Source organism: Faecalimonas canis, assembly GCF_054601575.1.
The window spans coordinates 1-57,671 of the sequence record NZ_BAAHSI010000003.1 but is presented as its reverse complement, the minus strand read 5'-3'; the positions used below and the strand labels follow the sequence as shown (position 1 = coordinate 57,671).

Annotated in this window: 54 protein-coding genes and 1 pseudogene (1 of these 55 running past the window's edge); 2 read left to right on the top strand and 53 right to left on the bottom strand. The window is 36.6% G+C overall.

All coding sequences use genetic code 11. The annotated features are described in order from the left end of the window. The 16 genes from ACYPXO_RS00620 to ACYPXO_RS00545 all read right to left on the bottom strand — a co-directional run. Window positions 1-68: the 5' end (the start) of a DUF4253 domain-containing protein gene (locus ACYPXO_RS00620; protein WP_459638815.1), read on the bottom strand. 847 nt of this gene lie to the left of the window's left edge; only the first 68 of its 915 coding nucleotides appear in the window; the start codon lies at window positions 66-68; its stop codon lies beyond the left edge, outside the window. Window positions 69-110: 42 nt separating this feature from the next. Further along, complete coding sequence (locus tag ACYPXO_RS00615; RefSeq protein ID WP_459638814.1) at window positions 111-596, bottom strand: hypothetical protein; 486 nt, start codon at window positions 594-596, stop codon at window positions 111-113. Between the two features lie 37 nt (window positions 597-633). Further along, window positions 634-1,134, bottom strand: coding sequence for a hypothetical protein (locus ACYPXO_RS00610; protein WP_009247319.1), 501 nt, complete (start codon window positions 1,132-1,134; stop codon window positions 634-636). Further along, complete coding sequence (locus ACYPXO_RS00605) at window positions 1,127-1,783, bottom strand: metallophosphoesterase (protein ID WP_412403080.1); 657 nt, start codon at window positions 1,781-1,783, stop codon at window positions 1,127-1,129. The genes ACYPXO_RS00610 and ACYPXO_RS00605 overlap by 8 nt, the downstream gene beginning before the upstream one ends. A gap of 1 nt (window position 1,784) precedes the next feature. Further along, the gene (locus ACYPXO_RS00600; RefSeq protein ID WP_459638813.1) at window positions 1,785-2,342 is read right to left on the bottom strand and encodes a hypothetical protein; all 558 of its coding nucleotides are present in this window, start codon (window positions 2,340-2,342) and stop codon (window positions 1,785-1,787) included. A gap of 5 nt (window positions 2,343-2,347) precedes the next feature. After that, the gene (locus ACYPXO_RS00595; RefSeq protein ID WP_459638812.1) at window positions 2,348-3,127 is read right to left on the bottom strand and encodes a hypothetical protein; all 780 of its coding nucleotides are present in this window, start codon (window positions 3,125-3,127) and stop codon (window positions 2,348-2,350) included. Between the two features lie 3 nt (window positions 3,128-3,130). Continuing rightward, a complete protein-coding gene (locus tag ACYPXO_RS00590) occupies window positions 3,131-3,811 on the bottom strand; it encodes a hypothetical protein (protein WP_459638811.1) in 681 nt (226 codons plus the stop codon). A gap of 18 nt (window positions 3,812-3,829) precedes the next feature. Continuing rightward, window positions 3,830-4,528, bottom strand: coding sequence for a fructose-bisphosphatase class III (locus ACYPXO_RS00585; protein WP_459638810.1), 699 nt, complete (start codon window positions 4,526-4,528; stop codon window positions 3,830-3,832). Continuing rightward, the gene (locus ACYPXO_RS00580; RefSeq protein WP_459638809.1) at window positions 4,528-5,370 is read right to left on the bottom strand and encodes a hypothetical protein; all 843 of its coding nucleotides are present in this window, start codon (window positions 5,368-5,370) and stop codon (window positions 4,528-4,530) included. The genes ACYPXO_RS00585 and ACYPXO_RS00580 overlap by 1 nt, the downstream gene beginning before the upstream one ends. A 25-nt stretch (window positions 5,371-5,395) precedes the next feature. Continuing rightward, entirely contained in the window at window positions 5,396-5,713 is a 318-nt protein-coding gene (locus ACYPXO_RS00575) for a hypothetical protein (RefSeq protein WP_009247326.1), read from the bottom strand. Window positions 5,714-5,753: 40 nt separating this feature from the next. Beyond that, window positions 5,754-6,680: a metallophosphoesterase gene (locus tag ACYPXO_RS00570; RefSeq protein WP_459638808.1), complete on the bottom strand. Its 927-nt coding sequence runs from the start codon at window positions 6,678-6,680 to the stop codon at window positions 5,754-5,756. 20 nt (window positions 6,681-6,700) lie between these two features. Further along, a complete protein-coding gene (locus tag ACYPXO_RS00565; RefSeq protein WP_459638807.1) occupies window positions 6,701-7,366 on the bottom strand; it encodes a hypothetical protein in 666 nt (221 codons plus the stop codon). A gap of 72 nt (window positions 7,367-7,438) precedes the next feature. Further along, a complete protein-coding gene (locus ACYPXO_RS00560) occupies window positions 7,439-7,768 on the bottom strand; it encodes a hypothetical protein (protein ID WP_459638806.1) in 330 nt (109 codons plus the stop codon). After that, window positions 7,768-8,670, bottom strand: coding sequence for an ATP-binding protein (locus tag ACYPXO_RS00555; protein WP_459638805.1), 903 nt, complete (start codon window positions 8,668-8,670; stop codon window positions 7,768-7,770). Before ACYPXO_RS00555 ends, ACYPXO_RS00560 begins: the two co-directional genes overlap by 1 nt. Window positions 8,671-8,687: 17 nt before the next feature. Next, complete coding sequence (locus ACYPXO_RS00550; RefSeq protein ID WP_459638804.1) at window positions 8,688-9,602, bottom strand: hypothetical protein; 915 nt, start codon at window positions 9,600-9,602, stop codon at window positions 8,688-8,690. Window positions 9,603-9,819: 217 nt separating this feature from the next. Continuing rightward, window positions 9,820-10,581: an exonuclease/endonuclease/phosphatase family protein gene (locus ACYPXO_RS00545; protein ID WP_459638803.1), complete on the bottom strand. Its 762-nt coding sequence runs from the start codon at window positions 10,579-10,581 to the stop codon at window positions 9,820-9,822. A 339-nt stretch (window positions 10,582-10,920) separates the two neighbouring features. On the opposite strand from ACYPXO_RS00545, the gene ACYPXO_RS00540 reads away from it, so the two are divergent. After that, on the top strand, window positions 10,921-11,400 hold the full coding sequence (locus ACYPXO_RS00540; protein WP_459638802.1) for a hypothetical protein: 480 nt from the start codon (window positions 10,921-10,923) through the stop codon (window positions 11,398-11,400). Window positions 11,401-11,466: 66 nt separating this feature from the next. On the opposite strand, the gene ACYPXO_RS00535 is transcribed toward ACYPXO_RS00540, so the two are convergent. The 37 genes and pseudogenes from ACYPXO_RS00535 to ACYPXO_RS00355 all read right to left on the bottom strand — a co-directional run bounded on the left by ACYPXO_RS00535 (window position 11,467) and on the right by ACYPXO_RS00355 (window position 55,201). After that, window positions 11,467-11,916, bottom strand: coding sequence for an SH3 domain-containing protein (locus ACYPXO_RS00535; RefSeq protein WP_459638801.1), 450 nt, complete (start codon window positions 11,914-11,916; stop codon window positions 11,467-11,469). A 168-nt stretch (window positions 11,917-12,084) separates the two neighbouring features. Continuing rightward, window positions 12,085-12,565 (bottom strand): annotated as a pseudogene (locus ACYPXO_RS00530) (recombinase family protein); the annotation flags it as partial. A gap of 108 nt (window positions 12,566-12,673) precedes the next feature. Beyond that, window positions 12,674-12,796, bottom strand: a complete 123-nt coding sequence (locus ACYPXO_RS00525; protein WP_459638800.1) for a hypothetical protein — start codon at window positions 12,794-12,796, stop codon at window positions 12,674-12,676. Between the two features lie 26 nt (window positions 12,797-12,822). Next, entirely contained in the window at window positions 12,823-13,197 is a 375-nt protein-coding gene (locus tag ACYPXO_RS00520) for a hypothetical protein (protein WP_459638799.1), read from the bottom strand. 10 nt (window positions 13,198-13,207) lie between these two features. Further along, window positions 13,208-13,666 (bottom strand): YaiI/YqxD family protein, encoded by a 459-nt coding sequence (locus tag ACYPXO_RS00515; RefSeq protein WP_459638798.1) that lies wholly within the window; start codon window positions 13,664-13,666, stop codon window positions 13,208-13,210. 23 nt (window positions 13,667-13,689) lie between these two features. After that, window positions 13,690-14,274 (bottom strand): SOS response-associated peptidase, encoded by a 585-nt coding sequence (locus ACYPXO_RS00510; protein ID WP_459638797.1) that lies wholly within the window; start codon window positions 14,272-14,274, stop codon window positions 13,690-13,692. Further along, entirely contained in the window at window positions 14,264-19,048 is a 4,785-nt protein-coding gene (locus ACYPXO_RS00505) for a helicase domain-containing protein (RefSeq protein ID WP_459638796.1), read from the bottom strand. The genes ACYPXO_RS00510 and ACYPXO_RS00505 overlap by 11 nt, the downstream gene beginning before the upstream one ends. Window positions 19,049-19,062: 14 nt before the next feature. Beyond that, window positions 19,063-22,239 carry a sacsin N-terminal ATP-binding-like domain-containing protein gene (locus ACYPXO_RS00500; protein WP_459638795.1) on the bottom strand — a complete coding sequence of 1,059 codons (3,177 nt, stop codon included), beginning with the start codon at window positions 22,237-22,239 and terminating at the stop codon, window positions 19,063-19,065. Next, window positions 22,226-25,591: a DEAD/DEAH box helicase gene (locus ACYPXO_RS00495; protein ID WP_459638794.1), complete on the bottom strand. Its 3,366-nt coding sequence runs from the start codon at window positions 25,589-25,591 to the stop codon at window positions 22,226-22,228. The genes ACYPXO_RS00500 and ACYPXO_RS00495 overlap by 14 nt, the downstream gene beginning before the upstream one ends. A 28-nt stretch (window positions 25,592-25,619) precedes the next feature. Continuing rightward, window positions 25,620-25,856: a hypothetical protein gene (locus tag ACYPXO_RS00490; RefSeq protein WP_459638793.1), complete on the bottom strand. Its 237-nt coding sequence runs from the start codon at window positions 25,854-25,856 to the stop codon at window positions 25,620-25,622. A 13-nt stretch (window positions 25,857-25,869) separates the two neighbouring features. Next, on the bottom strand, window positions 25,870-26,889 hold the full coding sequence (locus ACYPXO_RS00485) for a transglutaminase domain-containing protein (RefSeq protein WP_459638792.1): 1,020 nt from the start codon (window positions 26,887-26,889) through the stop codon (window positions 25,870-25,872). Window positions 26,890-26,904: 15 nt separating this feature from the next. Further along, entirely contained in the window at window positions 26,905-27,738 is an 834-nt protein-coding gene (locus tag ACYPXO_RS00480; protein ID WP_459638791.1) for a PP2C family serine/threonine-protein phosphatase, read from the bottom strand. 16 nt (window positions 27,739-27,754) lie between these two features. Beyond that, a complete protein-coding gene (locus tag ACYPXO_RS00475; protein WP_459638790.1) occupies window positions 27,755-28,552 on the bottom strand; it encodes a vWA domain-containing protein in 798 nt (265 codons plus the stop codon). A 4-nt stretch (window positions 28,553-28,556) separates the two neighbouring features. Continuing rightward, on the bottom strand, window positions 28,557-28,790 hold the full coding sequence (locus ACYPXO_RS00470; protein WP_373241168.1) for a hypothetical protein: 234 nt from the start codon (window positions 28,788-28,790) through the stop codon (window positions 28,557-28,559). Window positions 28,791-28,811: 21 nt separating this feature from the next. Then, window positions 28,812-30,110 (bottom strand): protein kinase domain-containing protein, encoded by a 1,299-nt coding sequence (locus tag ACYPXO_RS00465; RefSeq protein WP_459638789.1) that lies wholly within the window; start codon window positions 30,108-30,110, stop codon window positions 28,812-28,814. Then, a complete protein-coding gene (locus ACYPXO_RS00460; RefSeq protein ID WP_022038035.1) occupies window positions 30,110-30,619 on the bottom strand; it encodes a hypothetical protein in 510 nt (169 codons plus the stop codon). Before ACYPXO_RS00460 ends, ACYPXO_RS00465 begins: the two co-directional genes overlap by 1 nt. A gap of 81 nt (window positions 30,620-30,700) precedes the next feature. Next, window positions 30,701-31,768: a leucine-rich repeat domain-containing protein gene (locus ACYPXO_RS00455; protein WP_459638788.1), complete on the bottom strand. Its 1,068-nt coding sequence runs from the start codon at window positions 31,766-31,768 to the stop codon at window positions 30,701-30,703. Between the two features lie 66 nt (window positions 31,769-31,834). Then, complete coding sequence (gene brxL / locus ACYPXO_RS00450) at window positions 31,835-33,913, bottom strand: protease Lon-related BREX system protein BrxL (protein ID WP_459638787.1); 2,079 nt, start codon at window positions 33,911-33,913, stop codon at window positions 31,835-31,837. A gap of 57 nt (window positions 33,914-33,970) precedes the next feature. Then, the gene (locus ACYPXO_RS00445) at window positions 33,971-34,639 is read right to left on the bottom strand and encodes an RNA ligase family protein (protein WP_459638786.1); all 669 of its coding nucleotides are present in this window, start codon (window positions 34,637-34,639) and stop codon (window positions 33,971-33,973) included. Continuing rightward, window positions 34,640-35,170: a hypothetical protein gene (locus ACYPXO_RS00440; protein WP_459638785.1), complete on the bottom strand. Its 531-nt coding sequence runs from the start codon at window positions 35,168-35,170 to the stop codon at window positions 34,640-34,642. Window position 35,171: 1 nt separating this feature from the next. Beyond that, a complete protein-coding gene (locus tag ACYPXO_RS00435) occupies window positions 35,172-36,554 on the bottom strand; it encodes a DUF3696 domain-containing protein (protein ID WP_459638784.1) in 1,383 nt (460 codons plus the stop codon). Between the two features lie 30 nt (window positions 36,555-36,584). After that, entirely contained in the window at window positions 36,585-39,131 is a 2,547-nt protein-coding gene (gene pglZ / locus ACYPXO_RS00430) for a BREX-1 system phosphatase PglZ type A (RefSeq protein WP_459638783.1), read from the bottom strand. 17 nt (window positions 39,132-39,148) lie between these two features. Beyond that, window positions 39,149-42,733 carry a BREX-1 system adenine-specific DNA-methyltransferase PglX gene (pglX, locus tag ACYPXO_RS00425; RefSeq protein ID WP_459638782.1) on the bottom strand — a complete coding sequence of 1,195 codons (3,585 nt, stop codon included), beginning with the start codon at window positions 42,731-42,733 and terminating at the stop codon, window positions 39,149-39,151. Window positions 42,734-42,758: 25 nt separating this feature from the next. Then, a complete protein-coding gene (brxC, locus tag ACYPXO_RS00420; protein WP_459638781.1) occupies window positions 42,759-46,364 on the bottom strand; it encodes a BREX system P-loop protein BrxC in 3,606 nt (1,201 codons plus the stop codon). Window positions 46,365-46,383: 19 nt separating this feature from the next. Beyond that, window positions 46,384-46,971, bottom strand: coding sequence for a DUF1788 domain-containing protein (locus ACYPXO_RS00415; RefSeq protein ID WP_459638780.1), 588 nt, complete (start codon window positions 46,969-46,971; stop codon window positions 46,384-46,386). 2 nt (window positions 46,972-46,973) lie between these two features. After that, entirely contained in the window at window positions 46,974-47,564 is a 591-nt protein-coding gene (locus tag ACYPXO_RS00410; RefSeq protein WP_459638779.1) for a DUF1819 family protein, read from the bottom strand. Next, complete coding sequence (locus tag ACYPXO_RS00405; protein WP_459638778.1) at window positions 47,564-47,785, bottom strand: helix-turn-helix domain-containing protein; 222 nt, start codon at window positions 47,783-47,785, stop codon at window positions 47,564-47,566. The genes ACYPXO_RS00410 and ACYPXO_RS00405 overlap by 1 nt, the downstream gene beginning before the upstream one ends. Window positions 47,786-47,994: 209 nt before the next feature. Then, on the bottom strand, window positions 47,995-48,816 hold the full coding sequence (locus ACYPXO_RS00400) for a zinc ribbon domain-containing protein (protein WP_459638777.1): 822 nt from the start codon (window positions 48,814-48,816) through the stop codon (window positions 47,995-47,997). Further along, a complete protein-coding gene (locus tag ACYPXO_RS00395) occupies window positions 48,770-49,354 on the bottom strand; it encodes a hypothetical protein (RefSeq protein ID WP_459638776.1) in 585 nt (194 codons plus the stop codon). The genes ACYPXO_RS00400 and ACYPXO_RS00395 overlap by 47 nt, the downstream gene beginning before the upstream one ends. A gap of 21 nt (window positions 49,355-49,375) precedes the next feature. Further along, window positions 49,376-49,990: a 3'-5' exonuclease family protein gene (locus ACYPXO_RS00390; protein ID WP_459638775.1), complete on the bottom strand. Its 615-nt coding sequence runs from the start codon at window positions 49,988-49,990 to the stop codon at window positions 49,376-49,378. Continuing rightward, a complete protein-coding gene (locus ACYPXO_RS00385; protein WP_459638774.1) occupies window positions 49,990-50,643 on the bottom strand; it encodes a vWA domain-containing protein in 654 nt (217 codons plus the stop codon). The genes ACYPXO_RS00390 and ACYPXO_RS00385 overlap by 1 nt, the downstream gene beginning before the upstream one ends. A gap of 98 nt (window positions 50,644-50,741) precedes the next feature. Further along, window positions 50,742-51,377 carry a hypothetical protein gene (locus ACYPXO_RS00380; protein WP_459638773.1) on the bottom strand — a complete coding sequence of 212 codons (636 nt, stop codon included), beginning with the start codon at window positions 51,375-51,377 and terminating at the stop codon, window positions 50,742-50,744. A 24-nt stretch (window positions 51,378-51,401) separates the two neighbouring features. Then, window positions 51,402-51,716 carry a hypothetical protein gene (locus ACYPXO_RS00375; RefSeq protein WP_342982275.1) on the bottom strand — a complete coding sequence of 105 codons (315 nt, stop codon included), beginning with the start codon at window positions 51,714-51,716 and terminating at the stop codon, window positions 51,402-51,404. Window positions 51,717-51,911: 195 nt separating this feature from the next. Continuing rightward, the gene (locus ACYPXO_RS00370) at window positions 51,912-52,862 is read right to left on the bottom strand and encodes an LPD25 domain-containing protein (RefSeq protein ID WP_459638772.1); all 951 of its coding nucleotides are present in this window, start codon (window positions 52,860-52,862) and stop codon (window positions 51,912-51,914) included. A 73-nt stretch (window positions 52,863-52,935) separates the two neighbouring features. After that, entirely contained in the window at window positions 52,936-53,124 is a 189-nt protein-coding gene (locus ACYPXO_RS00365; RefSeq protein ID WP_459638771.1) for a transposase, read from the bottom strand. 219 nt (window positions 53,125-53,343) lie between these two features. Continuing rightward, window positions 53,344-53,889 carry a T6SS immunity protein Tdi1 domain-containing protein gene (locus ACYPXO_RS00360; RefSeq protein ID WP_459638770.1) on the bottom strand — a complete coding sequence of 182 codons (546 nt, stop codon included), beginning with the start codon at window positions 53,887-53,889 and terminating at the stop codon, window positions 53,344-53,346. Window positions 53,890-54,283: 394 nt separating this feature from the next. Next, a complete protein-coding gene (locus ACYPXO_RS00355; RefSeq protein ID WP_459638769.1) occupies window positions 54,284-55,201 on the bottom strand; it encodes an aldo/keto reductase in 918 nt (305 codons plus the stop codon). Between the two features lie 311 nt (window positions 55,202-55,512). Between ACYPXO_RS00355 and ACYPXO_RS00350 the strand changes: the two genes are divergently transcribed. Further along, window positions 55,513-57,639, top strand: coding sequence for a CocE/NonD family hydrolase (locus tag ACYPXO_RS00350; protein ID WP_459638768.1), 2,127 nt, complete (start codon window positions 55,513-55,515; stop codon window positions 57,637-57,639). Window positions 57,640-57,671: the final 32 nt, after the last annotated feature.

Below are 57,671 nucleotides of genomic sequence, written 5' to 3'. Positions count from 1 at the left end.
AGAATAGCTTTTCCCCAGAAATTGTCATTCAGTTCTTCCAAAGCAAATGTTTTTCTTTCTAAACCCATACATCAGTCCTCCTTCCGAAAAATATTTATAATTACCTCCAATTAATCCCTTATCGGAAACGTATTGTGCTGCAAACGCTCCAGTATTATTTCATCTTCAATTGCAAACAAATCCGTTTTCCCGCAAACATTAATCAATAACTGCCCTAAACGCATATCTAGATACTGTCTCCATACAGTTTCCAGTGCAGAAAGAATTGCCTGGATTCTTCCAACATCTCGTCCACCTCCACCGAGCCAAGAACTTTCATACAATGTTTTTACCATGTATTCCAACATTCCTTTGCGTAGATCACCATTTTCGAATTCTGCATATTCCAAGTCTGCCGGTGCAATATGATCATGACTGAATACCGACAGGAACTTTTGCCCGTCATAAATCAAATTAACAGTTACTTGCCAATCGCTATAATCTCCGTTTTTGGCACAATTTCTGTATAGTAATTCGTCTTTATCATTTATAGGACCATCTACTATTCCATAAAGTTCTGTGCCAATAAGATGAACAATGTCCTTTCGCCTAAACATCAGCGGCATGTCCACATACCTATTTTCAAAACGTTGGTTATTTACGTTCTATTGCATCCTCTTCATTTTCAGAATATAGCCAAAAGGTATCATTCCTATATCCTTCCGGGCTGAATCCAACACCACCAAATACACCATTCGTGTCTCCAGCTTTTTTCTTACATTCAAGCAATTCCTTATTAATTCGGAATGAATTTCCTTCTTTCAAGCCATCTTCATATGCAGCTTTAAAATCAAGATAACATCCCTCTTCATCGTATCTGCCATCATACCCTGTGGACAATCTGTAAAATGCATTACCGTCATTTTCTTTAAATTTCTCATAATACATTTTGTCTCGTGACAATCTTTCTTCTATCTGTTTCTTTAAGAATTCATCCGATGTATTTTTCTGAATTTCCAACAATGCCCGGAGTTTTTCATCATATAAAGCAATCCTATGATTATAAATCAAAGTTGCCTTATCCCAATCTGAAAACTCAATTACTTGGCTTTTCATAAATCTTCTATAATTCTTTGATGGAATCATCTCAAACATAAAGCTCCTCCTTCGTTTCTAGACACATGCAGCCCAATCTTCCACTGCTGAATCCACATCCACAATCGATTATATATAAATTTTCTTTTCGATTTTTCCATATACGACCATCATCGATATTTGTATGACCGCATACAGATATGTAGCCGGCAATACCATAGTGCAGATAAAAATTATTCCAAGATGTACCCATCAAATAATAGTCCTCCACCTTAATTACTCCCGGTGCGGATGTCATTGCATGTGCCAAAAGATACTTTTCTTCTTTTACTTTCACAGCCTTTTGCACTGGCCATGACAAAATAGTATTTGCCAGGTTTTGTAAATCTACAGGAGTTAAACGTTCCTGCAACAACTGAAAGGAATTATATGAATAAGGTGCAATCTTACTTCTCTTTCTTTCTGGCAAAGCATAATATTCCAAGATGTACATTGCTAGCCAATGATCATGATTTCCCCTAATTACATCACACCGTTTTCCCAATCGTTCTATATTAAAATATAAGTCAACAGGATTCGGATTATGGCTTGATCTGTCAAATACATCACCTAAAATGTATAAGTGGTCACTCTCCGAAAATCGTATTTTTTCTAACAATTCGCAAAACCTTCTATTGTCATTATGTATATCACTGATAACGTAATGCATTCTATTCCTCCCAATTTGGAATATCTATCAATACACGCGTTTCCCAGATTTGCTGGAGAAAATGTTTATTATCCTCATACCAAGCCCTCATAACTGGATCTACATATTTATCAAAATCATTTTCCTGGAATCCTTTATCAAGATCAATAATTCCTCGATAATGGTCATTATCTGTCTCATATTCCACTTCGTATATTGATCCGTTCTCAAAATCTATATCACAATACACAATTGCACCATAAAATGCCGCTATAGGCACACGCTGTCTCACTTCCCTAATATCAACCACATAATGTTCTATCCAATCTAAAAAAATAAATGTTTGATCTGAACACCATTCTTCTTTGCTACCAATAAAACAATTTAGAGGAATCTTGTATAACACAGGTAATTCCGGCTCTCTTTGACGCCCTGGAATAAGATTTCCTAAACACCGACTATCTTCTGCAACAACCCTATCGTATGCTTTTATCAATTCTTTTTTATCAGTAAAAACTCCAAGTATTTCTGTTTCATTACCAAACATCATGCATAAGATGTAAATCTCTTCATTGTTCATCTTTATTAATCCTTCCTATGGTCCATAACATATTTGATTATCTCGTCCTTCTCTTTCAATATTTCGTTAAGAACACTTTTTGCTTCGTTTTCTGTATACCCGCAAGTTTCTACAATTCTTCCATCTGAAATGCAGGCAACTATGCTTTTAAAAGAATAATGCTCATCTGGTTGTTCGAAATAAATGTATACTTTATTATCAGGAGTATGGAGTAATCCGCAAACCTCAATGTCACTCAGTATGGTTTTATACCATTTCATGGGTAATAAATCCTTTACCGTCAACGGATTATTATGACGCTTTGCATCATAGTTTATAACCAAGTCGTAATCATCCAACACTAAAATGCAATCACAATCATATCCTGGAAGTTCATCGCTAACCTTTTCAATTTTTATATCGAGAGCTGAGTATGAACAATCATCCTTCATGATTACTTCAAAATCCAACATTTTGTCATGCCATACAAAAAATCTCTGCAGTTCCTCTGACATTTGTATATGTGGTAGTTTCTGCAAATCCTGCACTGTTCTAATCTCATACACCTGCCACCCACGTATCCTAAAGTAAAAACAATTGTCATCATTTATTTCACAAAAATCATTCTCTCTGCACCATTGTTTCCATCCATTGACAGAATCTACTGGAGACCCCCATAAACCACCTCTTGGCTTTACATCATATTCTTCATTTTCTGCTTTTTTAAATCTATCTCTATCGAAATCAGCCGAACCATAATGAACATACATTTTTCGTTCTAAGTTCAGATTTTCTCTAATTCCCATCTTTTACCCCGCTTCTCCCAAAACATCTCGCATGAGCCTATCAATTATTTCATTTGACAATAGTTCATCCTCTTCAAACAGGAAATCTCCTTCGTTCTTAGAACTGGCTACCGTAATCCAACAACACGTTTCAACAGAATCTTCCGCAAAAATATCCTTCCCACAATCCCTTCTTCGCCTTCCGTTCAAATCTCTCGCCCTAATATCAGAATGTTTTACCATTTTTAATATTTTATTGCCCCAGTTGCTACATTCTCTCCAATATCCTTTTACCAAATATTCGTCAAGACAAACACCCATTAATTTGTATCGTCCAATCCAATAAAAATATTCCTTGAATATTATTTTCCGAAACCTAATCTTTGCTGCTCTGGTGTATAAAATAGATTCACACCCATAGAAATTATGTAATTTGAATATTTCATCTGTAAAATTAAAATCAAACTCTTTTAATATTTTTGCATTTAAATCGTGTTGAAAAATATTATAATACTCATTTGTAACGTAATAATCAGATACAATATGTCCGGATTTTGACATTCTATATCTTGATTTCTGTTCATTCGGGACAACTTGGTTGTTTAGCCAAAATTCTTCAAATTCATTGATATCATCCACAAAGAATTCTGAAGTTCCTGATATAAAAGAACAATTATTTTCATCATACAATGTAATTTTGTACATCCTCATCTCCCACCATATTTAACATCTATTTACATATGTAGCACTTCCTGTTTCAATGCAATATGCTGCCAACCGTCCACCGTAAACACAACCACAGTCAATTGCTATATGGCCATTCTCTAAGAGTATCTCGGGTTTTCTGTCGGCACGGATGAACGGTGTCGGTGTATGCCCAGAAATAACAAACGTATTTTCATCCTTATAATATCGCCTACTATAATCAATTCTCTCACTCAAGAAATCCAATACATCGTATGTATCCAAAGGCTTGTCTTCCTCAAATCCCGCAATCCCGGTATGCACAAGCACATATTCTTTTTCATTACAATTAATAGTCACATAAGATTTTGCTTTGCTAATATAATTAAAGATTGCAGTTCTTTCTTCCTCAGCAAGTTCTAAAAATCCATCTACAGTCGGTAATGCTCCATCCTTAATCCATGAGCGAAAATCCCATTTTTCCCCTTCGTTATGAAACTCTGTCAACTCCATACCCAGTGTTTTTACGAAGTAGTAGAAAAGATAGTCATGATTCCCCCAAATAAAGGTCACATTTTTACGTTTCATCAGATCCTGCATCACACCGATCGGATCAAATCCCCTATCAAGAACATCTCCCAATATGTATAGGTGATCAGCATCAGAAAACTGAATCTTCTCTAACAATTTAAAATACTCTTTTTTGCATCCATGAATATCCGATATCACATATTTCATTATTTAAAGTACCTCGCCACTTTTTTCTCATGTTTTTCTAGTGCTTGCATCAAACCTTCTTTGTCTACCGTTCGAACAAAATAATGCAGCTTTTTTGTTTCCTCTTGTATATCAAAATCATATGAGAATATGGACGGTGCCTCTATTGACTTATATAATCGTTTTCCGAAATCATAAATAAACTGTCGTTCTTCTAGATCATCGATATCTTTAACTTGATAGAACACTTCATCCATAAAGAAATGTATTGCAACCCAAATATTCTTCTTTTTCTCAAGTAAGTCGCATTTTAATTTTTCAATTTTTTCTTGCGCGATAACATTTGATGTTGGGAACTCTCTGCAGATATCTTCAAACTCATTGAATTTGTCGTTCAAAAATTCTCCACTTTTCAAGCGGAAATGATATGCCTCTTTATTCTCCCTCAACTCTTTTAGAAAGTCTGACATTCCATCAGCAAAAATCTGACAGAATGTTTCCGTGTTCCCTCGTCTTAAATATCGTTCTCTATACTCCGCTTCTAAACTATCTTCCGGATAACACAATATTACATTTCTGTTATAATCTCTTTGTAAAATATCAATTGCAGCCTGAACGGTCGGAATAATGACATATTTATACTCTTTTTCTTTCTCCAAAATATCCGCAATCATATTGTATGGATAAATGGGATTATCGACATGGTATTCGGATGCCTTTTCTCGTTCAAACTCCCCAGTAATTTCTTCCTTCACAACCGGCAATATTCTAGCGTATGGCATACTTGCAATTTCAACACATATATCTGAATGTGTGTTTGCAAATGTAGTTTTCCCGCATCCGGCATATGCTGCAATGATCATATAGGTTCCACTCCCTTCACTAATTCTAATGCGAATTGGAAAATTGTATTTTCATGGCTTCTCTATCAAAAAGTAAATAATGCCAAACATACTCTCCACCATTAACAATTTCACTGCCAATATAATCATCAAGAGTAAACTCCGGATGTTCATGGCCTGTTCCGATACAGACTAAAAGATATTCTTTCTTGGGTTTATCCAATGTATTAAACCACATATGCGGAAAACCATACTGTAATCCAATCTTTAAAATATTCTTTTTAGCCTCTTCTACAGTATCAAATGGCAGATATAATTCTTTGATACCTGTATGATTAAGTAATGCTTCTTTATATATAAGCATCTTTGGCACCTCTCTTTCTGATTACCATATTATAAGTTTTCTAAATCGTTCTGAGACCAGACACATCCGATTCCGGAATATGCTTATTCAGAACACCCTCACTATCAACTATGTCATATGAAACCTCTTTTTGTTGAAAAAGAGTCCCATAAGCATCAACAGCAGCTATTCTTCCGTATTTTTCGCTTTTCTCTACCCCATTATCAAAATCAAAAGAAACAAACTCTCCCTTTTTATACTTTGGTCTGCCCACGCACACCATAGTTGTATCAGTTCCGAGTTCAATGATTTTTTCGTACAACATTTCTGCATGGTGATATTCTCTATTATCATGAAAATGTCCAAAATACCATCTCTCGTAATCTAATTTACGTTCAAGCTTGGAAAGCCATTCCTCTGTAGATTTATCCACCTCTGCCTGGTTAATAAAATCCAAAAACAAATCTGTGGGTTCATACACGAATGAGCAGGTATGTGAAAAAACATAATCTACCTGCCAATTGATTTCTGTTAATTTGTTTTCAACATACTGTTTGATTTCTTCTGTTGGCTGCTCACTTTCAAACCAAGGCCGCCCTGTCAGAAGCCTATAATACTTGTCAACACTATATGCTCCACCAATAGCAATACCTTTCTTGTCGCCAAAAGAATAAACCTCTCCATCCTTTGCAAAAAGAATGTTTGGATAGCTTTCCTCCACGTAGACCGTACCACCATTCCACTGTTTTTCAACATATGTATCTAGTTCATAAGGGCGGGCCTCGTGATTTCCATGAATAGTCAATATCGTAATGGGCAACTGAGCTAACATTTTTTTATTTTTAATATCCCTTTTCCCTAACCAAAAATTCAATCCAAAATCGCCAAGCACTATCAACACATCTTCAGTGGTGAGGTTATACAACCTACAAAACAGTTTAATCTTGCTGAACTCTCCATGACAATCTCCGGTAATGTAATATGCCATACAAACACCACCTTATATCTTTAATCCATTTCGGCTTGCCTGAATCCAAACTGCTTCAGTTCAAGCCATGACATTCTAATACCACTAAATTCTTCTAAAACATCCATCATCTTATCCAGATTCCCCGATGCCTCTTTTACTTTCCTAATGTACTCGGAATTCTTTTGTAATTCTGCTATAGTTTTAGCAAGAACTTCATCTTTTTTCTTCTGCTCATGGTAAGACTCTTCCAACTCCAGTATTTTTGAAGCAAAGTGGGCTCCATCTAGCATATCTGCCCACCAGAATGTAATATCACAATTGCTTTTATCTCCGAAAACCTCTTTTACTGCTTGATAAAATTCTTTTTTTACTGCCAGATGATTTCCAAAATCTAAGTAAATGTGACGCCATCCCTCTGGTACACACGTTTCCTTATCATCAGAAGAATCACCAATAATAATTGTTCTTGCTGCCGCAAGCTCCGTACTCATTGGACCATCCCAATAACATTCTCTCAAAACTGGGAACAAATTTTTTATACTTGCATAGGGGGTTGTTTCGGATAAGTAATCCACCGAAAAACACTCCCCATTTTTCTTATAAAAAGTCATCACACCGCCTGGCCCCATAGCTCCTGGCTCTGAAACCGAGAAAACTACTATATCATCAAACATTTCTTTCTCAAGTAATTCAGCATATCTCATAGTTAATTCCCTTTCTGTACTCTTCACAAGACGTTCTTATTAACAACCACTCTATCAGCATATCGCATTATTTCAGCCCACAAGCTTGTTGACCGGATTGAGAAATTCTTGAAGAAATGCGACGATAAAATCCTCATTTCTTTGCTCGGTTACTATTTGACTTAAAATTTTCTTATCTGGTTCTCTATATGTGTTACTCATTATTTCAATGAAAGTATTCATTCCCATCAACACATCCGTTTTTGCGTCGTCTTTCACATTGCAAACCATCAAATTATTCACATCTCCTGTAGTTAAGTTTTTAGCCTTTTCGTACATGGTTAGAAGATCTTCATACAAACCTAATATATTCTCAATTACCTTTCCTTCTTTGGGATCAACGATTGCAAATAAGATTGCCATTACTTATCCTCCTCTTCTTCTAGCAGACTATATGGTTCTAAAAGAATCCTCTTCATTGTTTTTTTCTCTTCATCTGTTAAATCTTCCATGTTATGTTCTTTTTTCTTGTCGGTTGCCAATTTCCACCAAAGTGTTTCTGTAATGCCACACTCTCCACATGTACGAGGACTTAAAACTCCAAACATGCCCATTCTAGGTGGATAATCCCAGCCTTTGTTGAACGCTTTTTCAGGAGTCAAGTGTTCTTTCTTACCACATACTTCACAGTAGTGCCAAAATCCCTGTTCATTCAGCTGCTCTAGAAATTCCTGATGTTCCTTCTTCTCTTTTTCTTTTGCCACCTCTAAAGCAACCTCTTCTGCGAGTTCCTTTTTTACTCTGTCTATTAAATCTGGGTCTATTTCTGTAATAAGTTCTTCGACCTTTTCATCTCGTACAATAAAAATTTTGTCATACCCTTCAGCGATATTCGGCATTTCTATGGCATCCATTTCTGCCCATAATCTATCAAAGTCTTTTTCACTATGCTTCGGAGAAACTATCAAGTTATTTCTGAACTGCTCCTCTGAAGGCATAACGACATAAATATGGATTGGTGAATCTGTTACTTTTTTAAATTCCTCCATGTAGGCAACTCTCCTCTTCGCTTTGTAATATGTATGCTCCAAAGCTACGTTCTCTCCTTGCTTTAATGCCTCGATAACATCTTCCTGGATTTGTTCATTCGCCTTTATCAACAATAGTTTGTGTGCAAAGAAATCCATAAACTCAAAATCACCAGTTTCTTCTCGTAATTTTCTCTGATAATCACCTACGGAGAAATGCTTCCATGAACTAAAATTATGTTCAATGAAATGTGTTCTCCCACTACCAGAAACTCCCATTACAATATTTAGTGCCATGCTATCCCTCCTTCATTTTACATTTCTGATTTTATTTCCGGAAAATCGTGTTCAAACACTTTCTCCAGAGTTGCCAATAATTCATTTCTGAAGAGTTTTTCATATGTGTACTGCAAATTACCATCGTCAACTTCTTTCACGATTCGAGAAAAGTACTCAGTTCTTTCTTCAAAGTCCTTTTCTGTCGACAGAAAATCGAACATAAACAATGTTCTGTTTTCAAACTCAATTTCTTTATTACAAATCGCCAAATACAATTTATAGTTCTCTGTACAGATATCATAAACCACATCGAAGTATGTAATTTTTTTATTAATATTCTTCCAGCGTTGAACGACCCCAGGAATCGAATAACTCTTTACGAATCGCTCTGTTTCTCCGATAATTCGAACAAGTTTCTCACGGACATCTCTTTTGTCTAGGAATCTTGTACTCACAAAGTTTCGAATCACATCTATTCTTTTCTCATAATAAGAAAATGCATTTGCTTTATCATTTTCCATTCCTGGAACAAAATTATAATTACAACTCTCATCGATCTCACTTAAAACATCATAGAGCATTTTATAGACTTCCTTTATTTGAGTGAGATATTTACCATTTTCATGTTCCATCAACGCTTGTGTTATTTTTTCTATCTCAATTTCTTTGAGAAAGGCCATTTCATCATCTGCAAAAGCAAGTCCGCATAATTGTATAGCATTTATTCCGAGTACTTCTTCATTCCCTCTTAAAAAGCTTTTAATCCTATAAGCCATTCTTTCCTTTCTGGTTTCGTCATCAGCAACAAGTTCTAATGCTTCTGATATTGACGCTGTAGATACCTGTTTCTTTTTCTCCATTGCCTCAACCATTGATTTCACATCGAATAGATAGACCTTTCCCCCCTTTATATACAGTTTCTTGCTTGTTCTAATGACAATTTGATTCATGAACTCACCTCCTGTTCATCAAACAAGTATAGTTTAACTCAATTCCCCCACATACCTCTGCCATTTCACTGGCAAGTTTATCTTCCTGAGTTGTTCTTTTTCTTCTACTATCGTTTTTAAGTTTCTTCATTTCTTTAGATTACATATCAATCATTTTAGTCTTTAAAAAATGCTTCGATTGTAAAACCGAAGCACTTCTTCCAATAATCTTATTAATTTATGCAGCTTCTAGTGTGATTGTAATTAATTTATGATCCGTAAATAACATATAGTAATCGTTAAGTACCTCTGTTTTCACTTTTACAATATCACTGTCTCTTAAAGCTTTTGAGATGTAACAATGATCAAGCATTTTATCCTCATATGTATCCGCCAATGCTGTATCAACAAAAGAAAAGTTGTCGAATAAGTCTTGACAATAAAAATCTCCAGTACTAGGAGCTCCATTGAAGTCACCCGCAGAAATGGCTAGACAATTTTCTTTGCTTTTTTGAAATTCTATTTCATCTACAAGCATACTTTCTTTTCGTTTAATCTGGTTCTTTACGTGAAATTTTGAATCGTCTACACAAGGAATATGGCTTGTCTTGTAAAAAATTTCATTGTCCCCAAGTTCAATCTTTCCGTATACATAACGAAAAACTGTATCAAAACATTCCGAAGTATATAATTGTTCAAACTTCACATCTTCTCTGCAGAATACAGCAGACAAACAACTGTATCTCCATTTATCCTTTATGTTATCCCAATCTTTATGTATATAAAGTTTATATCCACACGCGCCTAGTTTATGTTTTACTCTTTCTAATCCACTCCATGATATATCTCGAACAGAAATGATATCATATGCATCTTTTTGCAAAATTTTGTGAAACATAAATACGATACGCTCATCTGTATTTCCTACAAATTTTAATTTTTTTGATGCTTGTTTATTTGAGCAAGCAGAAACCTCAAGAATACTAAGTTTTTTCTTCATGTTTACCTCCAATTTATCTTTTACAGCTTGAGTTATGGGAGGGAGAACACCCTCCCTCTCTGTCCCATTTCATTTTTAATCATCAATGCTTTCTAGTTCGTCTTCGATTTCTTCATCCGTCAGATTACAAAACATATCCTGTAGCATCTGCCAATCTCTTTCAGACATTACTTCTCCTCCCTTCTTGGTTGCGTCAACTTCAATAGTATTTAATTGCTATTCTTACTTGCATTATAGTTCCACTCCTTCAAATTGTCAAGTACGAATTTTAATTAAATTGTTACTTGATTTATTTATATATTCTGATATACTTATTATTAAGAAAAGGAGGACAGCTTTATGTACATTTATACATTTCTATTAACGCCGTCGAGAAACAAATCTGATATTATCTTTACTGAATATAAAGATGTTTTTTTTGAAGCTATTGACAATATAAATGGTGGCTTAGCTTTCAAAAGAGATAATAAAAAACTCTCTATATCCGATGAAGAAATTGACGAAAAAGAATTTAAAATGGTTCTTTTCTCTAAATTGCCATTAGAAAATCCATCTCGTAGCCTTAGTTCATTTACAAGATATTTGACCACATATTATCCTGATACATTCAAAAAGTACCTCTACAACAAAACTCTTTTTAGTATTAATTTAATCGGTCAAGAAAGTTCGGACTGTTATATAGATGATTTTGGTCTAAGTAATGAAGAGATATTAAAAAGCATGATTGATTTATTGTATTCACATACTGAAACAAAAGAGGTACAAATTGCACGCGCCAAAATCATTGATATATTAAAACCTTTTAATTTTAAAAACTAGTTCAAACAAAAAGTGCCCGTCAGAATGAATTACAACTTATAATTCACACTCTGACGGGCTTAATCGTTATAATATTATTTTATTTGTAAAATCAAGACTAATCCATCCGGCACCGCTTTTCAGCTTGCCCCATTTCGTTGCTCCCTTGCCATCCGCTTCTGCAACAATGGTAAACACACCGATGCCCGTATATTTACCTATCTTATCATAATTTGTTCCAGGTCCTTTTCTGATATTCAGATTCTTAATGCTGACACGTACACGATAAGACACCTTTTTCTGTTCTGACTCGGATGGTTTTGATGGTACATACACCACATTACCATTCCAGTCAAAAACAGAATATCCTTCATTCTTATCTGCACAAGCCTTTGCATTTTTCAGCACCTTATAGGCACCCTTCTGGCTCTTTGCATCTGTCCAACTCTTACGGACTCTGTACCACTTCTCCGGTTCTATAGTAATCTCTTTCACATCATACTGTGTCAGATTCCACTTCTCAATAATAGAACACAACTTCTCCACATACTTTTCAAATGTTCTGCAGCTTCTTCATCAACGATCAGCTGATGATGGTCTTCTTCTGACTTTCTGTAACCATACGGTTCCCAGGCACTTGTAAATTTTCCTTTTTTCCAAAGAGCTTTTTTTGCGCTGCTGCTCTTTTTGGCAAGGTCTTTCGAATAGAACTCCTGATCTTAATAGAAATGTCACGGCAATAAGCATCATTGATTAAATTCTTAAATGGGATAATGATTTCGTCTGCCTGATTCTTTCCCTTGAGACTGTCATAATTGTCATTGATGGCAATAAAACGCACACCAAGAGCCGGGAATAATCTCTCGATATACTTCCCGGAATCAATATATTCCCTTCCAAATCGTGATAAGTCTTTTACCACTACGCAATCTACAATTCCACGCCGGATATCTTCCAGCATTGCCTGGAATGCAGGACGATCAAAATTAGAGCCTGAGTAGCCATCATCAACTCGGACTGAAACAACTTCTATATCTTTTTTGTCTTTCAGGAAATCCAGAATCAAAGCTTTCTGGTTAGAAATGCTGTTACTTTCCAGTTTTGCTGAACTGGAAATATCGCCATCTTCTTTAGATAATCTGACATAGATGGCGGCATGATAGATTTTATTGATATTCTGATACATATCTTACCTCCTTTTATTACGTCAGAAAATCCATGTAATAAAAGGGGTCTGCATAATTTGTCCTTACCGACATTCTAACACAGTCCCCTCAATCTTGCCAGTACTTTTTCAGACACTCAGAAGCATATTCTCAAATGCCTGCTCCATAGATATACCGTTATTGGCAATCCCCATAATCTCAGCCATCTGTGTCTGTGTCTTATTTTCAAAGAAAATGCCATAAATAATCATGCGTTCCTCGGTATTCAGCTGATCTCTTACTTCTTTTTCCGTTTTGCTCGCCTCTGTTGCTTCTTTTGTTTCGCAACAGTTGCTTTTTCTTCCGGCGTTTTCTTATGTTTTTTTGCCATAAATGTTTCTAGTGTAATTCCCTTCTGAATGTCTCTCAGGATACGTTCTTCATAACTCTTTTCACGCTTTTCGACAATTTTATAAAATTCTTCATATTCCGTTTTAGGAGCAAGCGATTGAACTGCTGTAAACAACCTTTTGCATATATCCTTCATTTCAGCAGCATCCGGCATTCGCTGATTCTCAAGATAAAACTTCAAGTACATTTTGTATGTTTTATCTGCTATTGCACTCTTCTGTTTTTGTTTTAAGTCTTTATAGCTTCTGTCGTTCCTCTGCATCTATAATTCCTCATCTGCCTTCTTTCTCCCGTGCCATCAAAAGCATTTTTTCAAAAGACTGGGCGAATCTTTCATCATCTTCCTCCGTCCGCTTCTTCGGTCCCTTGATATGACATTTACGGGAACTTCTTCTGGCTTTTTTATTCAGGTGACGTTCCATTAGCATCTGATCAATATTATCATTCGTGTACCATTTACCTGATTGATGAATAGCATAAGCACCTTTTCCCAATGCCATTGCAGCTACACCGTAGTCCTGTGATACGACAATATCTCCTTTATGGCAGATACTGATCAGTTTATAATCTACTGCATCTGCTCCTGCACCGACAACAACAACTTCACTATAAGCCGATGCCAGCACATGATTCGTATCACACAACAACGTTACCGGAACACTATTTTCTTTTGCAATTTTTTCAATGATCGCAACCACTGGGCAGGCATCTGCATCAACAAATATTTGCATCCTTCTATTTCTCCTCTGAACCACTATAAGAATAAGCTCTGTTGCTCGTATTCTGCCTCTCGCTTTAGCTGAACTGGTACCTGATGCAGAATCTGTTCCATTTTCTTGTCATCAAACCAATCTTTCATCTGCCCTTTTTCCACTATCAGCGGCATACGATCATGTACTTTTATCATAGATTCATTGGCTGCTGTAGTCATAATCACAAATCGTCGTTCATTCTCGAACCAATCACAGAAGCCAGCCATATACAATACTGGTGCATCATATCTGGAAAATACACTTTTTTCTTTTATCCGATTCCATTCATAGAACCCGCTTGCTGGTATCAATATACGGTGATAGAGAATTCCATTTCGAAAAGAAGGTTTGTCCATAACAGATTCTGTTCTTGCATTTATAACCAGATTCTTTCCTTGTGAAACTGGATATCCCCACTTGCAGACATCCAGTTTCAATCCATGTTCTGATTTTTCAATAATCGGTGCTACATTAGTTGGAAAGATATCTCCTGCAAAATGTTCCTGCCGAATTCGTTGGTCTATATCATGCACTACTTTTTCGATTTCATCTGCCATATCAGAATCAATATAATATCTACCACACATTGTCATCACTTTCCTTTGAATGTTGATCGACTGTACATATTGCATCAATTTCTTTTAATTTTAACTCTTTTCCGACATGATATCGTAAAAATTTGTCTTTTAACACATACTTATCATCCCGAAGTACAACTGTGACAGGCTTATCAAAATGTCCATGTTCTTTATAATATTCAATCATAGAATCAATTTTCTTTTCTGCGGGCCTATTCTTTTTAAAACATGGTGGAACTTCAATTTGATTTATAGGAATGCTTCTTATACCATCAAAATATTCTGGTTGTGTCGTTGTGATTTTTCTGTGCTTTTCAGTTTCACTATTTCTAAGATAAATCTCTGCATTCTTTATATCCATTTCAATTTCATGCTTTTCTGATTCAGATAATTTCTCTGTAGCCGCAATATAAAAAGCACATTTTTCATCTTGCACACATCTTTTTCCTACATTTTCAACACAGTTAATATTGTAGCACTTATTTTTCTTCTCTTTGTATATACAGGATATATGAAGTAATAGATCACTTGATTGTTGTTCAACTCTTTCTTCTTCATTTAGATCACCAGGCAACAGTTCTTCTTTCTGCTCGGATATATTCTTATCCTGGTTTCTTTGAATCTCATCCGTTTTTTTTATACAGATCGCATTTACTTTTCGCAGTTTTAGGTTGCTGGCAACAACATATTGTGCATAATTATCTTTCAATAAATATTTTTGTCCATCTACTGCTACTCTTATGGGAAGATCAAGCTTTCCATACTTCTTATAGTAATTTTCAATATTCTCCAGTAATTCCTTTACAGGTTCTTTAAATTGAGATGAGTTTTCGACTTCTATCTGATTCAAAAAAATCTCTCTTTCTTCTGAAAACTCCTGTACTGATGACTTCTCTACTATTTCATCTTTCTGTGGTTTCTTTTTACCATCCCATTTTAACGCAGCAGACTTTCTTTTCTTGCTCTCTGTTTTATGCTCTTTTTTGTTAGTATTTGCTTCTTGATTTTTGTTGGATTCTGTATCATATTCTGCTATACTCTCGTCCACAACAATAATCAGTTCTGATAATGCTCTGGTATAGGCTATATACTTTTCATTACGACGCATTTTTGCACTTACAACAAAAGCCTTGTCAAATTCAATACCTTTCACTTCATCAACATACATAACAGATATAAAACCATTATCCATTGTTTCACCTATCATATTTCGTATGTTTTCTGGTAAAATATCCATATCAAGGTATTTCATTTTTTGTACAGTTCTTGGTAATAAAATAGCAACTCGTTCGGTTGTTACCATTAACCCTGCAAGTTCTTTCTCCAGATCTCTTCGTGAGATTTCTCGTACCTTTGGTCCGTCTACACCTGTTTGCAGTGTTTTAAGTCCAAAATTATCGTTACAGAAACGAGTAATCTGATTCGTATTTCTATAATTTTCATTCAACACATATTGTTCTGCCTGAAGCTCCGATAGCAATAGATTCCAATCTGATATACCTCTACCAGATTTCATTAACTGATTGGTGTCCCCGAAAATATTGAAAACCACATTATTTTGGTTTAATTCCGACAATAATCTATATTCATTTACTGCCAGATCCTGTCCCTCATCCACGCATATAAACTGCATATTTCCAATTTTCTTATTAAAATACTTCATTGCAAACATCAGTTGTACATACAAGTCATATCTATGACATTTTCCTGTGATGCTTTTAACACCATTTTTCTCTTTGAACCCCTGCACGGATTCATCATATATTTGCTGATATATATTCACTAAAGAATATTTTTCTAATTGTTCGTACAGATATTGAATTGTCTTTTTTATCTCTTCCGAATATTGTTCTGCTTCAACACGATGATATTCTTCGTAGGCTGCTTTAATATTATCATCAGATTCACTCAACTCATTGAAAAAACGACTATATTCATCTTTTGCATTACTGCATAATCGTACTTCATCCTGTACTTTTTTAACGTATACTGAGACTTGTTTCATCCATGCAAGGATTTCATCATCTTCCTTTCCATCCTTGCTCATGGACAAAATCTTCTTTTGTTCATCCAATTGCGTCTGTAAAGGAATTACCTTGGCTTTGACTTCTTCAATATCTGCATCCAGTTTTTCCAGCTTTGCCCGTTTTCCAAAAATAATCAATGCACCTTGAATACGGCCATATTCTTCCTGTAACTCCTGAATTTTCTTATTAAGTACTTCAATCTCCTGTTGCTTTTCCAATACGTATTCACCAATCTTGGTATTAACTCTTGGCAAAGATTCTTGTACAACGCTCTTTGCAAACTGTTCTGAAGCAGGAATTCGATCTTCCAGAAATGCCCTACGTTCTTCTGCTTTTGTAATTTTATCTTGGGCAGATGCAAAATCTTGTTCTTTTTTTCTTAACAGATCATTCAACGCATCTACACTATATTTCATCTGGATTGTAAATCTGCTCTCTTCAGTCCAGGAAATAGTTTTCTTTTCCTGATTCATCGCCTCCTGCAGTTGAATCAGAATGTCTACTAATCCATTACGCTTTTTCAGAATATCGTTATATGCACGTTCAAAATCATTTTTAAATTGATCAGAATAAATGTAATCCACATAATCCTGACGTACCTGCATTTCAGAAATAATTTTGTTTTCCGGTTTAAATGCAGAATCATACTGTAAAAGCATATCTAAATAGTATTGCTCAACAGATATTCTATGTACAGATCCTATTTGCAAACCTTCTGCAAGTCCTTTAATATGCAAGCTGAATTGTTCGTTTGGTGTCAAAATCAAAGCATTCTGTGAAAAGTCAAAATACCGTTGCTTATATTTTAGTGCCGAAAGTCTATGCAGTAAAACCATTGTTTTTCCTGATCCTGCACATCCCTGTACGATAATATTCTTATTAAAATCTGTATTAACAATCTTATTCTGATTTTCCTGAATGGTTACAAAAATATCTGTAAGGCTATGCTGTTTTTTACGCATGTTAAGCACACGTACCAGAAATGGATCCGTAATACCACTTTGAAATATTACATCCTCATCCGTTCGTAAATTCACATATCCATATAAAGACGCCTGATCAATATCAAATTGTCTGGATAATTTAATGCCATATTCTTTTCCATCTTTATGAACCTTTATGGTCTGATAATTGATCAGCTCATATCCCAAATCACTATTAGCTGAAATTACCTTTTTACCATCTTTCAAAATAACATCTGATGCACCGATATAATATGTTTCTGTCTCACCATCTGCTGAAATATCCACTCTGTATGAATATGGCTTTGGTATATAATTTTCTAACTCCTCTAATCTTTTCCCGTATTTATTTGCACTGAGCGATTTTGCGAAGGATAAATTTCCGTCATCATAATCACCTACTGCATATGGATTTACGTAATCCGTGCTTCCATGAATTTCTTTAATCTCACCAGTAATTCCTGACTCTATATTATTAAGGTGATTTCTTTCCAAATTAAATACTTCACCTGAAGTAATTTGATAATCTGCATCATTTACATCACTTATGATTGTAACTTCTGGTCTTCCCAAAGAGTAAATCACATTATAATCATCAATATCCATATAATACTTCTGACACTGCGAGCAATATCCTACCACAAAAATATAAGATTTTCTGCCGCCCTTTTTTTGATTTACCCAAATCAGTACCAATACTTCCTCTGTTTTATGTCCTTCCAGCGAACAATAAATAGAATCTAATACTACTACGGTATCCTCCTCAGTCAACTTGAAGCAATCCGCAGCATGACTATACGTATATATCTCACGTTTACCGTTTTCAACGATATAGTCCGGCTTTATTTCTCTCATTTTAATCAACTGTTTCTTCGGCCGCTTTTTAACTAATGATTCTGTTTCTATTACCGGAACACCATTTAAGGCACAATTATCTTCTATTTCCGCAACAGAAGAACTTCTCATAAGAATTTTATTGCATTTGTCGCAAAAGTATCCTGTGAACTCTACTTTTCGATCTTTATATTTTTTTATACAAGGAATTTCAAAAAGTGCTTCCTCATGGACAGGACATAGTGGATTGTCTTCTGTCCAGATTTCAGGTATATAGATTTTGTCCTGGTCTGCAATTTCGTAAGCCTTCATCTGACTTCTTAAATACTGGTTGCTAGTCTCCAAGGAATAAAAAGTATGAGCAATATTTCTTTTGGTTAATGCCTCATGAATATATTCTTTCCCTGATTCTTCCAAATAGATACGATTACATTGCGGACATATTTTCAAGACAACACCATATGTTGCCCCTTTCCCCGTATATCTAATTTGTTTCTCTTTGAATGGAACCCGATGTATGAAACATTTATCTGTCTTATCCGGAATCGCTAATGCCTCCAGCGGCTCCATGTTATCCTTCAATATTTCTGCTAATCTTTTTCCTTCATAGTAATTATTCTGGATTGCTATAAACTCTTCATCTACTTCTTCAGGTTCATCAACATCCGGTTCCACATCCCCACTATTCCGTATGTCTTGTTCTTCTTCAAATACTGCTGATGATTTCGGGTTTCTTTCATCTTCCTGCACTATTTCACTAGAATCATCGGTAGTATTTGCTGTATCTTGATTACTGCCTTCTACTGACACACCCAATACTTTAGCTATATCAGGTCTTGAAGCTAATAATCCTATTTTCCCAGCTTCATCTAATGTCTCTAAATAATTGATAAATTCTTCCGGAATATCATTTACGTCCATTTCGTCAATATCCCGTTGTTTAAAGAAATTTAATGCCATTTTTCTAATCCCTTTTATTTTTCATCGGCAAATATTTTGAATGCCTCTTTCAATGCCATAAAATGTCTTGGACTGTATCTAATCCTGCGTGCTTTGCCTTCAGGCATCTCTATTCCAATATCTAAAGTTTCCTCAGATCCTGGTTCAACTTCCATCTGCATTACCTGATCATATAAAGAAGATATCTTCTTAGAGCAATAATTATATTCTGCCGCACAGTTTGGACATAAACACAACGAATTCCATCCGTATTTCCCGCTATTTGCCAACCTCTCTGGTAGTTTACTAAATTTTATAATGTTGATTGCTTCAAAGTAATGTTCTCCATTATATTTTCGTATCTGTTTTAAACAGATCTGGCAATGGCCATCATATTCTTGCTCCAGGAATATTCTTTCTTCTTTATTACTTGGTCTGCTTGAAAATGAAAGACCTCTTGCAACACTTATGAAATTATCCATAGAATCGGCTAATTGGCGATCCAAATTTTGCTCTCTTTTCAGTTTTCCTTTCTCAGATATCGGTGAAATTTCCAACTCCCTGTCATCTTTTCCCGATTCTCTCTGTTTTCTATCCCCTTGTTCAATTAGTTCTTTTGCTGATTTTACCTTGTTTTTCTTTGCTTCCATCTGAGCTTCATTCTTTGCCATTGCTTTCGCAACTTTAGCTAATGCTTCTGGATCTGAAAGGTAATGTTTTATCAGATTTAAATCAGACTTATCATCTATATTTGCATCCAGCCATTCTGTCAACGCACTTTTTACCTCTTTAAACGGTAAAATAGCCATCAGTCTTTTGGCTGTCTTGTACTCAGGTAGCAAATCTTCTTTATCAATTTCAAGAGGTGTATGTGGAAAAGGATCTCCCTGTATATAAATCCATTTTTCGTAGCACAGCTGCAAACCAAGCATAGAGTAAGCCATCATACTTTCTACATTTTTCCCACTGAAATGCTGATCGTCTGCTGCCACTAATTCCCCTTGAATATCAAAGTTCATTGCATTTGGATTTAAAAACCTGGCAATCGCTAATGATTTTTCTTTTGTCATATTAGTAAAGATATCTGGAAATCCCTCATAATTAAAAGACCAATCCAATTTCTTTGATATATAAGTTTTAAAGAAAATGTTAGTTCGGTAATCAGACTCTGCCTTTGCTCCACAATACTTCCGAATAGCACGTAAATATTCGTCCCTTGAAGCAGGTATCATACGAATTCCTGCATTGCATCCAATCTTTTTAAAGAAGTCTTCATCTAATTTCAGACTCCTTATCGTTCCATCGAAATAAGTATCTGCAAGATATTTGATTCTTACAATACCCTTAACTAATGCATAGCCGCTTCTTGTGTCATTGGAACGAAGATACATCTCCTCGGGCCGGTACCAGTTCTTACCGTCTGTAACGATGTATTTATCTTTTATCCGTTCCAAAATAGATGTATTTGTATAAATAGCATCCTTAATAACTTTCAGATCGTCAATATTTTCTGTTATTGGATCCTTCGTTTTAAATTTTACATTTGCACTTTCATATTTAGGAAGTATGTTTTCAATCGTTTCCTGTTCAATATTGTATTCCGGTATTTCGAGGGCACGCCTATAAAAGCTCCGGATACTCTCATTTTTTATAAATGTACTTTCTATTCGATACTTTGCAATGTCTGGATTGTTCAAATAAACCTGTAATTTTCCATGTTCATCACGGGCACAAATTTGTTCCTGACTTACAGTTCTTACAAAAGGTATCTGAGAAACATCAATATAATGACTGTCGTAGGTTGCCCTTTTTATACAGTAGCTTTCAATTCTTGACATTAGTGCTTCCATCCAAGACAACTGTTTCTGGATCAGGAAGAATGCATCCATATTCAAGACTAAATCTTTCCACTCTAACGTCTCAAGTTTAAAGTTTTGATTCAAAAAGGCTCTGACATCACGATATGCTTCCGTAGAAAATTCTTTTGCCAGCCAGTTTATATTTCTCTTTCTTCTTAATGCTCTGAGATCATTATCGTCAAAAGTATCTACTATAATCCCCCATAGTGGTACACAGATTTCCTGAATCTTTTTAAACTCTCCAGGAACATTTGTTGGTAATAAAGCCTCTTCACGGATCATGTCTATACTGTTCTGGTATATTCCATACAATACATCATCTGCTTCGTACTCATAAACAGGAAAAACTGTATTAAATCCAGATACTGATAAATACTGATGATTTTTCATCCATTGGAATGCAAACCATATCAATTCTCCTACTGCTTTTATCAATTCAATATTATGCTTGCCATATTCTGCACCTTCTTTGAAATTATCCCTTGCCGGTGTCGTATCAAATGGTGCATGTATATAAAAATTCTGATGTGCTTCTTTTGCAGTCGGGAAAAACGCATATATTTTACTATTCTTAATTGCCTTCAGCTCTTTTCCTTCTACCCGGAATATAATTGCTGTTGCTTCCGCATTTGCATCTGTAAAAAACAAATAATCTGCATCTTTTGTTCTAGTTTGTTTAGAACGAGTATTCGTTATCGTCGTGTTCATACTCAATCCAAATACATTATCTGCGTATGCTTTTTTATCTAAAGAGTATTTTGCTTTATTTATTTCTATTTCTTCCGGATATCCGTCAATTTTTATCCTCACATCCGAAATCTGATTTAACATAATGATGCTTTCAGCCGTTATTTTCTTCGTTAAAGCATCTCTAATTTCCTGATATGCAATACTAGAAGGAACTTCCCCCTTATCAAAAGGCAGAATCATGCATGTTTCATCGTAAGCAATCTCTTGACTACCTGGTACTTCCTTGGGAAATAACTGATTCTGAATTACAAAATGATATTCGCCGGAATAAATATATGGGTGTTCCGTATAACAATACACCGACTTGAATCCTATTCCAAAATGTCCGATTCTGGTTCCATCTTCCTTTGTACCGTTTGCAATACCGCATACGCCTTCAATGTCTTTTTCATTAAAGGGACGTCCATCATGTTCAATAACCAGTTTTTCTTTCTCCAAATGAAATTGTATTCTTGTAGCTCCAGCATCTTCAGCATTTTGCAGGATTTCATAAATAAAATGCGTTCTATCACTGTATTGGTTAATAATGATCCGCAGAATCTTTTCAGCCTCTGTACCGTACTTGATTCTATTCGCATCACTAATTTGTTTATATAACTCCATTTTTACTATCCTTCTCCATAAAAACTGTCAGATATTGTATGTATTTTTTCGTTTCTTCCTCAGTAAATCCTAACTCCGTTTCTGTCATTTGGATTACTCTTTCTATATTTTCCGGATTACTCTTTAACTGATCAACCACGCCTATATCAAATAACAGTTTTAATTTTCGTCTTTCATTAAACTGCTCAGGTGCCAAATCTGATATTAATCCAAGTAATCTTCTTGGTGACTCCAATATTTCCAATCCATATTGATCCCGTATATACTTCATAGTATCAAGCATCGACTGATTCACCGCTTTTTGTGAGTCGGGTTCTACATCAAGAACTCCATATGCCAATAATTCAAATAATATATCTGCTTTGCTTTTCGCATCTTCAAGCTGATGCATATGTAAATCATAATCTTCCTGAGCAATACGAATTTTTCCAGTCATCATCTGAATATAGTTCTTCTTACCACTATTATTCTTCAATGCATCTTCTAGTGACTTCATACGTGCAGTATGACTTGTACGCAGACTGGCTTCTTTATAATTGATCATTTCTTCTGTTTTTTCTTTATGTTCTTTTAAAGCCGCAGTCCAAAAGCTATGATGTGTTGCATCTACCGCTTTCCAACTTTCTTCTTTTATGTCCGCTAAATAGTTTACTCCACAACTTTGCTTTAACAATTCGAACAATATCCTATTTAAATTCGTATTGGAAGAAACCGGAGTCATTTGAATATCTTCCCGTTCTCCAGATAATTTCCATTGATAAATTGCAAACGGATACACCCCAGCAGCAAATTGATTCGATTCCACACGTAATGAGGTCACAACTTTCCCCTTACTCTGTAAATAATCTGCTGCAAGTTTTACAAGGGGATGCGTAATTGAAAGCAACGTTGCTGACGGATTTTCTTTCCAACATTTACTCTCAAAAGTAATCTCCATTAACTGTTCTCCGGATTCCAACCATCTGCGCCACAACTTATTGATTTCATTCCGTGGCAATTTTGCTCGTTTAAAATCATCCAGGAGTGACATTCTGGCATCTTGAGATAGACGTAATTTTTTCAATTCCTTTGTACCCAGAATATATTCTTTATCGGCTTCCAATCTTTGTTTTAAATAGCACTGTACTAAATTCTGTATATTTTCGGATGAAAGCCAATAATTCGTAGCATTTTTCAGCTCGCTGTCAAAAGCAGACTGCGGAACGTGGATTCCAAACAGGTCCCTCTGTTTTTCCTCAAGTTCTTCCTGTTCCTTGAGAAACCGGACTTTATTATCTGTCATCTGCTGCATTTTCTCACGACGATCCTCATCAGATAATTGGAAATTATCAACCAGCTTCCTAATCTCACCTGTAATTTCTCCCAGAATATCTTCACAATCTCCAATTGAACTATGGAACACTCCGATTCTCATCAAACATCTTTCATATATATCTGCATCTACTGTTCCCGGCGTAACCATATTATAAATAGCAACACTTTCACTGGTCTGCCCGTTACGATCAATACGACCAATTCTCTGTTCCACTTTCATCGGATTCCACGGAAGATCATAATTCACCATACAATCGCAGAATTGATAGTCCAATCCTTCGCATCCAACTTCCGAAAACAATAGGATATCCAAGGCCGTTTTATCCTCGCAAGGTGTCTGATTCGGATTAAAACGTTTTCTCAATTCACGTCTTTCTTCATCTATGACATCTCCATGAATTAAGCCAACTCTCAAGCCTTGCTCTGTTAGTTTGTTATATAAATAGTGCAACGTATGACGGAAACTACTAAAAATCATTAGTTTATTCTTAGTTTCCGTTTGTTTTTTCTTAACAATCTCCATTAACGCATCAAACTTAGGATCCTCATCCGGCAGTGTGTCAGCAATCTCTAAAATTTCTTCTATTTGTTCCTGAATTGAAGAAAGTGATTTATCATGATTCAATGCAGAAAGATCAATAGATTCATCATCATTGTCTGTAATTTCATACAGATGCCTATAAAGAATACTTCTCAACATTGGTGCTAATCCAAACAGGCAGCTAGCTGTCTGACGTCGAATCGTTGTCATCATGAATTTTGTATTATCCGTACAATGAATCGTAGAGAAAATCTCATGCACGACCTCCAATACTTTATCATGTAACTCTCTCTGTTCAGGAGTAAATTCAACTGTAACTGTATAAGGCTTACGTATTGTAAATTCTCCAATGTCCCGACGCCTTGTACGGCTGATTAAATTTGAAAATGTATGCATATTTTCAATATCAGAAATCAGTTGTACTCTTTCTTCAACAGATATTTCGTTTTGATTTAGTACACGTATAATTCCTTCCATTGTCGGATTACCCTGAAATACTTTTTTCCCCCAGGAAGTATTACAGGCATTTATAATCTGTTCATAAGCGTTTTCTTTCCATCCCTCTTTAAATCCCCTGACATACGTTGAAGCCATATTGATGAACTGATTTGGCTCTGCCATATCCTGAAATGTCTTTCTGTCGATAATCAAATCTGGACGTAAAAGATTCAATAAAACAAATAAATCGTCGTATTGAAGCTGAACAGGGGTTGCCGTTAATAAAACTACGGCTTCTGCTGCATCACAAAACCGACTAACGGCACGATAGCCATAAGTCGCTGTATTTCTAATGTGATGTGCTTCATCGACGATTACCAGATCAAACTCCGGTGGATCCACTTCCATCAGACCTTTATGTTTTTTATTTCCAAATACATTACTTTCATCAAACAAGGAATACGGGATAATCGCTTTCTTATATTTTTCAGGCCATTCTCCTTCCATATCAAGTTCATTAATACAATGGCGGAATAAATCTCCGTCCAATGCCGTAAATTCCTCGCCAAATCGTTTCATCTCCTCTTCCCATTTCCGTTCAGAGACTAACGGACGAGGACAGATAATCAATACTGAATCTAAATTTCTTCTAGCCTGCAGTTCTCGAAGAATCAATCCTGCTTCTATCGTCTTTCCGACACCAACACCATCTGCGATTAAAAGGCGTGGTCTGTCCGCACGTATAAATTTAAGAACTGGTCGAAACTGGTGTGGAATAAAGTCAATCTTAGCTGTATTTAAAGAATACAATGAAGATATAGATGGATTGCGAATCAAAGACGCAGTCAGACCTGCATTGAATCTCTCTGCATCCACTTTCTCCATTTCTTCATCAGATTCCTGAATATCAATCTGTGATTCATAATATGTTTGCATACCGGCTGTTGTAAATACCTGATATCTTGTTTCTGGATATCCTTCCATAATATTCACTATTGCACCGGTAATACTCTTATCAGACTTTAAAGTAATTACCTGTCCCTGTTTAAATCTACTCATAACTCATTCTCTCTACTCTTATTTGTAATCAATGCCATCCCACAGCCTTACCTGCCTTGTCCGCACAGATAAAACCCAATATTGCCGCAAGATAACCAATCTTATGATTTATAATGCCAATAACACATAAAACTATAATCGCTCTGGTTCCAACCCATACCCCATTCGGTCCATGATTATGATTCTTCCGAACTTTAAAAAGCATATATTGAATAAGTAACGTACATACGAAATATCCAATCCCATAAATCACAAATCCCAGCATATCCTCAACCTCTTCATAATAGTTCTATACGGTGTATTCCAAGTCCTCTGTTAGAACTTGTTCTTACTCTACCATAACTTCTTCCAGCCGCCTGCAATTTCTGTACGATATAATCAGCTACTTCCTTCTCTATGGCAGATTTATTCAATCTGCCTTCCGCACGAAATTCATATATCTTTTCATTTTTCGCAATCAACCTGTCTATATATGCCATAAGCCGGTGCCGCATCTGAAAGGAACAGCCTCTCTGCACATAATAATTCGCTTTCTTGCTTCTACATATCGGTAAGTTACTATCTGCTTTGTGATCCTGATTCATTAACTCATCTGTCAGATTAAAGTAATCATATACCACGTACTGCTTATTCTGCCCTGTTGTACTTATATCCCAGGTAACATCTAACTGATACGGCTCTCCATCAATATCCACAATATTCCATGCATGAGACACACACTGTCCGCTTTTTATTGAATCACCGGTTGCAACGATACACTTCACATCAACTGCGTTCAGAAGAACCTTTACTGCTTTAGCAATTCCTTCGCATTGAGCTTTATGATGTGCAAAAACACCAAGAATATTGTGTGAAGCAATCACTCTGGATAGCTTATTCTTATCGCTTCCTTCATAATCATATTCAATATTCCGACAAATCCAATCGTGCACACGAAGTTCTTTTTCATAATCATTACATTCCAGCAACTGCAGCTTTCCTGCAAGTTCATTTACCATTTTTTCAATTTTTCGGTTATATTCTTTTACCTTTTCTTTCGTAAAAAAATACTGCGGACATATCGCAAGACGTCCAAACATATCACTGGCGGTACTGCAAGCTGACTGGTTTAAAAAGTAAATCAATGGATTATCCCTCGTCATTGCCATGAATATACGCTCAAAACTCTCTTGGCTAAATTCTCCACGCACTGGAATTGGAATAATCTCCTGATGTGACATTACACCTTTGTAAAATGCTTTATAGATCGCCTGCTCTTGTTTATTTAATTGGTGATAATAATAGCGATCTACAATCATTTTCCTGTGACTCCCTTACTCTTTTGCAAAATACACCATAACAACTGTGATATCATCCCCGCACCCAAGTTCACTGGTCTCTGTCAGCCAGTTCTTCAGATTTGCCTGTACAGTCTCAGTTCCATGCTCTTGAATCATCTGCAGATAATCCTTACATGTCTTCTGGTACTCTTCATCAGAAGTATAACTGTTTGCAAATCCATCTGTAGAAAGAATATACATATATGGCTCTTTACTTTCCATTTCCCGTCTCCGCACCGATGCCACTGCTTTTCTCCATGCATCCGGTTTTGAAAGGGAATGTGTTTCTGTTCCAAGGAATTTCTCTGGTTCTACCAGCGGTGCGACTTCATCTTTTAACACAACACTGATATCACCATCTCCGATCTGGAAGGAAAATACAAAGCTGTCTGTCACTAGCATTCCAAGCAGCGTTGTTCCGTACAGAGAAAATACGGATGGCCACTTAATATTTCCATCTTCATCGGTCATTCCATCTACTTTATTTTTATAAAAAGACTGTTTCACCCTTGCCTGCCATTCTTCACATACATCCTGAGCGAAGCGCATGTCACCTTCCCGATTAAGGAAAGTGATTAGATTAGACAGTCCTGTTTCATCCTCTCCATAGACTTTCAGATAGTTCTTCATCACTTCATAGAAAGAATTCACAGCAATCATAGATCCTCTGTCACTTCTGGGACATTTGGAACTTCCATGTCCGTCTGCAACTGCAATGATCGCAATTTTATCTGATATTTCTACGATTCGTTTATTGTCCTGGCAAGGCGTTTGATTTCTTACATGAGTCGCACCTTTGACGATTCCATCACATATATAGCGTTTCATCCGACTCCTCCTCTTCTTACCAGACAGCGCCTTCATCAAAATCATCTGGATTTGGAATGTTACTCATATCAAGTACCAGCGGTGCCCCATTGTTTACAGGCCCAAAAGGATCATCTGCCGGTGCGGAAGCAGCTACGGAAGCTCCTGATGCTGTTCCAGATGCAGTAGCCACTGGTGCAGAAGCTGGTACAGAGTTTATTGGCTTGCTTGATGGAGCCGATACCATAGATGCTGTCGTAGATGCCCATTTAATCATTTTTGCAAGGGCTGCCGCATTATTTGCCTGTAAAACCAATTCATTATTCCCACAAAACTCAACTAACACGTCATCATCTGCATCTTGACCAATGGAAATTGCAATTTTAACTGCTTTTCTAAACCATGGTAATTTTTTCAATTTTTCCAGACTTCTTTTATAATCATCTGTAGGTTGTCCATCAGAAAGAAGTACTATAACCGGCGGTAATGCTCTTTCCGGCATTGGCGGAATGCTCAGCTGTGCCGCTAAAAGATCAAATGCTTTCCCCAGCTCTGTCAGCCCATTTGCATCCATATCTTCCCATCCATAATCTTCAACAGGTACCGGAGTGGTTGTAATCCAGCTTGCACCTGATGAGAACTGTAAGGCACGGATTAAAAGCTGTGCATTCGGATTATTGTCCGCTGCCGAACGCATTTCCGGTATGCACTCCTGAATTGTATTGTTAACGATTCCAATTTTCTCTCTGTACATAGATCCTGAACAATCTACTACCCAAAAGAAATGAATCGGTCTTGTTGCCAATTCTCCACCTGGTCTTTGTAATACTTCCATCTTCTTATCCCCCTATCTTTTCACATCCAACTTGTAAATCATCAAGTATCTTCTTATCTATTTGCCATGCATGTTCCAACTTTGCTCTGCAAACTTTAACTTCTCTATCAATTACTTCTTCTCTATCTTTAGCATACTTAATTCTAAGCAATATTGAATAAAGATCTAACTCCTTTTGCATTCCCAAGGCTGCTGTTGCTTTATCAATCTCTTCTTGCATTTTATCCTCTGATACCATTCCCCATTCTCCTTTAAGCGATTATCTGAACTCCCCTGTTGATTCAGGGAATATAATCTTTACACCTTTTGCAATCCCGGCTGTTTTTCCTGGTGCAACCGGGATCTGTGTACCGTCTGCTTTCTGATACGTCCAGTTCACTTTATCTTCATTTCGGATTCCCCAGAGTGCCGGGTTCTTCGGATTCTGAACCACGGATCCTACGACTGTATCCATATCAAAATCATCGTAAACATGATGATGTAACAACTTTGTATTCTGATTTAACAGTACCTGATTTTTCCCAATGATGATCTTATTGGGTACCTGTACAGCTTTTCCACAGTTCCAGCAGGTATGTGTTACACCTTTCGCTTCCAAATCTTCATCATAAAAAAGCTGTGCACCACAGGAACACTGCAACATTCCGCTCATCATGTTAGAGAATAACGTCATCCATTCCGGCTCCGTAATACGTTTGCTTGGCTCATTCAATCCAACTGTAAATGCTTTCGTAAACATCTGTCTCAGTTTTTCCGGATATAACGGCCAGTAAATGGTAGCGTTATCATGAATTCCTTTCACCGGTCTGTTCGTCTTATTATTCGGATCAAAGATAAATACCGGATCTGTACCATACAGTTTCACTCTGGCTGCCATATCCATACATCGAATACTTGCTTCCAATTTTCCTTCCAGTGGATGATTCACCATAAAAAGATAAAACAACAGCACGGAAAGTGAATATCGGTCTGTATCTTTGGATGGTCGTTTTTCTCCTCTTACAATCTCTGGTGCCATAAATCCCGGTGTACCAAGGACTCCACCTGGCTTGCTGTTATCAAAGGATACGTTGTCATTGTCACAAATCAGTACATCTCCATTATCCGGATTAAAGAATAAGTTTCCGAAAGAAATATCCTGGTACTTAGCTCCCATAGCATGTAGTTTCTGATAACCTCTGGTCAAATTAAAAGCAGTTCTGCACAGCGTATAAAAAGATGGATTTACACGTTTCTTCATCAGATCCACGATACTTTTATAATTTTTCGGTCGAAGAGGCATGATATAACCGTATAGATCACTTTTAGCAGGTACAATCAGCTCCATAGGCCAGAGAAAACTTTCATCCGGTGAACCTTTTGCAATAATTGTTTCCAGAATCTTTTTCTGACGCTCGGTAGCACTTCCCTTAAAGTACCATTTCAAAGCATAATGATTGCTGCCACATTTCACATCATAGACTTCTCCCTGTCCACCGGCTCCCAGAAGACTGACTACCTCATACTTATTTCCACTCTCTGAAGTGAGAATTGTTCCATTTTTTAATTGTCCTTCCATTATGGTATCTGCCTCCTTTGTTTGATCAACTGCAATACCTGATTTACTACACTTCCATCCGCCACGATCATGCAATAAGATTTATTTCCAAACTGCATTTCACAGGCATTGCTGTATGGAGTAATTGCGGTCAGATAACGATAGGTCTTATCAAATCCCCATTTGGTTGCCTGAAATACAATTCTCTGATTCGTTATATATAAGATTCCCCGGTGCTGCACAAGTTCTGTATGTTCAACAGTCTTTCCTCTTCCAGAACTCCAACGAGTTCCTTCAAATAATCCGGGACTACTATGCCCATAATGCCGATACTGCTTTACTGTCTTTTCTTCCAGATTAACTGCCTTATCAATAAAATGGATTTTCTCTCCACGTTTCAGGAACAGTTTGTCTGTATTTAAAATTGGAAGTCTGCCGGCAATAATCTCCTGTCTTGCCGCATCTGGCAAAATCGTTGTCACCGTAGGAATCTGGTTCCGATTTCCAAATAGTGCATCAAAAAGTCCCATCCTCTCACCTCTTTACCCAGTCAATATACCGTAAATCTTCTCTTTCGTTGTCGCATAGCAGGCGACAATCTGAAACTTATGCTATACCAGCTGATATTTGAATTTGTTCTTTCTGGCATATTCCTCTGCATAAGAGCCAAAAGAACATTGAATAATAAACTGTTTATCTGTATTAGTAAAAGCATCCTGCCCGATCTGTTTTACACTGTCCGGGATCACAATAAAATCTAAGGAACTGCAGCCAAAAAATGCACGTTCACCGATGACTCCTAGTTTTTCATGTAATTCCACTTTTTTTAGATTCGTACAGCCTTCAAACATACGATCTGGTATTTTACCTATATTCTCAGGAATTGTCACTCTCTCCATAGACTGACAGTCTGCCAGCAATCCATCACCTAACCAGAACACTCTCTTAGGAATCTCGATTGTCCGCAAGCCAGTTCCTTTCAACGCACCATCCCCAATTGTCTTTAATGCCATAGGCAACGAGATTGATTTAAGACTGCTACAATTTTCAAAAGCAAAATCTTCAATCTCTTCGATACTGATCGGTAATACCACCTGATGCAGTTTGTTACATTCCGAGAAAGCATTTCGTCCAATATAGGATATTCCTTCTGTCAGAATGGCTTCCTCTGTCGGAGAATTACTGAAGCTGTCATCTGCGATCTCCACCACCGGCGTATTCCCGGATTTATTCTGAAAAATAATCGTTTTGTTCTTATCTCCACGAAATCCAGTCACTGCAAGACCTTTTCCTCTACGGCTTTTTTCATATGTAAATAGATCCCCATAAGATCTGCCAGAAGATGACTGTTCTCCTTGAATTGCCGGTCCGCTTCCCTGCTTCTGAATGGAAATGTCACAGGCTTTTCCCAGCACTTTTGCCCCATAGCATGCACACCATACTGAAACAATCCAGTCTGCATTAACACGGCTCATGCCAAAATCGTCCATAAGCTGCTTCACATATCGGAATGCAAAGGTATTATTGATGTGGGATGCAGTCTGAATATCCTGCGCAATTCCCATGTTATATGCCATCAGCAATAAATTGACATTCTTCGCCTGATCTGGAAATAAGTCTTTTACCAATGCCGTAAATTTCTTTCTATCATCAAGAAATGCCTGGTGTTGCCGCAACATCTCTTCAAAATCCTGTTCAAAAATAACTCATCACCTTCTTATCTGCTTTTGTACTATTCTCATGTCTTATTCCACACCAAGTGCTTTAAATACTGCTTCTTCTGCGGAAGAATAGAAAATCAAGCTAAATGCACCAACCAAATCTGATGGTACAGTTCCCAGATCACCTGCAGAAGTAATTGGCAATAATACTTTCTTCGCTCCACTGTCTAGACATACTTGCAGTGTACTTGCCAGCTCATCTACCTTGATCAGAGTACCTCCAATACTGATTTCACCAAGAATTGCAAGGCTGTTCAATGGTGTCTTTCCAAGTGCTGCGGAACAGATTGCAATTAACGTCGGCAATGCCAGGTTTCCTGTCATTCCAATGCCCTGCATATCCTGATAGTTAATGATATAATCCTTTGTTGTGGTACTGATCTGACCGGAAATACGGTTTCCATTTGCTTTCAAATAATTAAATGCTGTATTTGTTGCCTCTTTCGGCTCTTTTCCTGATCCAATGCCAGTACAAGTCAGCTTTCCATTTCCAGGCATCATCTGTGTTTCCAGCATATAGCAACCGATCATACCTGTCTTTGATTTGGAAACGGTATAAACAGATCCTGGTTTTCCCATGCCTTCCGGAATTAACTTGCCGCCGCCCTGCTCTGGAACGGAAACATAATGCTCCTCAAAACTGTCATTATCTGTATAAGAGAAATTCACATCATAGAACTCCATGCCGCCGATCTTTTTCAACTGCTCTTTGACTCTGCGACGAAGTTCCAGTGAAATCTCCACAATTTCACGCAATTCTTCTTTCGTTACCTCTCCATCCGGATACAACAGTTTTGTAAATCCGGAAATCATCTTGCGGACTGCAATGGTATCACGCTGATTCAGGTTGTTTCCAAGACGGAAATACTTGTCCATCAGATCACTGTAGCTATCTTTACGCAACTCACGCATAAACTCAGACAGATAATCTGTAATAAATCCATAATCATTGGTGAATGAATCTGGCCTATATTTCGGAATCTCCCAGCCTGGAATATAGCAATGCATACGATCCAGAAATGCAGTATCTGTTCCCATTTCTGGTGGAAATGGATCAAATAAACTGGATGTCTTCAAAAGGGTATCCACACTCTGGTTGATATTTCCTACAAATACCATAGAAGCCTTTGCCTGAATCTCTGCTTTTCCTCGTGAAAATGCTCCGGATGCCATATATCCCTTCATGATCTGGATACCATCTTTATCCTTGAATTTAATGCCGGCAACCTCATCAAAAGCCACGCAATCCCACATTCCCACAAGACCTACTGTATGGTTGGACATGTTATAGAAGAGATTAGCAACTGTTGTCTGCCCTCCGGCAACCAGAATACTATTCGGAGAAATCTGCTCATATATGTAAGATTTACCGGTAGAACGTGGTCCCAACTCGCAAAGGTTGAAGTTATTCTCTACCAATGGAATCATACGTGCAATCAACAGCCATTTTGCTCTCTCACTAAAGCTTTCAGGCTCCAAACCAGTCGAACGAAGCAGGATATCCATCCATTCCTCTTTTGTAAATGCTTTTCTTCCATTTCTCACTTCATCCATATCCACATGCGGCATCTGGATTGGTGTCAGCTTACGGATACGGATTGGTTGTGTATTCTTCTTATCTTCCTCAATAAACTCATACTCCATCTGCAGGATACACCAGATACCACCACAGAGCAGTCTGTCATAATCTTTCACATAATCCGGGTGAATCGGAATTCCTTTCACACCCAGGTTAGAGAAAGTAGCTTCATAACGATCTTCTTTCGTATTTAACACAACCGTAATACGGTCAATCACGGTATAACTACCTCTTTCACGCAAAAGAGAGAGAATCTTCTGTGCTTCATCCGGGCGCACATAATTATCTCTCAAAATACGCTTTACGTTCTCTACCCCTTCTTCAATGATTTCATCATCATCGGAATTACAGTACTGTCCGAGGAGGTATTCCAGCACATAGACCGGAACATTAGCGCCTTCACGGATAGATTTTGTTAAATCCTTTCGTACTATACGACCGTCATAGTATTGACGGAGCTTTTGTTTTATTTCTTCTCGCTTGTCTTCGGTTATATTATCCGAAGAAGTTTCATACTCGTTCATGATTGGCTTCTCCTTCATAGCTACTATAAATTTCTTGTATAAATATAATTGCAATCATCAGTTCCAATGAACTTTGTTACATTGGAGTCTTCCTTTCGACCAGTGTTCTACAATATTTTGTTTGAATTCTTTTCTTACCATTTTGGCTCTGTATTTCAAATATCCATCTTCATCTTGGCGAATGTATATCCCCTCACAATAATCCTTTCCATATTTTGATTTTTTGAAAAAAGTTGACAAATCACATACATTATAGGTACCAAATCCAAGTTTCGGAACTATTTTCACATTCATCTGATTCAACATAAGATTTCTTTGTTGAACCGACAAAAAACGTCTTCTTTTAATGTCGAAAATATCAAATCCTATAAACCAATCCGGTAAATTATCATAATAAACTGAATGCTTAGCATAACACCATTCTCCGTAAAGGATAAACTCATCCATTAACACATCAAATATTTTTTCTTCATGACAGTTTATCCAATTATTCAATGGTTTCCACTGTCCCTCAAATGGTTTCATAAGATATGAGCCACGGTTTTGTAACCGAATCTCTCCATTAGCGGTAAAAGAAATTCCCAGATTAGCACCATCTATTTTTTCTTCTATTGTGACAGGTTTGCTTAAAATATCCCTTACTTCACTTTTTGATAAAATTTTATCACTTCTTTGAAAACTCATATCTGTTTCAATATATGGAGTAGATGGAAACTTAAAAAACATTTAATCAGCCCTCTTATTTAAGATTTTTTGCTCATACATTTTTTGAGCATAATCCCTATCTAAAAATTGTATATGTATACCATATTTTGCAAAACTTTTCTCATAGCCAAGCCATTTGCCATCTGCAGCTTCAATAATTGGTGGTTTTTCTTGATGCGCATTAGATAATGCAACAAATTTTTTATCACTTTCATCAAATTCCTGCGTATCCTCATCGTATGGAAATTCCTGATATTTTCCTTCTGAATCTTTATGCAATTTTATATTATCCTCTGGCAAAATTGTTGCATAATATTCGTACAACCATTTAAAAAAGATTTTTCCCATGTTGCTATTTCCATATACATTTGTATGGTATTCCTTCCATATTTCATGATCCAAATCCAGCACCAGTTTTTTATCTTTATTTTTTGTAAGTTCTCCAATATACTCCATACATGCCTTTTGCATCTTTAGTTCTTCCGCTGGACACAACTCAGGAGCAACCGCTGCTTTAGCTGGAACATTCGTATCTAAAATTATTTTATTCATATTAAATATTCTCCTTGGCAATTCGTCTGTCCATTGCACGCATTGCTTGTTCATACATGTCCTTTTCCATGTCTCCAAAGAAACCATCCGGCCAATTTAATATGTTTCCATACTCATCAACATTTAGTTCCTCCAGTTGAGATGACTTCTGATTATTCTTTGCAAAATATGCTTTCACATCTGATGTTTTAATTTCTTCTTCCGATATCCTACGTTGCAATCTTCTTAACAAATGTTCAGAATGTGTTTCTATTATAACTTGTACTCTACGTTTTTTCTGATTTTCACGCATGTTAATAGCATCTATTATTACATCTGCCAATAGTGCCTGTGCATTAGGATGAAGGTGAATTTCTGGCTGTTCAATAAAAATAACCGAATTGTCCGGGGCATAAAATAATTGAACAATTACTGGTAAAACCTGTGAAACTCCAAATCCTACATCTGGCAATCCCACAAATTGATCTGCCCCTTTTATTCTAACTTTTACTTCATATTCTTGTCTCTCTCCTATTTTTTCAATTCTATACTCCTCTATCAACCCCATCTTTTTCAATGATTCACTGATTATAACTTCAAATTCCTTATAATTGCTATGTGGAAATTTCAATTTTTTATTTTGTTTCTTCGCAGATAAAATTGCCGCTATTGTATTCTCTCCTGCATCACCGACACTTTCAGGATTAACACCAGACCAACTATAACTTCTTTTAGTTTTTGTACGCATAGGTCCCAAATAATAAAATTTGGAGAAAAAATCTTCCTGATGGAGATTCAAATCTTGAAGGAAGTCGGAATCCTTATAGTAGGCTAAAGCAGCATCCGAAAACCCATAAAATTTTACTGGCTCTGTTAATTTCCAGCCCCTTCCTGCTTTTGTTCTTTTAAAATCACGATCTGAATCTAAAACATAATTTCTATTACTCTCCTCTTCTGTTTCTTTTTTCATTCCTACCGTTAACTTAAGCGTTTCGTCATTATACAATCGATATTTGAACTCATTTACTTCCAGATATTGCGTTTCCGGATCACTTACTTGAATGTCACCCTCAAATTCAATTTGATTATAGCTTTCTCTCTTATTAGAATTTTCAATTACTGCTTTAGTATCCATATCCCAGCGAAATTCAAATTTCATATTTCCCTCTAAATCATGAGCATAAAATATATCCGATACAGATCCCAAATCCACAGAGTCTCCATTCAACAATAACACAGTTTTTCTATCCGATTGTCTTACAGTTTGTTTCAACATAACCAAAAACTGCCCAATACTAGATTTACCAGAACTATTACTACCAAATAATACTGTTATAGGGGCTAAATCAAACATTCCTGTATCTTTCCACCCTTTGAAATTTTGTATGTGTAATTTTCTTAACATATCTTGACCTCCTCATCTTCAACTTATCAACTAAAACCCAAAATCATCCACAAATGCAATATCAATCATGAATTCATATTGCTGTAAAATATTCTTCTCATCATTCACATCTGCCAGTACCAGATAGTACTTGTCACCATACTTATATTCTCTGGACTTCAATGTAAATTTCTCATGGAATGTTCTTTTCTCCGGTGCATCTTCCCGGCTGTTTGCAACAATCGGTACATCAAAAGATATCTTTTCTCCACCTTCCGTCGTAAAGTATGCCACCAGACTTCTTGCTTTCATGGTATCAGTCACTTTTTCTGTCTGGATAAAATCAAAGTAAGTAATCAGATTCGTTACTTTTCGGTTCACAGAGGTCAGTATCACGTCTACATAATCGCAAACAACTGCTCTGGTATTTGTTGTCAGTTCAATTACCGGAATCAACATTTCCTGAAGAGAAGAACCACCATGTACATAGTTCTGTCCACCACCGGCTACTTTGAATATGTCTGCTCCAATCGGTGTCGTCACATATAAGTTATTCATATATGCCATCAATCTGGACTTCATTCCCGGTTCGTTTACTTTTTGTGTTGTAAGTAAGAACCGTTTATTGGAATATGCGCAAATTTCCCGGTCATAGGATACTTTATCAAATTCATGTAGCTTGTCTCTCTTATACAAGAAGCCATGATCTGCTGTGATAAAGAATTTCGGTGCCGATATATAGCTGGTCAGTTTCTTGATCAACTTATGAATCTCTTCGATTGCTTCTGAACACGCTGTAAATACTTCATTTTCACTGGCAGACTTATCACCACGCGCATCCACCTGATTGTGATAAATATATACGATATTCTTTTTCTGCAGCAATTCACGGATCTTCTCTTTATTTGCACTTGCCACTTCATCAAAAGCTAATGCCACATTATTTTCATTCTGTGCTTTTAAGATCTTGTCTCTGGATGCCTGATCACCGCAACTCTGTCCGTCTACTGTGACATTCAACTTATCATCTACCTGTAATTCCTTATGTGGTAAAAGACTTGCCATTCCCACTGAGGTTACAGACGGTAGTCCACTAATCATACACTCCAATTTCGGTGTGCATTTTTCATCCAATTCTAATCGTTCCATCAATTCCTTTGCACACTCATACCGGAAAGCATCAGAAATAATAACGATGACACGATTCTTTCCTTCATAAGCCTTCAGGTAATTACGATAAAAATCTTCCTGACGTTTTAATCCGGTATCTGCCATCAGATTATCTGACAATTCCTGATTCCATTTCGGTGTTACTTTCTGCAGATAAGTAAAGGAATACATATTCTCAATCCGTTCTCTTACCTGTGAAAATCTCTCTTTTTCTTCTATACAGTCATAGGCACTGTAAAACCATCTATAATAAGAATCAACCAAATATGTCTGTTTCTGATAATCGGCTACCATAGTCTTAATATCACTGGTCACTTCCTGAACAGATACCGCCTTCATCATCTGGTAAGCATATTTGATTGCCTGATATTCTTTTTTATATACATTTCCAAAATGACAGGACTTTGCTGTTCGCTGCTCTGCAATCTGTGCAATGTTCATGCCATCAATCTGAGCATCCAGGATTTCATCATTCAGCTGATCCAGTACCCAGTCAATTAAGATATTATCCAGTCCTCGAAAAGCATCGCAGTTTGCGATATCCAGAAGCTGTGCAGACTGATCTTTTGCTTTGTCCGCATCCTTTTTCAATTCATCCCGGATTCTGGATACAACTCGTAATGTCTTGTCCACTTTTTCTGATAACGCATCATACGCATCCTGATAAAGTACATTGTCCATCAGATTCCGGACAAAGACCACCACATCATTCTTTTTTTTCAAAACGTAAGATTTCAGCACAGCCGGCAACGTATCTTTCAATGCTACTGAAGCATAAGTCAAGATCATACATGCTGCCAGATCATCTACGTTCGGATTTTCAGACTGATATCCGAAATACTTCTCACATAACTCCCAAAACTTTTCTAAAAGTCCATTATCCTCAAGTGCTTTCATGTATGCAGCGCTATCGTTTAATAATAACTGTCTTGTAATCTCTTCAAAATTGGGAGTCTTCACATCTGTAAGCACGGCAATAAGACCAATATCAATAGTTTCCACATTGAAATGGTCTATGCCAAGCTCCTTAAACTTCTCGATACGATTCTTATTTTTCCAGAAGTTACTGTACTGTGCCAGATGTTCTTTAAATCGGTTATCAATTCCAATTTCCTGCGACATCTGGGATACCCGGTCCGTGTAGTACGGAACCGAGTAATAATACATATCTGCCAATGGATTCTCTACATCACTTGGTTTTGGAAATGGTGCATATACAAGATACTTACTCTCTGTATCTGATTCATTTAATAACCATTTGGAATAAAACCAGTTTACTCCATCCAAAATATGTAATTTTGCATTATCCAATTGCAGTTCAGATACTTCGTCTTCATATTCTCCTTTATCATCAAACCAGAATATAATACGAGTTTCTTCTTTGGAAAACTCTGTATTCAACTGATCTTGTATATTTAATAAATCCATCTATGTCTTCCCACTTTCTATTTTAATTTTGCCAGAAGATCCACTTTTAAAGCTTTCTTTCCCTCCTGGGCAACTTCCACTCCCTGGAATTTCTCATAGTTTACTTTCACGCCATCATCCAGATCAATTTCAATTCTCTTATTGGCAATATGAGCAATAGCTTCATCATAAATCTTCATTTCTGCAAGCTGCTTTGTATATTTCGTCACTGCTTTGGTTGCCTTTGATTTTTCTGAGACTGATGATGCATTGTCAATGGTATACTGAGCACTCTGCATAGCTGTCTCTACATATTTCTGTGCTCGATGTAAGTAATCGGTTCTTACTCTACCAACAGTGTCTGCATCATAACGGTGCATGTAAATCAGTGCTTTAAATCCATTTTGCTTTCCACTGTCAAAAAGCCAGTAAATTGGTCGTTTTCCTGCACCTCTTGAAGTATACAGATTGCAATGATCCGTATAAAAATCATTCAAGAAATACTGTCTGAAAATCTTTTTATAATCGTCTTCTTTAGATAAAGCGTGGGAAATAAATAACATGTTTTCCTTAACATTCTCTTCTCCAAAAGTAGTTGCAATAAATCTTTCAAACATTCCAACTATATCATCATCAAAGTATTCTTCATCACAAATGGGTATAATATTATCCGCATCCACAGGAAAAGTTTCAGAATCTAGATTATTCCAATTTTCGCCCGCAAAAACAAGCCCACTTTTGTCAATCGAATAACGACCTAGCATACATCCCACTGCATACGAAATCAATGCTTTCATGTCATTTATATAATTGGGTTTACTAATAGTAATTTCGTCATCTTCCACATCTGCCGAAATAACTGCATTTACATTATATATTTCACCAAATATTTCATTTATTCTTTTCTCATTTTCTTTGACTTTTAAAAATTCAAATTTTTTTTCTTCGCAATATTCAGCATATATTTCTGATAGTAATCCTTTTTCCCCGATTAGTGGATTTCTTTCAAAATCCCAACTCTTCTCATATGAATCCCAATCTTTTTTACATAATTCTATGTTCTGTTTTACTAATATTTCAATCTCATCTTTATATTTCTTGCTAAAAAGAATTGGTAAACTTCCAATATGTCCTACTTCAAAATTAAGTGTCGGACTAATTAGTGATAAAATATAAGAATTCACTTTTGAATTCATATATCCAAGCAAATAAAACAATTGCTCTTGATCCGTAAACAAGGTACACCCTGCAACATCAAACAAAAAACCATGAGGCACGTATCGCATAGAAAAATTACTACTGGTAATTTTACACCACGATATTCCTTCTTTAAAATAATATTGTGGACTTCTTATTACACTTCCTTTAAAATTTCTGAGTTCCATGCCATCGTTTTCCCAATTGATTATATATTCATTATTTCCATACCATTTTTTAAATCCACCACCTTTATTATATGGAAACCATTTAAGCAATGATTTCTTTGCCTCATCACAATTTCTTGCTTTTAAACAAATTTTGTTTCTATCAACTTCAAACCACAATCTTAAAAATCTATTATTATCTGCTGTAGCAAGTCCCTGTTTAGGTTCTGCAAAAGAATCAACTCTTTTTCCTACCTTAAAGCAATCTATTATTGCATTTTTAACCCAATAAGCAATAGGCATCCCCGGCATAGTATTAAATTGTGCCTGATTAAATTTAAATCTATATCCACAATTACAGTCTTTCACCGCTTCTAATACTTTAATTGACTGATTGTCTGCCCCTTTGAACTCTGATAACCTTACATATTCACCATAAGCTTTATCTCCAATTTGTTTTTTTAGTGTAAAAGTGCAAACTGGAACACAAGCCGCTTCAAACGCATTATACTCAAGTTGAACTAGCGATGTGATAGTTGTTTCACTCAAGATTTTTTTTCTAATTTCTTCATAAGTACTTATAAACATCCACACATAAGGTGTAAGCATTCCAATTGCTCCATCTTTCTTACACATTTCAATTATACGTACAATAAATGCTGAAAACACATCACTTTTATATTTTTTGTAATTATTTTCAATAAATACTTTTAGTTCTTTAGGCAAGAATTTATTTCCTATATATGGAGGGTTTGTTATTACCACGTCATATTTATTTATTAAAATCCCAGCAATTTTTAAATAATCTTTCACAACTTCAACTGCATATTTCTGATAAGAAAACGAAATCAAATCATCACAATATACTCGCTCAATCTCTTCGATACGTTCTAGTACCCCTGTATAGTCTCTTGTAAAAGGTGTAATTAAACTTCCAATTTCTCCAAGATTCTTGAATATTTCTGATATTTCGCTTAATATATCACTATATTCATTATTTCCATTTGCTATGAATTGAATAACATGATCGTCTAATCTTTCCATATTATTCAAGCAACAAATATTTAAACTGATTTTTTTCTTAAATATTCTTCTGCAGTATTTTCTTGCTATCATCATAATTGAAAAATACGCTAATTGATATGCACGTTTTGATATATCTAATCCATATAAATTATTAGTTAAAATCAGTTCTGCCGCCTCATTCTTTCCATAACCACATTTCTCATATATCTGCATTAAAACTTCAAACGCATATACTAAAATGTGTCCACTTCCCATACAAGGATCTATTATTTTAATATCCTCTGGATTTATAAAAGTCCGTTTATCTTCCTTAACATCATCATTGGCAAGATAATAATCCCATCCCATTTCTACTGGATCTTCATTTGTTGTTTCTATCCAAGCTCGCCCCAAACTGTTTTGAACCATATATTTTACAATCCAGTCTGAAGTAAAAATCTGCGTAACAAACGGTACATCTTTACTCTTATACTGTTTTTTTGCATTTATCAGTGCATCCTTCGGATCATTTATATAATATTGATATAACCATCCGATAATTTCTACCTGTCCTATCGAATTACCTTCGTCATCCAGTGTAGATACATTAAAATCAGCTTCTGGAATACCTGTCTCTGGATTCACTAGCATATAAATGACATCATCTTTATTGGTGTAGGAAATACCAAACAGCAATTCCATATAATCAGAGTCTGCCTCAAAAAGTCCCGGCAGGATATCATGTAGCTGATGACACTGTTTCAGGAATAATTTGCAGTACAGTTTATCCGTATCTTCTGATGTACCGCTCATTTTCCAATTGATGATCTCTTCTTTTTCCTGTGCAGTCAGGTCTAAATCAACATCTGGTGCCTGTGTCACGAGATCCGGTTCCATCTTTCCTTCTTTTTCAGAGGAAAGTACACGAACTCTGTTTGGAAGATAGTCGTTCACTTCCATAAAACGGATTGCACAGATTCGGTTGAACCAGGTATAAGCTACTTCTTCTACGACAGCCTCAAATCCACGGGATTCAATCTGTGATACCAGTCGTCTTCTCTGTTCACACTGCCTTTTATTCAGTGTTACCTCTGTTCCTGCAACCGTCTGATATACTTCAAAATCTGGTCCTTTTGTGATTGCTTCACTACAGGATTTTTCTGTAATGCCTAGCATACCGGCTTTATCTGTAACCGAATCGATCAACTTCTTTCTTGCTTCTATGGCAAATTTCTTTATCGCATTCTTGTTCATGTATTGTTTCCTCCTACCGGAATGATTAACTTAATGTAATAATCGTATTTTCATCCAGCTCATTTAATAATTTTTTCTTCATCTCTGCCAGGAACTTGTCAATATCCTGTTCATTCTCAATCGAATAGGTTCTCGCACCTGCCACGTTACTAATGGATACGTTCTTACGTTTCTTTGGTTTTGGCTGCACTGGCGGTGTTACCGGTTTCGGTGGTTCTATATTACCGCCACCTGTCGGTGGTGTCACCGGGGTTACATGCGGTGCCGGTTTTGGACTATGTGCTTCTTCATATTCTGTAATCTCATCCATACAGCGAAGCTTCAAAGTATCACTTTCCAGTCTGATATTTTTAACAGATGCAATCTCATGGGATGTATCCAGCTTCTGCTTCAGTTCTGCAAAAGCATTTACGAACTTGTCTCTGAATACAGCGGCGAATTCTTTCTCATCCAGTGTATGTAATACTTTTTCCAGATCATCTTCTACAATTGGACGCATCTCTTCTGCTTCTTTTTCCAGTAAGGCTCCATACTGCTGTACGAATTTCACAGACATATCCGGCAGTTTCTGAATCTGGCTAAATGGATTTTTCGCTGTTACAATAGCTTCCATCTGGGCAACATTATCCATAATTTCCTGTTCACGGACATAGGTCTTACTGTTTTCAAACATCTGGATCTGTTCCAGTGCTTTTTCAAAGATCTTTTTCTGACCGCCTTTGAAGAAGTCAAATACCGGTGCAGTATCATCTGCATCGTCTAACAGATCATCTCGCTTTTTATCTACTGTTTTAAAGAACTCTACCGGCTCTTTGATAGCCAGAAGTTCTTCCAGATTCTTCTTCGCCTGTTCCATTAATGATTTGCATGGCAACTTCGGATTTACACGATATTCAATCATGATTTCCCCGAAGGTATCCAGTTTATCCTGTGCCTTGTTTTTGAAGGTTTTCATAATGGTATCGTCATCATCACTAGATAAGGAATAACCAAAATAATCTTTCAATACTTCTTTTACCGAACGGATCTGTCCGTCTGTCGCTCTTTCTCTGATATCAATGAGCAGTTTCTCCACAAACTCACGCTTTGTCAGATATCTTACCAATTCCTCTTTGGTATTGGACAGCATAGATAAGCTCTGACTGTTATAAGTCAAAGATACTCTTCCCATCTTAAAGAGCATGGCAGCCAACCACTGTACGTCTTTCGGATCAAATCCATAGGGAGCTGCCCCGAATTTATCCTGCAGGGATTTCAGAGAAGTTTTCATATGTCTTGCATTGTTAAGACCGATGACCTGAATCACTTCTTCCAGGGCCAGTTTATTTGGTGTAGTGTCACTGGTTCCAAGGAAGGATAACTGTCCATCGTTCCCATTAAATGCTGCCGCAATATCAGAAAGCTCCGGCGCGGTCTCCATGTAGGTCAGCTTGTTATACTGCATGGCCACCAGTTTGCCAAGGGCCTCATTGATACGGCTTGAAGGATCTTTTGGTGCGATATTTGCTTTATCTCCATTGACATAGATATCTGCATACTTCAAAGCTTCCTCAATAAAGATACGGATACGGTCTTTCTTTTCCATACGTTCATCTTCTTTTGCACGGCGAATACTGTCAAAACTTCCTCTTGCACCAGAAGCATTTTTATTCAGGAATTTATAGATCTTAATGGATTCTGTAATTTCATCCAGGAATGTACTATCGTTCGGTAATTTTACAATCACACTATGCTCCTGTGCAGAAAGCATACGCAGAGCAGAATCCGGATAATCTTCTCCATACGGTGTGATAATCGATACTCCGATATCATTGGACTGATTTCCCTTGAAATATCGGTCATCTACTTTCTGGTTGAATGGGAATAAATAACGGCTGCTGTAACGATATTTTTTATCTGTAAAGATTTCCTCGAAGATGACTGTAGATGCCTCTCCGATAATCTCTCCCATTTCTACCGATTCGTTATTAATCACATTATTGATTTCCTGCTCTTCATTGGTCAGGAAGATATAGATTTCTCCATTCTTCTGTACCAGTGTCTCACGGATCAGTTTCTTTAAAGATTCTTCGATTTTTCCACGAATTTCAATACGGTCATCGTCAATATTGGAGATCATCAGCGTAGTAAGATTATCTACATTTGCTTTGATCTCTTTGACGTATTTAATCATAAACAGCACTTTCAGCAACTCCACATCGAACTCGTCCAGTCTGCTATTGTCCTCTGCATCTGTAATGACCTGGCTGTGCTGATGGTCAATGAATTTATGCAGTGGATCATAGAAGTAGCTAAACGGTACCAGTACACCTTCCTGGCTGTCTTTTAACCGGATTGCAGACTCCTGGAACAGTGCCAACATAGAACGGGACTGATCGGATAAGTGCTTTCCACTAGCTCCATGAGTACGCACCGCTGTCAGTACCTGTCCAAGTAAATTAAACTGATATGGGATAAACGGATAACAGTCAGCGAAATCCATCTTATCTGTATATAATTTTTTGTCTGCAGTATCCGCTGTGAACGTAATCAAATTCTTTATAATAGATTCTTTCTGCTCATATAACAGCTTCAATGCAGATTCTGCGATCTCATTTTTCTCCAGGATACGTTTCCGGATGACTTCATCTACATTGGATGCAGACAAGGATAATCTGGTATCAAAACGTCCCTGAATCTTGGAGAAGTCATTTCCTTTTGTCTTTGTGATAGAGTCAATATCTTCCTGGCTGGTAACGATCACCCATGCCTTTCCTCTGCAGGCAGTTCCCAGATCTTCTACGATAGTCTGCAGATTCAGCATTAACTGGGTATCATCCGCAATGTACTGTCCGATCTCATCTACAAGGAAAATAACGTGATGGTTCGGTCCTTTTTTCTCACAGTACTCTTTGACCAGAGATACAAACTTCTCAATACTGAGGTCATAACTTCCCTTGGCATTCTTACACCAATTGCGGGCAGCCTCCTCACTCATGAAATCCATAGCCACGATTGTTTTTACGATTTTATCCTGAATAACTGCAAAAGCCTGTCTCTTCTTCTCCCAAGGTGCCCCTGCGATCTCTTCAAATTTCTCTTTGAACTCTTCAAATCTGCCTTCGTTGTCCAGTTGGCGTTCAAATTCTGCCAGATATGGAATCGAACCGCAGTATCCCTGCATCTCATTGAAGACTTTCATAAATACTTCTACGATAGCCTCTTTACCGGATCCAACTTTTGCTGAACCTTTGGAATCAATATTAAAGAGCATGACATCGGAAGAAATGGTTCCGGAATTGGTCATTTTTGCAATAAGCATCGGATCTTCAATCTTCTTGCCATCCGTAAAGTATTCGATGGCTCTCTTTCCCTCTACCACACTGTTTTTCAGCAGGTAGGACAGAATCTTTAAGAAGTGGGATTTACCACTTCCAAAGAAACCGGAGATCCAGACACCCATTTTGTCTGTATTGTTATGGATTCCCTTTTCATAGTTATCGAAAAAATCACGGAAATGTTTTAACAATTCTTTTGTTACTACATATTCGTCCAATTCCTGATATACGTTTTCTTCATCAGACTGACCTACTTTGATGACGCCCTTAATATCACGGTCAATCGGTTTTTCAAACATCTCTTTAATCTGCATACTCTTTTCTCCTTCGTCTTTACACAAGCCGGAATGCCCGGTAATAATTTCTGGAATCCATGGTCCCAAATAATTTCAGATCCTGGCCACTGTATTCTCCAGGATAAAACATCACAACTGGTACACTGTCCAGTACCTGATGTAAATTGTTCAAAATATTATGGCTTGCAATGATCGGATGGCATTTTCCAACTCCTGTCAAAAAGATTACGCTGTCTGTCAGATCTTCCTGTAAAATCTTCGAGATAATCAGGTTCAGTTCGTTCGTTTCATCCAGTCCCAATGTCTCTACCAGACTGTCTGCCATATCAAAAAAGCCATTATCTTTTTCCAGATCAAAGAAGGCTTCCAGATATCCTTCTTCCTCCAACACCTGAATCATCGTATGAAACAGGTCAAATTCTATGATTTTAAAATCTTTATTTCCATTGTTGATTCGGTCTTTTAAATATGCGATATGATTGCGCACTTCCAGTTCAGTTCTCGGATCGTAATCAAACACATAATATCCGACTTCATTTCCAAGTCCTTTATTTTCACGGAAAGACTTTTCAGAAATCTTATCTTCAATCCGGTTCAGTCTTTCTTCCAAACTTAATCTTGCCATCCTTAGCCTCCCTTCACTGCCTTCAAGTATTCTCCAAGCCCATTTGCAGTCAGTAATTCTTCTGTCCGGTAATCAATATGAATTGGCTTTATTGTTCTTGGTTTTGCGCTGCTTTCCAGTAATCCTGCCTCAAACATCATTCTGGTAAAGCACTGTTTTAACTTCCGTACTGCAGTATCTGTCCAGCCAGCAACCACATCACTCTGCATTGCCTTATCTGCAAAAAAGACATTCAGATCCCGGTCTGTGATCTCTTTTTCACCTAAGCGAATCTTCTCGTCGTATACTTCATGTAAAAACTCAAAAAATAATCTGCTGTCCATCAAAATTGCAATCAGATTCAGAATCTTTGCGGTTTCTACATCACAAGTGATAAATGCCTGTAATACCGCTTCCGGTAAGGCAGATACCCTTCGGTATGTTCCATTTAACACCTCATAGGCTCGATATTCTGCTTTCACCTGATAGATATTTTCCTCCCAGGCAATCTTGCGGATATCCACCTTGCTAAGTCCTTCCAGAATATAACCTGCTGTTTTTCTGGACTCTTGCAGCCAGAATAATTTTGATGTAAGTCCTGCACTGTATTCCATTATTGTCCACCATCCTTTCTTTCTTTTTCATAATGGACAATATCTCCGAAATCACAATCTAACTTCTCGCAGATCTTTTCCAGAACCTTCATGGAAACCAGCTCTCCATTGGTCATTTTTGCCACAGTACTGCTGCTGATTCCCACCTGGTTCATCATATCCACTTTCTTCATATTTTTATCAATTAATAGTTTCCAAAGTCCGTTGTATGATACTGCCATCTCTTCTACCTCTTCATTTATACACATATACACAACTTATGGTTTTCTTTTATTTAAGAAAGTATATTTTTCTTGTCCGTTCTGATACTTTCAATCTTTATTATTGTATCATATCTGATGTATTTCTTCAATGAGAAGTACAAATCAAAACTTCGACTTTACGAATACTATATTTGAAAATTCTGAAGTATATCGCCTGTCTTTCTCTACTATTCTTCCAAATACATTTTCAGCGCATTGTAGCAATTAAGTGTCTCATTATCTGCATCATTAAAGTTCTGGGAATAGGTCTGTAAACTTCCTGTTGGATCTGTCGCCAGATTCGTCAATGATATATACGCATCATACAATTCTGATAATGATTCATATGCATCCTTATACTCTTCCGGGGGATTCTTTAATTTCTTCATCAGCGAGTTCACGGTATCCTTATTGTCATTGATATCTGCTATCTGGCTGCTGAAACTGCTGTCTGAAAAGAGGTTTTTCAGTGCTTCATTAAAATCAGATACATAGTATCCATTTGGTCTTGTATATTTGTCTGTCGCACTGTTCCTTTCCTCATAGATAGCGTTGTACCACACCTGCTTGATCAGATTTCCACATGTTTCTGCATCGCTGGCACTGGAAAGCATGGAATACGCTGCCATATTCAGATTGGTACCATATTCCTCACTCTGCTTCTGAGCTTCTGCCTTTGCTGCGACATTCTTCTTATGTGTCTGTACTCCAAGGGCTGTGATAATTGCTACAACAATAACTGCTATCGTTGCAATCGCAATTATTTTCTTTGATTTTTTTGTTATCTTCACACCGGTGACTTCTACCTGCTGTGGAGTTTTTTCTGTCTCAATAATATTTTCTATCGGACAACCACATTTCGGACAGGTATCCATCCCTTCTTCCAGTTCTGCTCCGCAGTCCGGACAGCATTTCTTTTCTTCTGGAACCAACACTGTTCCACAATGCACACATTTCTTCGCCTTATCCGATATTTGTTCGCCGCAATTCGGGCATGTTGTCATAGCCATAATCTTTTTCCTCCGTATTTTTCATTTTCAATTCCATCTCTACCATTTCCAGTAATTTTTCCAGTCTGCTTTTCTTTGACATACGTTTCACAGTCCCTACGTCATGATATTTTATATACTGGATCACCTCAAAAAAATTCTCTGATGGCAGCTTTTGTTTATGATATCCTTCTGTACATTTCATTTTCTGCTTTTTGAAATATTGAGATTTATTGGTTCTGTAATTTTCATGAAATAGTTCTTTCACCTTATCTTCCTGCAGATAAACAATCCATCTTGAAAAGGCTGTCCTTACAAATACAGCATTACTACTGACACTATAAGATAACTGGAACCATTTGCAGATTTTTTCTATATTACTTTCCGTAGGTGGAAGCTGTTTTAGATCTTCTCTGTTTTTCTTGTTTTTTGCTTTTTGTATACTATTAAATTCCCACTCCAATCGTTTCCAGTTTTGCTTCTTACCGCAGCATTTACACACTGTATACCCTCTGAAAATCATACTTTTAGGAACTACCACTTTTCTTTCTGCCGACATACTTTGCACATATCGACAATTCTATGTATGTAACATCCTCGTAGCATCATTTGCATAGCAATTCTCTGTAGCTGTCATGCCACTATATTGTTGAAAACATTGATAAAAAAGCTGATAGAGATAATTAGCATCATGTTTCGCATAATGAAGATAATTTGGAACATACTCAATACCAGAACATATCAATGCATTTTCAAATCCAATTTGATCATTACCACTTCCTGCAATTACTCTCAAAACGTCCTGTAAAACCACTACTCTGTGCCTTTTTATCGTGATACCATATTTTCTCATATCTCTCAGGAATAAATCATAAGCATCTCTGCTCCACACTATTAAATGACAATATTGTGGAAAAGATTGTACAAACTTTTCGAGTACTGCTTTTTCCTCGTTGCCTTGCATAATATTTGCTAATGGTGTATGCGATAGGATTTCTGTTTTTTTATTAAATAGTTTTGGATCACTTAATCTGATTGCCTTAGAAAATGTTTTTACTTTTTGTATTTGTTCATCAGCAACTACTACCCCTATCTGAATTGCCTCCCGCCCATCCAGATCAGATGTTCCTGGTGCCTGATTCCACTCTATATCAAGAAACAGATATTCAATTTTTTCGCTTTTAACATCTTCCACTATTTTTTCCCTTCTTTGTATGCCTGAATCTCATCTGCCCAATGATCGTCCATAAAATCCATCATTGCATCACTTTCAACAACTTTTGAAATTGCTTTTCCTACAGCTTTAAAATTTAATTCAACGCCCTTGGAATCATTTTCATATGTTATAGATCTGTTTCTGGCAATCCCTATCTTCTCAGCCTCTCTTCCTGCATCAATATTGGCACCCAGAAACAGAAACTCCCATCCGCACTCTTTCTTTGCTTCTATCTTTCTCCTAATCTGCTCCTGTGTGAAATGCTCACTGGAATTTTCTAATCCATCTGTAGTAATAACAAATATGATTTTTCCTGCCCTGTGATCCTCCGGAAGATGTTTCTGTACATTTTCCATTTTTTCAATTGCTGTTCCAACTGCATCTAATAAAGCGGTACAGCCACGCACAAAGTATTCTTTTTCTGTAAGTGGTTCGATGATCTCCACCGGAAATCTGTCATGAATGATATCTACTTCATCATCAAATAAAATAGTGGTCACATTTACTTTCTTTCCCTGCGCCTTTTGCTTTGCGATCATGCCGTTAAATCCGCCAATCGTATCACTTTCCAGACCACCCATTGATCCACTTCTGTCCAAAATAAAAACCAACTCAGTTAATTCTGTATTCATGTGATTACCTCCTCTGGTATTTGTTGTTAATCACATTTTATCTACAGAACCAACTGGGTTGGTCGCCTGTCAGGTGACATTGCACCTAAAATATTTTGTTAAAACACTGGCTGTCCATACGCATCCAGCACATCATTGATTTCAAACATGTCATAAATCTTATTCTGCAAGAAATATGCCACGATAATATCTGTTTTGGAACTTCTAGATAATGCGAAACCGGCACTTGCCAATAAATCCTTTGCTTCATCCAGGGATAATTCCAGAGCAATCGTAAAAGCCAGTACCGTTTTTTTATTTGGAACATAATTGATATCTTTCCGGATTTTTGAAAAATGCCGACGATCCACATACGCCTTTGTATATGCTTCTGAATCAGTCATACCACGCTCATCAATCATTCGGAGTAATCTCTGTGAAAATGTTTCCTCCAACTGATTCATCAAATTATCAATATTTCTGTTTACCGACATCGTAGAAGACATACCTTTTTGTATTTTTGTCTTCTGCATCGTTGAAACATCAAATTCTTCCGGTAATATATCTTCTGACAAACTGCTTTCTTTTACAGGCTCTTCCTGCAAAGCCTTTTCTTCAACTCTCTTTTTCCGAAATTTTGTAATTTTATCAAAAATGGATTTCATTTCTTTATCCATTTTGATATCATCTTTTACCGGCTCATAATACTTATCTATGTATTTCCCTACCTCATCAATCAGCTTCTGATCTGCCATAATCTGTACCGCCTTTTATAATTCTTAATCATCGTAATGATTGAATCCACCTAAAAATCCTGGATTGCTATGCCCCCTCTTATGCCCTTTATCATCATAATGGTTCAAACCGCCAAAGAATCCTGGACGACTCTCACCTACTTTGTGCCCGTTATTATCATAGTGATTCATGCCACCAAAAAAAGAAGGCGAACTATGTCCAATTTTCTTTCCATTTGCATCATAATCGTTCATACCACCAAAGAATCCCGGTCGGCTCTCGCCTACTTTCTTTCCGTTTGCATCATAATGGTTTATGGATCCAAATAATCCTGGTCTGCTATATCCTTTTTTACTCATAACGTCATCCTCCTGACTCTATTAGCCTCTTGTTTGATCTCAGAATAACACACTTTTTCCATTTGGAAGTCGCATAACAGGCGACATTCTTTTATCTCATTTACAAACATTATACCATTTATAATTCTTCCGACAATACGCAAAAAAGCCGGAAGCCACGTTATCATCCATGGCCTCCGACTCATTATGCTTATACTACACTGTCCTTACACCCAAATCAGTTCCTCTCTCCGGCTTATATTTTCCCTGTTTTTCCTGGATGATTCTCTTATTGATTTCCAGGCGTTTATAGATTGAAGGTTTCTTTTCTTTTCCTGGCATTGCCTTTTTCTGTGCTACTGCCTTTCTTTCAGCTTTCCCTGCGTCCTTAACTGTTGTATTTGCTTCAACGCCAGCTCTTGTCACAGCTTCTCTGCTCTCAGTTTTCTCTGCTACCTGCTGTTCACGGCGTTCCTTCACACCTTTTTCTTCCAGACTGCAAAAGCTCTGCAAATACGCCAACACATGATTCTGCATATCCGTCAGATCTTCCATATACTTCTGGTACTCTTCATTGCCTTTTCCTTGCTGATAGCTAATCCAGCTTTCATCTGTCAATTTCATTTCATTCTGCATCTTTAGCTGACTAATGATACCGCCGTTTCCGGTACCAATCTCTATCTTACCTTGAAAATGATGCAGCATCTTGTCGCCCTTCTCAGCATAATATACTGTAAAAAACATCTGTGCTGTCGTTTTTGGTTCGTTGGTGTTTGGATCACGATCAGCATACCAGGCTTTGTCCTGTTCTACTGTTTTGGAATCCAAATCAGATAACTTCTGGCATCTTGGATTTCCCAGCTCACTTTTCTCACAATAATTCACATACACCATCGGCTCCAAATCTTTTGGAAACTCCGGTTCATAGGCTTTCAATCTTTCCAGCAATACACCTGCACAAACAGACTGATCACTTTCTTCGTCTACGATATCCTTCAGATACGAAATATAGGAATGAATACTCCCACTTCTCAAATCCAGCATTACTTCCTGTACCGTATTTTCTCCGATCTCCACATTATCCCGGTACTCATACGGATCAAATGCTTCTGCAATCTCATCCAGTGCCTCTGCCAACTGTTCCGTGGTCATCTTCTCTGGATACATTGCTTCCGGAATATTATAAAACCGTGCAAATCTGGACTTTGCACGATATCCTGTTCCTTCGGGATTGACTTTGTCAAGATGATTTTTTATGGTTTTCTAAAATTGATGATTTATCCGCCGAACAATCTTCCAATACTTCGTGCTTACAAATCTCTTGAAACACTGTATTCAAAGGCTTTTGGGCAGTTTCAGATTGTTTCACATTTACAATAAAAGTTGTTTTTCCTATTCGTGTTGAATAAGAACATTTACGCTCTTTCATATAGCTTGATCCTCCTTTTTTAATTTAGATTGCAGGACATTTCACTTAGAATGCCTACAAAAACATTTCATTTCATTTGAACATATCAAGAAGTCATTAAGTCGTGAGTATAGTCGAAGCGGACTAAAAATGACTTTCCATTTACAAATTTAGGCATAAGAAAAGCAGGAAGACCTTTTATGGCTTTCCTGCTCGGTGATACTACTTTAGGGATAGCAATTATTTAATTGTCAACATTTTTGTGATTAATTCCAGATGCTCTTTTATTTTCACTTTTTTTAAATTTTCTACTTTTTCACTGCCTCCTAACTGTAGTAAAGGCACATATCCAAAACATTCATCAAAATCAAGTTTACCATTTTCAATTACAGCTTCTTTATATTGTGAATTATCAAGAAAATCTTTTACATATTCAGGATTCATTATATCATTTAAAAAGTATTCAAATCCATCTTCAATAATATCAAATGTTCCTTTACGATATTTAACAATACCTAAGTATCTATTTTTCTCCCAAGTTATTATATCTCCAAATCCTGTAAGCATTACTGGAATAGAGTCCTTGCCTCTAAAATATGAATCATTTAACAATCCATTATATTCATTTGGATCGATAATTTTAATATAATTATCCATAAAACTTCCAAAACCATATTCCTCCCAAATATCTAATAGCTTCTCAGGAATTTTATTTTTATACAAACTTATAACATCTTGACCTACCTTTTCATAACTTTCAAAGTCCTCTAAAGCCTTGTATTTCATGGTTACCTCCTAATATTTGTTTATCAACCATCGGTCTTCTATTCTTATCTAATCGAATATTTCACGATATGATATAGCATCGCACTGGAGGAGAATCTCATTATGACAAATAATCTAAACTTAATGTAATCTCGCATTACTATGATCACAGAAATTTAGAATTACACTCAAAAGGTAAAATTACTGTCGAAGATACCGTTGGAAAATAATCGGCATTACGGATTTATTTTCAAAAAAATTATTAACTGACCGCTTTCTAAAATATTAAAAGTATCCTACATGATTGCAATCATGATATAAAACCACCACTAACTATTTTAATGTAAAAAGGAGTAAGATTTAAAAATCTCACTCCAAATGTTGACTAAAACCAATCAATAAAATTAAAACAGAATTACGGAAGTTGTTTCCCTGCCGCCATATATAATTCGTACCATTCTTCCCTGGTAAGCACTACTTCTGACGCCTTGCATATTTGTACAAGGCGTTCTTTATTCGTAGTTCCCACTATCGTTTGAATGTGAGCAGGATGTCGCAATATCCATGCAACAGCAATCGCATTATTAGAAACACCATATTTCTCAGCTATTTCATCAAGTTTCTTATTCAATTCTGGGAATTTCTCATTATTTAAAAACACACCTTCAAACATTCCATATTGGAATGGCGACCATGCCTGAATAGTAATATCTTTCAAACGACTATATTCCAATACCCCTCCATCTCTATTTGTCCCTGCATCATTATGAACATTTACATTGATTCCGGAATCAATAATATCACAATGTGCAATGCTAAACTGCAACTGATTTACCGTGATCTTATTTCCACAATATTTATTTAATAATTCCATCTGTATAGAATTCTGATTACTCACTCCAAAATAACGAACTTTTCCTGATGTTTCCAAAATATCAAATGCTTCCGCCACTTCTTCCGGCTCCATCAAAGTATCCGGACGGTGCAAAAGAAGAATGTCTAAATATTCTGTATTTAATCTTTTCAAACTTTCATCTACAGATTGTAAAATATGATCCTTTGAAAAATCATATGCAATCCCTGGACGAATTGCACATTTCGTCTGAATAATCATTTTTTCTCTCTGTGATGTATCCATAGCCTCTCCAAAAATATGCTCCGCTTCTCCACTGGCATAAATATCTGCGTGATCAAAAAAATTTATACCTTGATCCATCGCTGTATCAATCAATTTCCTTACGTTCTGATGATTTCCTAATTCCGTAATTCTCATGCACCCTAAACCAATAACCGGTACTCGAAAATTTGTCCTTCCCAAATTCATTGTTTTCATTGTTAATATTCCTCCCTATAATTCTTTGCTAAACAGAGTATAACAAATAAGATAACTTATTTCATCTAGTTTAATAAATCAAATATATAGTAAATACTGATATAATATATAACTCATAGGCAGAAACAAGTGGTATCAAAATATTCTGCCATTTCTCTTATCTTCCTATTCAGTAACTATCGCTCTACATAAATAGCAGAATTTCACATTTTTACAAGCGTTGACACTATTCAGAATAGTATCTATAATATTAATAAAAATACATTTAAAAATTATATTTTATTATAATTTTAATAATGAGGAGGTCAATTATGACAAACAAAAATTATAGTAATGTGCCGGTATTTGAAAACGGAATGGCACAACCTGTTTTTCCTTTTACTGATGGTAAAACAGGAGAAAAATATGATCCAAATACATCTTCAATTGTAAGATACTGTGTATATGTGGAATCTGATTATGATATGGACGAAGACGGAAAAAGAGATCTTGTAAAAGTTCTCGTTCAAGTTCCACGCAGTGCTGTAGAAGGCAATTACAAAGCGGCTTCCCTATTTGAAGCACGTCCATACTGTGCAGGCGTTCAGGAAGACGGGTATGCTCATATGAAAGAAGTCGAAAGTAAGGAGTATCGAAAATTTGATTTTACAAATCTTGACAAAATAGTTCCTGCTCGTATTCCTACAGATTACATCAGCGCTATGGATCTTGCATTAAAGGCTGACCCTGCTGACTGGTATTATCCGGACAAAGGCAATAATAACAGTATGGTTTATGAAAATCTTGATAATTTCAACTACTATCTTGTACGTGGTTTTGCTGTTATTGCAAGTGCAGGTTTCGGAGCACTTGGTTCTGATGGATTTAATTATGTAGGCTCTGATTATGAAAGAGATGCTTTCAAATTTGTTGTTGAATGGCTACATGGCGATCGTATTGCCTATGCAGATCGTGAAGGTACAATCGCAACTAAGGCTGACTGGTCAAATGGTAATGTTGCTATGACAGGTAGATCTTATGCCGGAACTATGCCATTTGCAGTAGCAACAACAGGTGTGGAAGGACTTAAGACAATCATTCCTGTTGCAGGAATCTCTGACTGGTATAGCCAGCAAAATCAACAAGGTGCACAACGTTACTGGCCTAAAGAAATGTTGAATAGTTTCCTTGCATATTTTTGTTCAAGTCGTTATAACGATACAACCTTAACAGAAAAACAACTTGATGATATTGCAGCATTCCACCATGAATTAAGCCTCCGCCAACTTAAATGTGGTTTTGATTATGATAAAGACTTCTGGGGAAGCGGAAACTATAGACTTAATGCAGATAAAATCAAATGTAGTGCATTAATCGTGCAAGGATTAAATGATGAAAATGTTTCTACAAAACAGTTTGAAATGATGCATAAATCTTTCGAAAAAGCCGGACAGACAGTAAAAGCAATTATTCATCAAGGACCACATATTACGCCTACTATGCCAAATAAAAACTATGGTATTCTTGTCGATGGAAAATTCTATGATGACATTGTGAATGAATGGATTTCTCATTATCTATATGATATAGACAATAATGCTGAAAACATGCCTGCTGTTTTGGCACAAAATAATGTTAATCAAAAAAAATGGGAAACAGAGAATTCTTGGACGACAGAACATACTATGAAACTTGAAAGTGCAGAAACAGGTGTAACTATCATTGATACAGACTGGGAAAAAGCGGATATCAGTGCAAAAAACTTTGACGATGTTGTGGCTCAAAAATCTACAAATATGAATAAACGTTATATTACCGCTCCATTTAAGGAGACTATGACTATACAGGGAACTGTTTGTGTCAACTTAAAAGCAGCATTAAAAGATGGTGATGCTGAAAACGACTTTAATCCTGAAAACAGAAATGATGCCGATATTCTTACAATGAAACTTGGCTCTTCTGCAGTTTCCGGAAAAATGGATGATGTTGAAATTACAGTTCTTCTCTGTGATGTTTGTGACGAAAAATTTGATAGCATTCAGACTGTAGATCCTGAAAGAAATATCATACCTGTCGTTACTGTAAAAGAAAATGGGATTATAAACGGCGGAGATCTTCCGGCTTTCAATGAAGTGGAATTTTCTACAGTGCACAAAAATTATCGAGTGATTACCCGTGCTTTTGCAGATCTTTGCAATCCGGAAGCAGGTTATGAACCAGAAACAGCAACTAATAGTATAAAACTTAAAAAAGGCGAATACCATAATTACCATATATATTTGAATGCAACAAGATATACTGTAGAACCAGGACATAGACTTGCAGTAGTAATTGCTACAGAAGACCCTGTAAACTGTCTGATTCACAAAACATATTCTATCGAAATTGAAAATGCTTCCGTAAATGCAGAAGTTCCGGTAACAAAAGTTTTTGAAAATTGCACACTAAATGCAAACTAAAATATATAATCATAAACAATAAATATCCACCC

What these genes read in the sequence shown, in the direction of transcription:
- ACYPXO_RS00410 (WP_459638779.1), bottom strand. Translation starts at nt 47,564, where the DNA reads ATGGAATACAGTGCAGGACTTACATCAAAATTATTCTGGCTGCAAGAG.
- ACYPXO_RS00470 (WP_373241168.1), bottom strand. Translation starts at nt 28,790, where the DNA reads ATGGTATCAGAGGATAAAATGCAAGAAGAGATTGATAAAGCAACAGCA.
- pglZ (WP_459638783.1), bottom strand. Translation starts at nt 39,131, where the DNA reads ATGGATTTATTAAATATACAAGATCAGTTGAATACAGAGTTTTCCAAA.
- ACYPXO_RS00595 (WP_459638812.1), bottom strand. Translation starts at nt 3,127, where the DNA reads ATGGGAATTAGAGAAAATCTGAACTTAGAACGAAAAATGTATGTTCAT.
- ACYPXO_RS00480 (WP_459638791.1), bottom strand. Translation starts at nt 27,738, where the DNA reads ATGAAACGCTATATATGTGATGGAATCGTCAAAGGTGCGACTCATGTA.
- ACYPXO_RS00585 (WP_459638810.1), bottom strand. Translation starts at nt 4,528, where the DNA reads ATGAAATATGTGATATCGGATATTCATGGATGCAAAAAAGAGTATTTT.
- brxL (WP_459638787.1), bottom strand. Translation starts at nt 33,913, where the DNA reads ATGAACGAGTATGAAACTTCTTCGGATAATATAACCGAAGACAAGCGA.
- ACYPXO_RS00615 (WP_459638814.1), bottom strand. Translation starts at nt 596, where the DNA reads ATGTTTAGGCGAAAGGACATTGTTCATCTTATTGGCACAGAACTTTAT.
- ACYPXO_RS00445 (WP_459638786.1), bottom strand. Translation starts at nt 34,639, where the DNA reads ATGTTTTTTAAGTTTCCATCTACTCCATATATTGAAACAGATATGAGT.
- ACYPXO_RS00540 (WP_459638802.1), top strand. Translation starts at nt 10,921, where the DNA reads ATGTACATTTATACATTTCTATTAACGCCGTCGAGAAACAAATCTGAT.
- ACYPXO_RS00510 (WP_459638797.1), bottom strand. Translation starts at nt 14,274, where the DNA reads ATGTGTGGTAGATATTATATTGATTCTGATATGGCAGATGAAATCGAA.
- ACYPXO_RS00590 (WP_459638811.1), bottom strand. Translation starts at nt 3,811, where the DNA reads ATGTACAAAATTACATTGTATGATGAAAATAATTGTTCTTTTATATCA.
- ACYPXO_RS00405 (WP_459638778.1), bottom strand. Translation starts at nt 47,785, where the DNA reads ATGGCAGTATCATACAACGGACTTTGGAAACTATTAATTGATAAAAAT.
- ACYPXO_RS00560 (WP_459638806.1), bottom strand. Translation starts at nt 7,768, where the DNA reads ATGGCAATCTTATTTGCAATCGTTGATCCCAAAGAAGGAAAGGTAATT.
- ACYPXO_RS00505 (WP_459638796.1), bottom strand. Translation starts at nt 19,048, where the DNA reads ATGGCATTAAATTTCTTTAAACAACGGGATATTGACGAAATGGACGTA.
- ACYPXO_RS00465 (WP_459638789.1), bottom strand. Translation starts at nt 30,110, where the DNA reads ATGGAAGGACAATTAAAAAATGGAACAATTCTCACTTCAGAGAGTGGA.
- ACYPXO_RS00580 (WP_459638809.1), bottom strand. Translation starts at nt 5,370, where the DNA reads ATGATCATTGCAGCATATGCCGGATGCGGGAAAACTACATTTGCAAAC.
- ACYPXO_RS00570 (WP_459638808.1), bottom strand. Translation starts at nt 6,680, where the DNA reads ATGGCATATTACATTACCGGAGATTGTCATGGAGAGTTCAGCAAGATT.
- ACYPXO_RS00515 (WP_459638798.1), bottom strand. Translation starts at nt 13,666, where the DNA reads ATGCAAATATTTGTTGATGCAGATGCCTGCCCAGTGGTTGCGATCATT.
- ACYPXO_RS00460 (WP_022038035.1), bottom strand. Translation starts at nt 30,619, where the DNA reads ATGGGACTTTTTGATGCACTATTTGGAAATCGGAACCAGATTCCTACG.
- ACYPXO_RS00440 (WP_459638785.1), bottom strand. Translation starts at nt 35,170, where the DNA reads ATGAATAAAATAATTTTAGATACGAATGTTCCAGCTAAAGCAGCGGTT.
- ACYPXO_RS00360 (WP_459638770.1), bottom strand. Translation starts at nt 53,889, where the DNA reads ATGAAATACAAGGCTTTAGAGGACTTTGAAAGTTATGAAAAGGTAGGT.
- ACYPXO_RS00545 (WP_459638803.1), bottom strand. Translation starts at nt 10,581, where the DNA reads ATGAAGAAAAAACTTAGTATTCTTGAGGTTTCTGCTTGCTCAAATAAA.
- ACYPXO_RS00575 (WP_009247326.1), bottom strand. Translation starts at nt 5,713, where the DNA reads ATGCTTATATATAAAGAAGCATTACTTAATCATACAGGTATCAAAGAA.
- ACYPXO_RS00475 (WP_459638790.1), bottom strand. Translation starts at nt 28,552, where the DNA reads ATGGAAGTATTACAAAGACCAGGTGGAGAATTGGCAACAAGACCGATT.
- ACYPXO_RS00385 (WP_459638774.1), bottom strand. Translation starts at nt 50,643, where the DNA reads ATGAATACAGAATTAACTGAGTTGGTTTTTATTTTGGACAGAAGTGGA.
- ACYPXO_RS00555 (WP_459638805.1), bottom strand. Translation starts at nt 8,670, where the DNA reads ATGGCACTAAATATTGTAATGGGAGTTTCTGGTAGTGGGAGAACACAT.
- ACYPXO_RS00495 (WP_459638794.1), bottom strand. Translation starts at nt 25,591, where the DNA reads ATGAGTAGATTTAAACAGGGACAGGTAATTACTTTAAAGTCTGATAAG.
- ACYPXO_RS00500 (WP_459638795.1), bottom strand. Translation starts at nt 22,239, where the DNA reads ATGGAGTTATATAAACAAATTAGTGATGCGAATAGAATCAAGTACGGT.
- ACYPXO_RS00435 (WP_459638784.1), bottom strand. Translation starts at nt 36,554, where the DNA reads ATGTTAAGAAAATTACACATACAAAATTTCAAAGGGTGGAAAGATACA.
- ACYPXO_RS00355 (WP_459638769.1), bottom strand. Translation starts at nt 55,201, where the DNA reads ATGAAAACAATGAATTTGGGAAGGACAAATTTTCGAGTACCGGTTATT.
- ACYPXO_RS00395 (WP_459638776.1), bottom strand. Translation starts at nt 49,354, where the DNA reads ATGTCGGCAGAAAGAAAAGTGGTAGTTCCTAAAAGTATGATTTTCAGA.
- ACYPXO_RS00380 (WP_459638773.1), bottom strand. Translation starts at nt 51,377, where the DNA reads ATGGCAGATCAGAAGCTGATTGATGAGGTAGGGAAATACATAGATAAG.
- ACYPXO_RS00600 (WP_459638813.1), bottom strand. Translation starts at nt 2,342, where the DNA reads ATGAACAATGAAGAGATTTACATCTTATGCATGATGTTTGGTAATGAA.
- ACYPXO_RS00550 (WP_459638804.1), bottom strand. Translation starts at nt 9,602, where the DNA reads ATGAATCAAATTGTCATTAGAACAAGCAAGAAACTGTATATAAAGGGG.
- ACYPXO_RS00375 (WP_342982275.1), bottom strand. Translation starts at nt 51,716, where the DNA reads ATGAGTAAAAAAGGATATAGCAGACCAGGATTATTTGGATCCATAAAC.
- ACYPXO_RS00520 (WP_459638799.1), bottom strand. Translation starts at nt 13,197, where the DNA reads ATGCAGAGGAACGACAGAAGCTATAAAGACTTAAAACAAAAACAGAAG.
- ACYPXO_RS00365 (WP_459638771.1), bottom strand. Translation starts at nt 53,124, where the DNA reads ATGAAAGAGCGTAAATGTTCTTATTCAACACGAATAGGAAAAACAACT.
- ACYPXO_RS00370 (WP_459638772.1), bottom strand. Translation starts at nt 52,862, where the DNA reads ATGTATCCAGAGAAGATGACCACGGAACAGTTGGCAGAGGCACTGGAT.
- ACYPXO_RS00525 (WP_459638800.1), bottom strand. Translation starts at nt 12,796, where the DNA reads ATGATTATTTATGGCATTTTCTTTGAAAATAAGACACAGACACAGATG.
- ACYPXO_RS00565 (WP_459638807.1), bottom strand. Translation starts at nt 7,366, where the DNA reads ATGAGATATGCTGAATTACTTGAGAAAGAAATGTTTGATGATATAGTA.
- ACYPXO_RS00400 (WP_459638777.1), bottom strand. Translation starts at nt 48,816, where the DNA reads ATGGCTATGACAACATGCCCGAATTGCGGCGAACAAATATCGGATAAG.
- ACYPXO_RS00485 (WP_459638792.1), bottom strand. Translation starts at nt 26,889, where the DNA reads ATGATTGTAGATCGCTATTATTATCACCAATTAAATAAACAAGAGCAG.
- ACYPXO_RS00610 (WP_009247319.1), bottom strand. Translation starts at nt 1,134, where the DNA reads ATGTTTGAGATGATTCCATCAAAGAATTATAGAAGATTTATGAAAAGC.
- brxC (WP_459638781.1), bottom strand. Translation starts at nt 46,364, where the DNA reads ATGCAGATTAAAGAGATGTTTGAAAAACCGATTGACCGTGATATTAAG.
- ACYPXO_RS00605 (WP_412403080.1), bottom strand. Translation starts at nt 1,783, where the DNA reads ATGCATTACGTTATCAGTGATATACATAATGACAATAGAAGGTTTTGC.
- ACYPXO_RS00415 (WP_459638780.1), bottom strand. Translation starts at nt 46,971, where the DNA reads ATGGCAAGATTAAGTTTGGAAGAAAGACTGAACCGGATTGAAGATAAG.
- ACYPXO_RS00350 (WP_459638768.1), top strand. Translation starts at nt 55,513, where the DNA reads ATGACAAACAAAAATTATAGTAATGTGCCGGTATTTGAAAACGGAATG.
- ACYPXO_RS00490 (WP_459638793.1), bottom strand. Translation starts at nt 25,856, where the DNA reads ATGCTGGGATTTGTGATTTATGGGATTGGATATTTCGTATGTACGTTA.
- pglX (WP_459638782.1), bottom strand. Translation starts at nt 42,733, where the DNA reads ATGAACAAGAATGCGATAAAGAAATTTGCCATAGAAGCAAGAAAGAAG.
- ACYPXO_RS00455 (WP_459638788.1), bottom strand. Translation starts at nt 31,768, where the DNA reads ATGTTGCGGCAACACCAGGCATTTCTTGATGATAGAAAGAAATTTACG.